At 37.3% G+C, this 57,671-nt stretch carries 51 protein-coding genes and 2 pseudogenes (1 of these 53 cut by a window edge); 52 read left to right on the forward strand and 1 reads right to left on the reverse strand.

All coding sequences use genetic code 11. From position 1 onward, the window contains the following. Nucleotides 1–44: 44 nt before the first annotated feature. The 33 genes and pseudogenes from OCV70_RS12895 (at nucleotide 45) to OCV70_RS13055 (ending at nucleotide 33,732) form a co-directional block, all read left to right on the forward strand. Nucleotides 45–1,436: a sugar transferase gene (locus OCV70_RS12895; RefSeq protein ID WP_262579742.1), complete on the forward strand. Its 1,392-nt coding sequence runs from the start codon at nucleotides 45–47 to the stop codon at nucleotides 1,434–1,436. Nucleotides 1,437–2,468: 1,032 nt separating this feature from the next. Beyond that, a complete protein-coding gene (locus OCV70_RS12900) occupies nucleotides 2,469–2,981 on the forward strand; it encodes an LbetaH domain-containing protein (RefSeq protein WP_262579743.1) in 513 nt (170 codons plus the stop codon). Between the two features lie 65 nt (nucleotides 2,982–3,046). Further along, nucleotides 3,047–4,990, forward strand: coding sequence for a polysaccharide biosynthesis protein (locus OCV70_RS12905; protein ID WP_262579745.1), 1,944 nt, complete (start codon nucleotides 3,047–3,049; stop codon nucleotides 4,988–4,990). A gap of 43 nt (nucleotides 4,991–5,033) precedes the next feature. Further along, nucleotides 5,034–6,317 carry a DegT/DnrJ/EryC1/StrS family aminotransferase gene (locus OCV70_RS12910; RefSeq protein WP_118420046.1) on the forward strand — a complete coding sequence of 428 codons (1,284 nt, stop codon included), beginning with the start codon at nucleotides 5,034–5,036 and terminating at the stop codon, nucleotides 6,315–6,317. 16 nt (nucleotides 6,318–6,333) lie between these two features. Then, nucleotides 6,334–6,693: pseudogene (locus OCV70_RS12915) on the forward strand (sugar transferase); the annotation flags it as partial. A 277-nt stretch (nucleotides 6,694–6,970) separates the two neighbouring features. Then, nucleotides 6,971–7,480 (forward strand): LbetaH domain-containing protein, encoded by a 510-nt coding sequence (locus OCV70_RS12920; RefSeq protein ID WP_158583631.1) that lies wholly within the window; start codon nucleotides 6,971–6,973, stop codon nucleotides 7,478–7,480. Nucleotides 7,481–7,549: 69 nt separating this feature from the next. After that, nucleotides 7,550–9,493 (forward strand): polysaccharide biosynthesis protein, encoded by a 1,944-nt coding sequence (locus tag OCV70_RS12925; RefSeq protein ID WP_117650458.1) that lies wholly within the window; start codon nucleotides 7,550–7,552, stop codon nucleotides 9,491–9,493. A 55-nt stretch (nucleotides 9,494–9,548) separates the two neighbouring features. Further along, complete coding sequence (locus OCV70_RS12930) at nucleotides 9,549–10,832, forward strand: DegT/DnrJ/EryC1/StrS family aminotransferase (protein WP_117650457.1); 1,284 nt, start codon at nucleotides 9,549–9,551, stop codon at nucleotides 10,830–10,832. Between the two features lie 22 nt (nucleotides 10,833–10,854). Continuing rightward, nucleotides 10,855–11,601, forward strand: coding sequence for a sugar transferase (locus OCV70_RS12935; protein ID WP_055282594.1), 747 nt, complete (start codon nucleotides 10,855–10,857; stop codon nucleotides 11,599–11,601). Beyond that, a complete protein-coding gene (locus OCV70_RS12940; protein WP_117650456.1) occupies nucleotides 11,601–12,365 on the forward strand; it encodes a glycosyltransferase family 2 protein in 765 nt (254 codons plus the stop codon). The genes OCV70_RS12935 and OCV70_RS12940 overlap by 1 nt, the downstream gene beginning before the upstream one ends. 2 nt (nucleotides 12,366–12,367) lie before the next feature. Next, complete coding sequence (locus OCV70_RS12945) at nucleotides 12,368–13,525, forward strand: hypothetical protein (RefSeq protein WP_117650455.1); 1,158 nt, start codon at nucleotides 12,368–12,370, stop codon at nucleotides 13,523–13,525. After that, nucleotides 13,522–14,019 (forward strand): acyltransferase, encoded by a 498-nt coding sequence (locus OCV70_RS12950; protein ID WP_055282588.1) that lies wholly within the window; start codon nucleotides 13,522–13,524, stop codon nucleotides 14,017–14,019. Before OCV70_RS12945 ends, OCV70_RS12950 begins: the two co-directional genes overlap by 4 nt. 12 nt (nucleotides 14,020–14,031) lie before the next feature. Next, the gene (locus OCV70_RS12955; protein ID WP_117650454.1) at nucleotides 14,032–15,339 is read left to right on the forward strand and encodes a glycosyltransferase family 4 protein; all 1,308 of its coding nucleotides are present in this window, start codon (nucleotides 14,032–14,034) and stop codon (nucleotides 15,337–15,339) included. 38 nt (nucleotides 15,340–15,377) lie between these two features. Continuing rightward, nucleotides 15,378–16,601: a hypothetical protein gene (locus OCV70_RS12960; RefSeq protein WP_117650453.1), complete on the forward strand. Its 1,224-nt coding sequence runs from the start codon at nucleotides 15,378–15,380 to the stop codon at nucleotides 16,599–16,601. Continuing rightward, complete coding sequence (locus tag OCV70_RS12965) at nucleotides 16,594–18,018, forward strand: lipopolysaccharide biosynthesis protein (RefSeq protein ID WP_118238166.1); 1,425 nt, start codon at nucleotides 16,594–16,596, stop codon at nucleotides 18,016–18,018. Before OCV70_RS12960 ends, OCV70_RS12965 begins: the two co-directional genes overlap by 8 nt. Before the next feature lie 12 nt (nucleotides 18,019–18,030). Then, nucleotides 18,031–19,170, forward strand: a complete 1,140-nt coding sequence (locus OCV70_RS12970) for a polysaccharide pyruvyl transferase family protein (RefSeq protein WP_055282580.1) — start codon at nucleotides 18,031–18,033, stop codon at nucleotides 19,168–19,170. Between the two features lie 3 nt (nucleotides 19,171–19,173). Beyond that, entirely contained in the window at nucleotides 19,174–19,974 is an 801-nt protein-coding gene (locus tag OCV70_RS12975; RefSeq protein ID WP_055282578.1) for a DUF2334 domain-containing protein, read from the forward strand. Nucleotide 19,975: 1 nt separating this feature from the next. Then, nucleotides 19,976–21,112: a Coenzyme F420 hydrogenase/dehydrogenase, beta subunit C-terminal domain gene (locus tag OCV70_RS12980; protein WP_117650451.1), complete on the forward strand. Its 1,137-nt coding sequence runs from the start codon at nucleotides 19,976–19,978 to the stop codon at nucleotides 21,110–21,112. A 1-nt stretch (nucleotide 21,113) separates the two neighbouring features. After that, on the forward strand, nucleotides 21,114–21,752 hold the full coding sequence (locus tag OCV70_RS12985; protein ID WP_262579746.1) for a hypothetical protein: 639 nt from the start codon (nucleotides 21,114–21,116) through the stop codon (nucleotides 21,750–21,752). A 371-nt stretch (nucleotides 21,753–22,123) separates the two neighbouring features. Beyond that, a complete protein-coding gene (locus tag OCV70_RS12990) occupies nucleotides 22,124–22,744 on the forward strand; it encodes an acetyltransferase (RefSeq protein ID WP_055282573.1) in 621 nt (206 codons plus the stop codon). 2 nt (nucleotides 22,745–22,746) lie between these two features. Beyond that, nucleotides 22,747–23,778, forward strand: coding sequence for an N-acetylneuraminate synthase (neuB, locus tag OCV70_RS12995; RefSeq protein ID WP_262579747.1), 1,032 nt, complete (start codon nucleotides 22,747–22,749; stop codon nucleotides 23,776–23,778). Beyond that, on the forward strand, nucleotides 23,771–24,451 hold the full coding sequence (locus OCV70_RS13000; RefSeq protein ID WP_055282569.1) for an acylneuraminate cytidylyltransferase family protein: 681 nt from the start codon (nucleotides 23,771–23,773) through the stop codon (nucleotides 24,449–24,451). The genes neuB and OCV70_RS13000 overlap by 8 nt, the downstream gene beginning before the upstream one ends. A 12-nt stretch (nucleotides 24,452–24,463) precedes the next feature. Next, nucleotides 24,464–25,606: a UDP-N-acetylglucosamine 2-epimerase gene (gene neuC / locus OCV70_RS13005; RefSeq protein WP_055282566.1), complete on the forward strand. Its 1,143-nt coding sequence runs from the start codon at nucleotides 24,464–24,466 to the stop codon at nucleotides 25,604–25,606. Between the two features lie 42 nt (nucleotides 25,607–25,648). Beyond that, nucleotides 25,649–26,887: a nucleotide sugar dehydrogenase gene (locus tag OCV70_RS13010; RefSeq protein WP_055282563.1), complete on the forward strand. Its 1,239-nt coding sequence runs from the start codon at nucleotides 25,649–25,651 to the stop codon at nucleotides 26,885–26,887. A gap of 27 nt (nucleotides 26,888–26,914) precedes the next feature. Next, nucleotides 26,915–27,067 (forward strand): hypothetical protein, encoded by a 153-nt coding sequence (locus OCV70_RS13015; protein ID WP_181975468.1) that lies wholly within the window; start codon nucleotides 26,915–26,917, stop codon nucleotides 27,065–27,067. A 77-nt stretch (nucleotides 27,068–27,144) separates the two neighbouring features. After that, entirely contained in the window at nucleotides 27,145–27,513 is a 369-nt protein-coding gene (locus tag OCV70_RS13020) for an LbetaH domain-containing protein (protein ID WP_055282561.1), read from the forward strand. 34 nt (nucleotides 27,514–27,547) lie between these two features. Further along, nucleotides 27,548–29,416 (forward strand): glutamine--fructose-6-phosphate transaminase (isomerizing), encoded by a 1,869-nt coding sequence (gene glmS / locus OCV70_RS13025; RefSeq protein WP_117650449.1) that lies wholly within the window; start codon nucleotides 27,548–27,550, stop codon nucleotides 29,414–29,416. Nucleotides 29,417–29,536: 120 nt separating this feature from the next. After that, on the forward strand, nucleotides 29,537–30,610 hold the full coding sequence (locus tag OCV70_RS13030) for a radical SAM/SPASM domain-containing protein (RefSeq protein WP_262579748.1): 1,074 nt from the start codon (nucleotides 29,537–29,539) through the stop codon (nucleotides 30,608–30,610). Further along, nucleotides 30,607–30,765 (forward strand): hypothetical protein, encoded by a 159-nt coding sequence (locus OCV70_RS13035; protein ID WP_158576592.1) that lies wholly within the window; start codon nucleotides 30,607–30,609, stop codon nucleotides 30,763–30,765. Before OCV70_RS13030 ends, OCV70_RS13035 begins: the two co-directional genes overlap by 4 nt. A 38-nt stretch (nucleotides 30,766–30,803) precedes the next feature. Beyond that, nucleotides 30,804–32,030: pseudogene (gene glmS, locus OCV70_RS13040) on the forward strand (glutamine--fructose-6-phosphate transaminase (isomerizing)); the annotation flags it as partial. Between the two features lie 90 nt (nucleotides 32,031–32,120). Then, nucleotides 32,121–32,816 (forward strand): hypothetical protein, encoded by a 696-nt coding sequence (locus tag OCV70_RS13045; RefSeq protein WP_226815734.1) that lies wholly within the window; start codon nucleotides 32,121–32,123, stop codon nucleotides 32,814–32,816. Between the two features lie 4 nt (nucleotides 32,817–32,820). Further along, complete coding sequence (locus OCV70_RS13050) at nucleotides 32,821–33,354, forward strand: VanZ family protein (protein ID WP_262579749.1); 534 nt, start codon at nucleotides 32,821–32,823, stop codon at nucleotides 33,352–33,354. Between the two features lie 189 nt (nucleotides 33,355–33,543). Then, on the forward strand, nucleotides 33,544–33,732 hold the full coding sequence (locus OCV70_RS13055; protein ID WP_118316805.1) for a hypothetical protein: 189 nt from the start codon (nucleotides 33,544–33,546) through the stop codon (nucleotides 33,730–33,732). A 79-nt stretch (nucleotides 33,733–33,811) separates the two neighbouring features. Here the strand turns inward: OCV70_RS13055 and OCV70_RS13060 are convergent, their stop codons facing one another. Beyond that, nucleotides 33,812–34,879, reverse strand: a complete 1,068-nt coding sequence (locus OCV70_RS13060) for a helix-turn-helix domain-containing protein (RefSeq protein WP_117650445.1) — start codon at nucleotides 34,877–34,879, stop codon at nucleotides 33,812–33,814. A gap of 634 nt (nucleotides 34,880–35,513) precedes the next feature. Between OCV70_RS13060 and OCV70_RS13065 the strand changes: the two genes are divergently transcribed. The 19 genes from OCV70_RS13065 to OCV70_RS13155 all read left to right on the forward strand — a co-directional run. Beyond that, nucleotides 35,514–35,774, forward strand: a complete 261-nt coding sequence (locus tag OCV70_RS13065) for a hypothetical protein (RefSeq protein ID WP_118237780.1) — start codon at nucleotides 35,514–35,516, stop codon at nucleotides 35,772–35,774. A gap of 143 nt (nucleotides 35,775–35,917) precedes the next feature. Continuing rightward, complete coding sequence (locus tag OCV70_RS13070; protein WP_118237782.1) at nucleotides 35,918–36,370, forward strand: hypothetical protein; 453 nt, start codon at nucleotides 35,918–35,920, stop codon at nucleotides 36,368–36,370. A gap of 156 nt (nucleotides 36,371–36,526) precedes the next feature. Next, on the forward strand, nucleotides 36,527–36,664 hold the full coding sequence (locus OCV70_RS13075; protein WP_181975467.1) for a hypothetical protein: 138 nt from the start codon (nucleotides 36,527–36,529) through the stop codon (nucleotides 36,662–36,664). A 107-nt stretch (nucleotides 36,665–36,771) separates the two neighbouring features. Continuing rightward, complete coding sequence (locus OCV70_RS13080) at nucleotides 36,772–37,497, forward strand: RNA polymerase sigma factor (RefSeq protein WP_117650442.1); 726 nt, start codon at nucleotides 36,772–36,774, stop codon at nucleotides 37,495–37,497. Between the two features lie 469 nt (nucleotides 37,498–37,966). Then, complete coding sequence (locus tag OCV70_RS13085; RefSeq protein WP_262579750.1) at nucleotides 37,967–43,861, forward strand: SpaA isopeptide-forming pilin-related protein; 5,895 nt, start codon at nucleotides 37,967–37,969, stop codon at nucleotides 43,859–43,861. Between the two features lie 94 nt (nucleotides 43,862–43,955). After that, nucleotides 43,956–44,102, forward strand: coding sequence for a hypothetical protein (locus tag OCV70_RS13090; RefSeq protein WP_172677208.1), 147 nt, complete (start codon nucleotides 43,956–43,958; stop codon nucleotides 44,100–44,102). A 293-nt stretch (nucleotides 44,103–44,395) separates the two neighbouring features. Continuing rightward, complete coding sequence (locus OCV70_RS13095; RefSeq protein WP_262579762.1) at nucleotides 44,396–45,235, forward strand: replication initiator protein A; 840 nt, start codon at nucleotides 44,396–44,398, stop codon at nucleotides 45,233–45,235. A 31-nt stretch (nucleotides 45,236–45,266) separates the two neighbouring features. After that, on the forward strand, nucleotides 45,267–45,785 hold the full coding sequence (locus tag OCV70_RS13100) for a PcfB family protein (RefSeq protein ID WP_029730832.1): 519 nt from the start codon (nucleotides 45,267–45,269) through the stop codon (nucleotides 45,783–45,785). Further along, entirely contained in the window at nucleotides 45,782–47,719 is a 1,938-nt protein-coding gene (locus OCV70_RS13105) for a VirD4-like conjugal transfer protein, CD1115 family (RefSeq protein WP_055282540.1), read from the forward strand. The genes OCV70_RS13100 and OCV70_RS13105 overlap by 4 nt, the downstream gene beginning before the upstream one ends. A gap of 147 nt (nucleotides 47,720–47,866) precedes the next feature. Next, nucleotides 47,867–48,079, forward strand: coding sequence for a Maff2 family mobile element protein (locus tag OCV70_RS13110; RefSeq protein WP_005421639.1), 213 nt, complete (start codon nucleotides 47,867–47,869; stop codon nucleotides 48,077–48,079). Nucleotides 48,080–48,106: 27 nt separating this feature from the next. Continuing rightward, nucleotides 48,107–48,976, forward strand: coding sequence for a VirB6/TrbL-like conjugal transfer protein, CD1112 family (locus OCV70_RS13115; RefSeq protein ID WP_055282538.1), 870 nt, complete (start codon nucleotides 48,107–48,109; stop codon nucleotides 48,974–48,976). Between the two features lie 24 nt (nucleotides 48,977–49,000). After that, complete coding sequence (locus OCV70_RS13120; protein ID WP_029730837.1) at nucleotides 49,001–49,369, forward strand: PrgI family protein; 369 nt, start codon at nucleotides 49,001–49,003, stop codon at nucleotides 49,367–49,369. Next, on the forward strand, nucleotides 49,350–52,175 hold the full coding sequence (locus OCV70_RS13125; RefSeq protein WP_262579751.1) for a VirB4-like conjugal transfer ATPase, CD1110 family: 2,826 nt from the start codon (nucleotides 49,350–49,352) through the stop codon (nucleotides 52,173–52,175). Before OCV70_RS13120 ends, OCV70_RS13125 begins: the two co-directional genes overlap by 20 nt. A 16-nt stretch (nucleotides 52,176–52,191) precedes the next feature. Then, entirely contained in the window at nucleotides 52,192–52,983 is a 792-nt protein-coding gene (gene srtB, locus OCV70_RS13130) for a class B sortase (protein WP_029730839.1), read from the forward strand. Nucleotides 52,984–53,032: 49 nt separating this feature from the next. Then, nucleotides 53,033–53,398, forward strand: a complete 366-nt coding sequence (locus OCV70_RS13135; protein WP_147397701.1) for a hypothetical protein — start codon at nucleotides 53,033–53,035, stop codon at nucleotides 53,396–53,398. A 5-nt stretch (nucleotides 53,399–53,403) separates the two neighbouring features. Next, on the forward strand, nucleotides 53,404–55,833 hold the full coding sequence (locus OCV70_RS13140) for a C40 family peptidase (RefSeq protein ID WP_055282530.1): 2,430 nt from the start codon (nucleotides 53,404–53,406) through the stop codon (nucleotides 55,831–55,833). Nucleotides 55,834–55,849: 16 nt separating this feature from the next. Beyond that, nucleotides 55,850–56,185: a DUF4315 family protein gene (locus OCV70_RS13145; protein ID WP_029730842.1), complete on the forward strand. Its 336-nt coding sequence runs from the start codon at nucleotides 55,850–55,852 to the stop codon at nucleotides 56,183–56,185. After that, nucleotides 56,175–56,840, forward strand: a complete 666-nt coding sequence (locus tag OCV70_RS13150) for a CD1107 family mobile element protein (RefSeq protein WP_118237790.1) — start codon at nucleotides 56,175–56,177, stop codon at nucleotides 56,838–56,840. The genes OCV70_RS13145 and OCV70_RS13150 overlap by 11 nt, the downstream gene beginning before the upstream one ends. A 72-nt stretch (nucleotides 56,841–56,912) precedes the next feature. Beyond that, nucleotides 56,913–57,671: the 5' portion of a type IA DNA topoisomerase gene (locus OCV70_RS13155; RefSeq protein ID WP_262579752.1), read on the forward strand. 1,335 nt of this gene lie beyond the right edge of the window; 759 of the gene's 2,094 nt are visible here — the first part of the coding sequence; it begins with the start codon at nucleotides 56,913–56,915; the stop codon falls past the right edge of the window.

A 57,671-nucleotide genomic window follows, 5' to 3' on the forward strand; every position in this document is an offset into this window, starting at 1 on the left:
TTCATGAATATGTATATGCAGAAAATCAAAAGAGGAGCTTATGTGTGAAGATTGAAAATAAAACAACGAAAATTCTGGTTCATGATATTCCCCTTCGTCTGGTAAAAGTACTGAATATTATCTGTCTGACATTTCCTTTTGCCTGTTGCTGGTATGGCTATTATTCAAGACAGATGCAGTCTTCCTTTTACAGGCGCGGTAATCTTTTGATGATTACCTTGTATATGGTGGTATACTTTCTGTTTGCCAGAGTATATAATGGATTTCTGGTTTCGGTGAATCGGATATCGGAAATGGTGTATAGTCAGGTATTAGCAGCACTGGTTACAGATGGAATTAGTTATCTGGTAATTGCTTTACTGGTAAAGGGATTTCCCAATCTGATACCGGGCATTCTGGCAATCGGTGGACAAATTCTTTTGTCTGCTTTGTGGTGTTATACAGCCCATCACTGGTATTTTAGATCATTTCCACCGCGCAAAACTATGATTGTCTATGATGTCAGAGAGGGAATGGAAAGCTTGATTAATCAGTATGATTTGGAACGTAAATTTCAGATAGAAGAGATTATACAGGTGAAAGAATGTCTGGAAAATCTTGAAAAGCTGAATAAGGTGGATACAGTTTTTCTTAGTGGTATACATAGTCACGACAGAAATATTATTTTGAAGTATTGCATTGAGCAGGATGTGAGGGTGTATGTGGTTCCGCGAGTTGGCGATGTGCTTATGAGTGGTGCACAGCAGGTGCATCTGTTTCATTTACCTATGCTGCGGGTTGGCAGATATGAACCTACACCGGAATATCTGTTTTTTAAAAGGCTGATTGATTTGATGATGGCAGGAGTAGCAACTGTTGTCTTGTCTCCGATTATGGTTATTACAGCTATTGCAATTAAGGCCTATGACAAAGGACCTGTGTTTTATAAACAGACAAGACTTACCAAAGATGGAAATGAATTTGGTGTACTAAAATTTCGTTCCATGAAGGTAAACGCTGAGAAGGATGGAGTGGCCAGACTGTCAAGCGGGGAAAATGATCCCAGAATTACTCCGGTTGGCCGTATTATCAGAAAGTGCAGGATTGATGAATTGCCGCAGCTTCTTAATATTTTAAAAGGTGATATGACCATTGTTGGTCCAAGACCGGAGAGACCATCTATTGCTGCAGATTACGAGAAGGTTATGCCTGAGTTCCATCTTCGCTTACAGGCAAAGGCAGGACTTACGGGATACGCACAGGTATATGGCAAATATAACACCACACCTTACGATAAGCTGCTTATGGACCTGATGTATATCAGCCACCCCAGCTTGCTGGAGGATCTGATGATTATGTTTGCAACTGTGAAGATTTTATTCATGCCGGAAAGTACAGAAGGCGTGGAAGAAGGGCAGGTAAATGCTCTTGGAAAAATGGACAAAGAAAGTAAGTAACAAAAGAGCTTTGTCGAAATGGTACTTGTAATGTCAAAAAAAGGATGGTATACTGTAAACGCTTTAAAGAAGTATAGATCCTGTTTATGCCTGAAAGTACCGAGGGAATTTCTGAGGTTCAAACCACGGCGGTGAGTGGCGAAAAGCACTAAATAACGATGTTTTTGTTCACTTTTGGTTGCTAAAAATTGGAAGAAAATCCAGAGTGGAATCGGGCATAAATACACCTCTTACGGTGGCGTGGTGTTAGAAAACCGGCAGACTGCACTGCGAGAGGATGTACCGACATTGCGGTGACTCTCACATAGCGGTTTCGGAACTGAGCAATGATAACATCACCTGTGATTTCATCCCGGTCTTGGAGATAACAAGGCGGCTGTGAGAATCTCATGGTCGCAGAGATACTCATTCATGTAGGGTAATCCGGCATAAACAAGGGAGTTACGGTGGCGTGGATGAGTGGAACCTAGAATAAACACATGAGCTACCGTGGCGTGAATGAGTATATCAGGACTAAAGACACCGCTTACAGTGGCAGGTGATAGTGCCATCAAGACTAAAGACAGGAACTACTGTGGCAATGATTTGTCGCAGAAATGTTTATTGCATCAGTTCAAAGACATAGCGGTAGTGTGACTCACACTGCTGAGGACGATTAGTAGAGTTTTATAAGGAAAAACGGCTCAGACTCTTGGAGATTGAGTCTGGGCTGTAATCATTGATATGCGGAGAGGAGATAGCGGTATAATAGGAACAACCAAGAAAAACCTTGATTTTACAAGGGTTTCGCTGGCTTAGTCGAATTTTGTTATGATAATTTTTCTGTATGGTTGTGTCGAGTAAGTTACGAAACTGCGAAAGTGAATGGTTTCTTGGATGCTTATTTTGACCCACACTATAAGCTGAAAAATTATGATAAGGAGGTTTGACCTAGCCTGCGAATGATCTTTTTAATAAGAACATTCACAGGCTAGTCGTCGTGTTGAAGAACTTACCTAATAAAAATAAATAATTATGAGGAGTGTATTGAAAATGGGAAGAAAATTATTAATTGTAGCCTCTAAAAGATATGGAGATTATGTGAAAGAGATAGCAGAGTCAATGGGTTGCTTTGAAGAAATCTCCTTTGTAGATAATGACAGAGAAGGTGCTATTGGAAAACTGGAAGAAGTAGAAACTTTTTATCCAGAATATAACTGTGCAATAGCTGCATGTGATGACGGTGCAAAAAGACTTGAATGGAACAAGAAATTAGAAGCACTTTATAATATTCCGGTTTTAGCCCATATGGATTCTACAATTTCTCCATCAGCTAACTTAATGCCTGGTTGCATTGTTGAGCCGAAAGCAGTTGTTGGTTGTGGAAGCACTATCGGTCAGGCAACAGTTGTTGGTGCTAATACAGTAGTGGAGCCATATAGCTTTATTGGAGATAGCTGTACATTAAAATCTGGAACGATTGTGAAATCAACAAGCGTACTTCAAATTGGAACTGAAACAGAGCAGGGAACTGTTTTGTTCACGCCACTTACAAGTAAACAGTAAACAGTGAAAAAATAAAAAAGTGAAAGGATGAAAACCTCCCCGATTTTCGTGGGGGGGGGTACACAATGAATAGTCAATCAAATGAAAAAAATATGGATATGAACCGTACAAACCAAAGTACGCCGAATATACGATGGATGCTTGTCGGGTACGACTTGGTTGTATATGCAGTAGTAGCAATAATTCTTTTAGTCTTATATGGAGGAATGGATAAATTATCGCCTGTTGGAATTTTTCAGCAAGTTGGTTTATCTGTCCTGTGTATTTTTGCAGCACGTCTTTTGGGTAAAATTTATGGACAAGTATGGAGATATGGTGGAATTCAGTGCTATATCCGCTTGTTGTTTACTGATTCTATCGCTTTTGTAGCGTATTTGGGTTTGGAACTCCTGCTTCCAGTTCAAAAAATTACATTTGCCAGAATGCTTTCAATTGTCAGTTTGAACCTTTTAGGAGCGTTAGCACTTCGTATGATGTATCGCTACGCATATAAGTGCGGAAATCAGGAAACTACAAGAGGAAAAATTCTTTCTACATTATTACATATGTTTTCTGGCATAGAAGCAGGAAATGAAAAAGAAGTTCAGAAAATCAAAGTTGCAATTATCGGTGCTGGACGAGTTGGTGTAAGTCTGGCAGAAGAACTTTTGAATAATGCTGAAGCAGCATATATACCAAGATGCTTCATTGACATTAATAGAGAAAAAGTTGGACGAGATATACATGGTATTCCTGTATGGTCTGAAGATGAAGCAACATTTAAGCGTTTGGGAGAATTTGAGGTACAGGAAATCATCTTTGCAATCCCATCAATGGACGCTAAGAAAAAGAAGGCACTTTATGATTATTACAAAGATGCAGGATATAAATTGAAAGTATATGATTACCCAACTGTATATGCCGCAGGAGGAAAAAGACATCTTAGAGAATTTGATATTGAAGAACTTTTATTCAGAAAACCACTGGTAGTTTCGGATGAAAGAACAAATGCATACTACAAGGACAAAATTGTGCTGATCACTGGTGGAGGTGGCTCTATTGGTTCTGAACTGTGCAGACAGTTGGCAAAGATGCAACCGAAGAAAATTATTATCCTTGATATTTATGAAAATGGTGCTTATGACGTTCAGCAGGAATTGAAAATAGCGTATGGGAATAGCTTAGATTTACAGATTGAAATTTGTTCTATTACTCATAGAAAAGCACTTGAAAGAGTATTTGAAAAATACCATCCGCAGATCATTATCAATGCAGCAGCTCATAAACATGTTCCGCTGATGGAGCATAACTGTGTAGAAGCTATTTATAACAATGTATTTGGTACACAGAATCTGGTAGAGCTTTGCGAAGAATATGGAGCAGAACGCTTTATGATGGTATCCACAGATAAAGCAGTCAATCCAACCAACGTTATGGGTGCGACAAAGAGAATGTGTGAAATGATCGTGCAGAGTGCAAGCACACATGGAAAAGTAAAATACAGTGCTACACGATTTGGAAATGTACTGGGTAGTGCAGGATCGGTTATTCCGTTGTTTAAGCGTCAGATTGCTAACGGCGGTCCGGTTACTGTCACAGATAAGAGAATTATCAGATACTTTATGACAATTCCGGAGGCTTCACAGCTCGTTCTTCAGAGTGGGGCGATTGCGAATAATGGAGAATTATTTGTTCTGGATATGGGACAGCCTGTTAAGATTATGGATCTGGCAGAGAATATGATTCGTTTATCTGGCGTTCAGGGAATTGAAATTATTGAAACGGGATTAAGACCGGGAGAAAAGTTATATGAGGAATTGTTAGTTAAGACAGAAGAACTGGATAAGACAGACAACAGCATGATCTTTATAGAAAGAGATACACCAGTAAGTGAGAAAGAAATAAATAGAAAAATCCAAACTCTTAGAACTGCCTGCGATACAGGAGATGATCTGATTGCAAAAGAAGCTCTCCGAAGTGTTGTTCCAACATTCAAGACACCGGAAGAGGTAAATAAAGAGATTGCATAAAGAATAGCCACAACATAGAACGATATAAAAGAGGTAATTACATATGTTTAAAGAGAACAATAATTTTGAAAAATTTGAATCAAAGGTTTGGTTAAGTAGTCCGACTATGCATGGCCCGGAGATTGAATATGTAAAAGAAGCATATGAAACAAACTGGATGTCAACAGTTGGAAAAAATATCAATGAAGTTGAAAGACTTGCCTGTGAATACATTGGTTGCAAACATGCGGTTGCATTGTCAGCCGGAACAGCATCTTTACACTTATCTATGAAGTTAGCAGGAATTAAGGCGTATGGAATGCCAAAGGTAGGGCATGGTGCATTAGAAGGTAAAAAAGTGTTCTGTTCAGATATGACATTTGATGCGACTGTTAATCCGATTGTGTATGAAGGTGGGGAACCGGTATTCATTGACACAGAATACGATACATGGAATATGGATCCGGTAGCTTTGGAAAAGGCTTTTGAAATTTATCCAGATACAAAAGTAGTAGTAATAGCTCATCTTTATGGTACACCGGGAAAGATTAATGAGTTGAACTCTATCATAAAAAAACATGGAGCAATTCTTGTTGAAGACGCTGCTGAATCTATGGGAGCTACATATAAAGGTGTTCAGACGGGAACATTTGGAAAATACAATACGATTTCTTTTAATGGAAATAAAATCATTACAGGAAGCTCAGGTGGATGCTTCCTGACTGATGATGAAGAAGCAGCAAACAAAGTGCGTAAGTGGTCTACTCAGGCAAGAGAAAATGCAGCATGGTATCAGCATGAAGAACTGGGATATAACTATCGTATGAGTAATGTGGTTGCTGGTGTTGTTCGTGGACAGTTTCCTTACCTGAAAGAACATATTGCACAGAAGAAAGCAATTTATGAGCGATATAAAGAAGGATTAAAAGGGCTGCCAGTATCTATGAATCCAATGGATCTGGAAAACTCTGAACCAAATTACTGGTTGTCTTGTCTGATTATTGATAAAGATGCAATGTGTAAGCAGGTTCGTGGCGAGCAGGATGTATGTTATGTGAAAGAAACAGGAAAGTCCTGTCCGACAGAGATTTTAGAAGCGATTGCATCTATTAATGCAGAAGGAAGACCAATTTGGAAGCCAATGCATATGCAGCCAATTTATCGTTTGAATCCATTTGTTGTCAGAGATGGAAATGGACGTGCTAGATCAAATGCGTATATTTCAGGTGGAGTAGCTGATGCAGGTATGGATATTTTTACAAGAGGATTATGTCTGCCAAGTGACAATAAAATGACAGCAGAACAGCAGAATAGAATTATTGAAGTAATTAAGAGTTGCTTCGAGTAAAATAGAGGAATTTATAATGGAAAAAATAAAGCATAAGCCATATGGACCATATGAAAAATATATAAAAAGACCATTAGATTTGATATGTAGTTTAATCGCAATAATAGTTTTTTCATGGCTCTATCTGATAATTGCAATATTGGTTAGAGTGAAATTGGGTTCTCCAGTGATTTTTACACAAGATAGACCGGGAAAAGATGAGAAAATATTTAAATTATATAAGTTTAGAACAATGACAGATGAAAAAGATGAAAGCGGAAATTTATTGCCGGATAGTGAAAGGCTTACCCAATTTGGAAAAATACTTAGAGCAACTAGCTTAGACGAATTGCCAGAAGCATTTAATATAGCCAAAGGAGATAGCGGTATAATAGGAACAACCAAGAAAAACCTTGATTTTACAGGGGTTTCGCTGGCTTAGTCGAATTTTGTTATGATAATTTTTCTTTGTGTTGTGTCGATTGAGCGGGGGAACAAATATAAAAGAATGGTTTCTTGGATGCTTATTTTGACCCACACTGTAAGCTGAAAAATTATGATAAGGAGGTTTGACCTAGCCTGCGGATGCTCTTTAAAAAGAACATTCACAGGCTAGTCGTCGTGTTAAAGAACTTACCTAATAAAAACAAATAATTATGAGGAGTGTGTTGAAAATGGGAAGAAAATTATTAATTGTAGCCTCTAAAAGATATGGAGATTATGTAAAAGAGATAGCAGAGTCAATGGGTTGCTTTGAGGAAATCGCTTTTGTAGATAATGACAGAGAAGGAGCTATTGGAAAACTGGAGGATGTGGAAAGTTTTTATCCGGAATATAACTGTGCAATAGCTGCATGTGACGATGGAGTAGAAAGGCTTGAGTGGAACAAGAAATTGGAGGCACTTTACAATATTCCAGTTTTATTTCATATGGATTCTACTATTTCTCCATCAGCTAATTTAATGCCTGGCTGTATTGTTGAACCAAGAGCTGTTGTCGGCTGTGGAAATACTATTGGGCAGGCAGCAGTAATTGGAGCTAATTCTGTGATAGAGCCATATTGTCTAGTTGGAGATGGCTGCACATTGAAGTCTGGAACAATTGTAAAAAGCACCAGTGCATTAAATATAGGAACTGAAACAGAACAGGGAACAGTTTTATTTACACCACTGGAGAAACAGTAAAGAAGATAAATGAAAATTAATATATGAAAGGATGAAACCTTCCCGATTTTCGTGGGGGGGGGGTACACAATGAATAAAACGAATGAAAATAACAGGGAATTAAAACGTACACAACAGAATAGTACGCCGAATATACGATGGATGTTGGTCGGGTATGACCTGATCGTATATGCAGTAGTAGCAATTATACTACTGGTTATTTATGGTGGAATGGATAAGTTATCGTCTACGGGGATACTTCAACAAGTATGCTTATCTGCACTGTGTATTTTTGCAGCACGTCTTTTGGGTAAAATCTATGGACAGGTATGGAGATATGGTGGAATCCAGTGCTATATCCGTCTGTTATTTACCGACACTATCGCTTTTATAGTGTATCTGTGTCTGGAACTTATGCTTCCAGTTCAAAAAATTACATTTGCCAGAATGCTTTCTTTAGCAAGTTTGAATCTGTTAGGTGCTTTAGCATTGCGTATGATGTATCGCTACGCATATAAATGCGGAAATCAGAAAACAGTTGGAGGAAAAATTCTTTCTATATTATTACGTCTGTTTTCCGGTATGGAAGCTGGAAATGAAAAGGAAGTACAGAAAATTAAAGTTGCTATTATAGGTGCCGGACGAGTTGGCGTCGGTCTTGCAGAAGATCTTTTAAATAACTCAGAGGCGGCATATATACCGAGAGGGTTCATTGATGTCAATAAAGAAAAAGTTGGACGTGAAATACATGGTATCCCGGTATGGTCAGAAGATGAAGCTACTTTTCAGAAATTAGGGGAGTTTGAAGTACAGGAGATTATTTTTGCAATCCCATCAATGGATGCAGATAAGAAAAAAGCTCTTTATGAATATTACAAAAATGCAGGATATAAGTTGAAAGTTTATGATTATCCGACCATGTATACTGCAGGTGGAAAGAGGCATCTTAGAGAATTTGATATTGAAGAACTTCTGTTTAGAAAACCATTAGTAGTTTCTGACGAAAGAACAAATGCTTACTACAAAGACAAGATAGTACTTATTACTGGCGGTGGCGGTTCCATTGGATCAGAACTTTGCAGACAGTTGGCAAAGATGAATCCGAAGAAAATCATTATCTTAGATATTTATGAGAATGGTGCATATGATGTTCAGCAGGAATTGAAGATTGCCTATGGAAATAAACTGGATTTACAGATTGAAATTTGCTCTATTACTCATAGAAAAGCACTGGAAAAAGTATTTGAAAAATATCATCCGCAGATCATTATCAATGCAGCCGCTCATAAGCATGTTCCTTTGATGGAGCATAACTGTGTAGAAGCTATTTACAACAATGTATTTGGTACACAGAATCTGGTGGAGCTTTGTGAGGAGTATGGTGCAGAACGCTTTATGATGGTATCAACAGATAAAGCAGTTAATCCTACAAATGTTATGGGCGCAACTAAGAGAATGTGCGAGATGATTGTCCAGAGTGCAAGTACACACGGAAAAGTAAAATATAGTGCAACACGTTTTGGAAATGTACTTGGCAGTGCCGGATCAGTTATTCCGTTATTTAAACGCCAGATCGCTAATGGCGGACCGGTTACAGTTACAGATAAACGAATCATCAGATATTTTATGACAATTCCGGAAGCATCACAGCTTGTACTTCAGAGCGGTGCAATTGCCAATAATGGAGAGCTGTTCGTTCTGGATATGGGACAGCCGGTAAAGATTATGGATCTGGCAGAAAATATGATTCGTCTGTCCGGTGTACAGGGAATAGAAATTGTTGAAACTGGATTAAGGCCAGGAGAAAAGTTGTATGAGGAACTGTTAGTTAAGACAGAAGAACTCGATAAAACAGACAACAGTATGATTTTCATTGAAAGAGATAATGCACTGAGTAAAGAAGAAATCTATAAAAAGATTAATGTACTTAGAGATGCATGTGATACAGGTGATGATCTGATTGCAAAAGAAGCTCTCCGAAGTGTTGTTCCAACATTTAAAAGACCGGAAGACGTAAATAAAGAGATTGCTTAATAACAAGTTAATACATTCTGAAAAAATGAGATTAGGCGAAAAGAGGTAGAAAGTTATGTTTAAAGTAAATAATAAATTTGAAAAATTTGAGTCTAAAGTATGGTTGAGCAGCCCAACCATGCATGGTCCGGAAATTGAATATGTGAAAGAAGCGTATGAAACAAACTGGATGTCCACAGTTGGTAAGAATATCAATGAAGTAGAAAGAATGGCATGTGAATATATCGGCTGCAAATACGCAGTTGCATTATCAGCAGGAACAGCGTCCTTGCATCTGGCAATGAAACTGGCGGGTATTGAAGCATATGGTATGCCAAAAGTTGGGCATGGTGCATTAGAGGGAAAGAAAGTATTCTGCTCTGATATGACATTTGATGCAACCGTAAATCCGGTAGTTTATGAAGGTGGAGAGCCAGTATTTATTGATACAGAGTATGATACCTGGAATATGGATCCGGTTGCATTAGAAAAAGCATTTGAAATTTATCCGGATACAAAGGTTGTGGTTGTTGCGCACCTTTATGGAACTCCGGGTAAAGTAGATGAGTTAAATGCAATCATTAAAAAGCATGGTGCCATTTTAGTAGAAGATGCAGCAGAATCTATGGGTGCTACATATAAAGGGGTACAGACTGGTACATTTGGAAAGTATAATACTATTTCTTTCAATGGAAATAAGATTATTACTGGAAGTGCTGGTGGTTGCTTCCTGACAGACGATGAGGAGGCTGCAAATAAAGTTCGTAAATGGTCTACACAGGCAAGAGAAAATGCTGCATGGTATCAGCATGAAGAACTTGGATACAACTATCGTATGAGTAATGTAGTTGCTGGTGTAGTGCGTGGTCAGTTCCCTTATTTGAACGAACATATTGCACAGAAGAAAGCAATTTATGAGAGATATAAAGAGGGATTAAAAGGACTGCCAGTATCTATGAATCCGATGGATTTGGAAAATTCTGAACCAAACTATTGGCTGTCTTGTCTGATTATTAATAAGGAAGCCATGTGCAAACAGGTTCGTGGCGAGCAGGATGTGTGCTATGTAAAAGAAACAGGAAAGTCTTGCCCGACAGAGATTCTGGAAGCAATTGCATCTATTAATGCTGAGGGGCGTCCAATTTGGAAACCAATGCATATGCAGCCGATTTATCGTTTGAATCCATTTGTTGTCAGAGATGGAAACGGACGTGCCAGATCAAATGCGTATATTGCAGGCGGAGTAGCTGATGTAGGTATGGATATTTTTACAAGAGGATTATGTCTGCCAAGTGACAATAAAATGACAGCAGAGCAGCAGGATAGAATTATTAAAGTAATAAAGGCTTGCTTTGAATAAGGAAGTGTTTTAGGAGAGATTTATGAAGAAAGAAAAAAATCATAAATTGTACCGTAAAATGGGATTTTACGAAAGATACATAAAAAGAGCGATTGATATTTTTTGCTCTGGATTGGCAATTATTGTATTCTGTTGGCTGTATGCAATCATCGCTCTGCTGGTTCGAATCAAACTGGGAAGTCCAGTGTTGTTTACTCAATATAGACCTGGACTGATTGATCCGAAAACGGGAAAAGAACGAATTTTTAAAATGTATAAATTTCGGACTATGACAGATAAGAAAGATGCAGAGGGAAACTTGCTGCCCGATGAAGTGCGTCTGACAAAATTTGGTGCATGGCTTAGATCTACCTCTTTGGATGAACTGCCAGAAGCATTTTGCATTTTAAATGGCACGATGACACTGATAGGGCCACGTCCGCAGTTAGTTCGAGATATGGTGTTTATGTCAGAAGAACAAAGAATGCGTCATACTGCAAAACCTGGATTGTCTGGGCTTGCACAGATAAGTGGCAGAAATGCAATTTCATGGGATAGAAAATTGCAGTATGACTTGGAGTATATAGAACATGTTTCTTTTAGGCGTGATTTAAAAATTCTTTTTAAAACTGTTGAAAAAGCATTTATTAAGCAGGAGGGAATTACAGAAGAAGGTAGTGTAACTGCTGCAGATTATGGGGATTATCTTCTCCAAACAAAACAGATAAGTAAAGAAGAATACGATAAAAAACAGAACGAAGCAAAAGAACTACTAAAAGGATTGAAGTAATGAACGAGTTAGTTTCAATAATAATGCCCTCATATAATACTGCGAAATTTATTAGTAAGACAATAGAATCTGTATTAGAGCAAACATACAAAAATTGGGAACTGTTGATAGTTGATGATTGTTCAACTGATAATACAGATGAGATTGTATCGAAGTATGATGATGACCGAATTATTTATTTAAAAAACAAAAAAAATTCTGGTGCTGCTGTATCAAGAAATAAAGCATTAAAAAATGCAAAGGGTAAGTGGATTGCATTTTTGGACAGTGATGATTTATGGTATCCGACTAAGCTGGAAGAACAAATAAAGTATATGAAAAAAAATAAATACTCTTTTTCATATACTAGTTATGAAGAAATTGATGAAAATAATGTGACGAATGGAGTGAAAGTAACCGGACCTAAGAAGATTACGAAAATGGGAATGTATCGTTATTGTTGGCCGGGGTGTTTGACCGTAATGTATGATGCGGAGAAGATTGGCAAAATACAGATTGCAGATATTAAAAAGAATAACGATTATGCCATGTGGCTGAAAGTAATCAAAAAGGCAAACTGTTATCATTATGATAAAGTGCTGGCACAGTATAGAAAACGGTCAGGATCAATATCTAATCATGGCTATTTAAAATTAGTAAAGTGGCACTATAAGTTATTCAAGGAAGCAGATAATAAGAATAGTATTGCATCGTTATTTTTGACTTTACAAAATTTAATTTATGGATGCTGGAAAAAGGTGCGGTACGTTAAAAAGGTGAGTTAATTATGGGTTTGAATGATATGCTGCGTAAAATGGCTGTTCTTTTGGAAAGAAGGCAAGACGCATTATTCTCATATGATGTCAGTAAACAAAAAAAATACATTGCTAAATTAGGAAATCCACGAGATGAGATTGAAAGATCGTATTTTCAGTATAAGTGTCAGATGCAGTTTAATGGAAAAGGAATCACTTTTTTGTTAAATCTGGTTTCATTTCCAGTGGCGATTCTCTACTGGTTCAAATATGGAAAAAAGGTTCAGGTGAATCGGCTAGAGCATAAAAACTTGGTATTTTTTAGAGATGGTAAACCGGAAAACATTTTGCCAAAGTCTTTGAAAAAAAGGTATAAAGCAATTGAAAGTAATCCGGTAGAAGGAACTTTATTAACTGCAAAAGATAAAAAGTTTATAAAAGGAATAATATGTAGATATCCATTTTCTTGGCAGTTTATTTTAAAATGTTTGATTAAAATTGGAAGATATAGTTTTGCCATTGAAGAATATTCACCTGAAGCAATAGCGGTTTGTGCGGAATACTCTTTTACGTCTTCAGTACTGACAGCTTACTGTAAACAAAGAAATATCAAGCATATAGATGTCATGCATGGAGAAAAAATGTACTATATGAGAGATTCGTTCTTTAAATTTGATGAATGCTATATTTGGGATGAATACTATGGAAAAATATTAGCTTCTATGAAGGCAGATAAAAATCAGTTTGTTGTTGAAGTTCCGGCTTCTTTGAAATTCGATGGAGAGCTGATCAGAACACAGAAATATGATTATACATATTATTTAGGTGCAGAATCGGAAGAGGTATTAAAGGAAATATCAAAAATATTGGAACAGTTATATAAGAGTGGAAATAAAATTTCAATACGTCCACATCCGAGATATTCTAATATGGATATTGTTAAAAAGATATTTACTTTTGCAGATGTAGAGGATACAACCCAAACTTCGATAGAGCAATCTTTATTACAATCTGGTGCTGCAATTTCGCTTTATTCAACGGTATTGAATCAGGCATTATGCAATTCAATTCCAATAATAATAGATAATATGAGTAATCCTGAAAATTTTAACAAATTGAAAGAATTGGGATATGTTTGTCTTTATAAGGAACATAGACTTTTATCAGAAGTATTGGAGAAAAGCGTATGATAGGAAAAATTATAAAAAAAATACGAACAGGTTTTTATACAAATCTATGTAAAAAAACAGCCAAGCAATATGGAAAGGGATTACATATAAACCATTGGAGTAAATTTACATCTAAGACTTATATCGGAGATAATTGTCATTTTAATGGGATGAAAGTTACAGGAAATGGAAATGTTACTATTGGAAATAATTTTCATTCAGGAGGAGGAATATTGATATTAACCTCTAATCATAACTATGAGGGAAAATCTATTCCTTATGACGAAACGACTATAGACGGTGATGTCGTGATAGAAGATAATGTTTGGCTTGGGCAAAATGTTACAATTTTACAAGGGGTTAAAATTGGTGAAGGGGCTATTATTCAAGCTGGAAGCGTTGTTGTATCGGATATTCCATCATGTTCAATTGCAGGAGGACATCCGGCGAAAGTATTTAAAATGAGAAACGAACAACATTATTATGAATTGAAATCAGAAAACAAATTTTTTTAGGTGACGATATAAATGAAAGTAATGATTATTGCTCCGTATATATATGATGACAATATAATTGAATTTACTAAAAATAAGACTGGATTTGGAATAATGGTTCAAAATATAGTAAGTTCAGTGGCTGAATTAGAAAATGTTGTTTTATTAACACGAGTTATTACAAAGGGAAAAAATGAAAAGAATTTTAAAATCCTTTCTCATACATGGGGACAGTTCTTTTCTAATGCAAAATTAAAGGATTGGTTAATAGGAATAAAAGCATTTTTTGCGAATGGTGTTACAGTAAAAGATAAAGCCAGACATGTTTTTTATGAAGTGGATGGCGGATATGTTAGAAAACAAATTCAAAAGGAAAAACCGGACATAGTTCATATACATGGTATAGGAACTATTACAGAAAGCTATATTAGAATTTGTGAGGAAATGAAAGTAAGGTATACAGTTACTTTACATGGTTTAATTGGTTTGAATGATTCAGTTTCTGCACCGGCATACGAAAAGCAGATAGAACGTGATTTTTTAATAAAAGCAGAAAAAAATAATATACCAATTAGTGTGATTAGTAGTGGTATGAAAGCCAGAATAGAAGAAAAGTATTTAGGAAAAAAAGCAAATAATATCACTGTTATCACGAATGGAACGAAAAAAAGCGACGAAAATGATACAAAGTTTATTCGAGAAGAAGGCACTTTAACGCAAGAAAAGTTTCAAGAATATTATAGCGATTGTTTGAAGCAGAATGATTTATATCCAAAGTTGAGTGATACATATGCTTATTTGCAGTATAGCAAAAAAAATGGTAAGAAAATTCTCTTTTTCGTGGGAAATATAACCAAAAACAAAAATCAAATGCAAGCAGTAGAAATATTAAAAAATACAAAAGTATTTGAAAATATCCTGTTGGTGCTTTGGGGAAGAGAAGTAGATAATGGAGAAGTCCGAAAAAAAATTGCGGAATATCAATTACATAAAAATGTTATTTTAGGCGGATTTAATGATCGAATGGATATTTTTTGGAAATTCTGTGATGTAAATTTATTTTTGAGTTTAAATGATGGATTTGGCTTGCCTATTGTTGAGGGATATATGCATGGAGTACCATGCGTTACCTTTGAGGATTTAGATGCAACACAGGATTTATATTATCCGGAGGCAATGTTAAAAGTAAAGGATAGAAGTAATGAATCAGTTACAGATACATTAAAGATAGCATTGGATAAAAATTGGAAATATGAAGAGATTATTGAAATCGGTAATATGTTTTCGATTGATATTATGTCTGAAAAATATGTGAATTGGTACAAAGAGGTCATGGCGTAGTCAAAGCCTTAGAAAGATTATTGATGTGAGGGAAAATAATGAATGAAGGAATAAATAATAGACGAAAAAAGAAGATAAGTTTGATGGAAATTTTTATCCCATTGTTTTGCCTGATCAATCAGTATGAAATTGCAGGTCTTCATTTAGGTTTAATTTGTGTAATTGCTGTTGTAGCTATTTATTTTATAAAGTATAGAGAATTTTATTTATATAAACCTTTATTTATCTTCTTCTTATTTATGATAGTGCATGATTTTTTCAGGATGTTTATAACTGGATTTAATACAGGACTCTGGGTAGAGAGAGTTTTATACTTATTAATATTATCGTGTATATATAAAAAAGTTGATGAGGAAAATTTATTTAGGGTCTGGGAAATTATAGGAATCATTGTTATGGCTGGAATTTTTTACCAATCTTTCCAGGTATATATATTGGGACAATCAGTGTCTACAATTAATATATTTCCATTTTTGCAGTCAAATAGCGAAAATTATTTATTGGGTTATGATAGACCACATTCTTTCTTTTTAGAACCGGCAGCATACTGTACATGGATATTACCGCTTTTATGTATGTGTATGAAAAGAAAAAAGCATATTTGGATGGTATTTATTTCGATAAGCATTTTATTATCGACATCTTCAACGGGAATATTAATGACCGGAGTAATATGGCTGTTTTATTCGTTTGTAAGTGCCAGAAGCGAAGGGAAATATTTTAATTCGTTAATGATAGTAGGTGTTTTGATAATAGGTATAGGAGCATTTTCAAACTTGAGTATTTTTTCAACGGCATTAAATAAGTTGATGAATATTTCGGTTACAAATACATCTAATTCAGTTAGGCTTGTGTTGGGATTTCAATTGTTTTGGGCTGCGCCTTTGATCTATAAAGTATTAGGAATACCATATATGAATGTAGAGAATTATATGCGTTCTGGAGAAGTGGCATTAAGTAAATATAAATTAAGTCTTAATCTTTCATATTTGGGCTTTGTTAATGCTATTGGAAATTGTATGTTAATTTACGGTGTATTTGGATTGCTTTTATATTTGAAACTTTTTTGGAATATATGGAAAGAATCAGATTTATATAGTAAATGTTATGTTTTAACATGTATCATTTCAATATTTGGTCAATCGGTATTTTGGAATAGTCTTTTCGTAACACAATTTGCGGTGATGTTATGCTCAGTAGAAAGGACATCATTTATTAGAGTGACGTTGGGTCAAGGAGTAACGAGCAATTCATATGAATAAGAAATATAAATATTTATCGAAAAATTTTATTTTATTTGGGATAAGTAGTTTTGGTCCTAAGATAATAGCATTCCTTATGGTTCCTTTATATACTAATTGTTTATCTACAGCAGACTATGGAATCGGGGACATAGTAAGTACTTCTGCCAATTTGGTATTACCAATCATTATCCTTTGCATCGAAAGTGCAATATTAAGATTTTGCTTTGATAAAGAGTATGAATCCGATGAAGTAATATCAAGCGGGTTATTTGTTTGCCTGAAAGGAATGGTATTATGTGCTATTTGTACAATTATAATAGGAATACTTCCTTTCTTTAAAATTAATACATCATATTTAGTCGCATTTTATTTAATGGTATTGTCTACAGGGCTGTATAATGTACTGACTAATTATGCCAGAGGTATTGATAAAGTACAATATATGGTTGAAATGAGTTTGATTACCACAATAGCATCATGTGTATTAAATGTTGTTTTGTTGGTTGTGCTGAAGTGTGGGTTAAATGGATATTTAATAGCTAATTACCTGGGAACCTTTATGGCTGTAGCTTGGGGATCTGTACGACTGAAAATACATAAACACATTAAGTTTAATAAAGTAAATAAAACTACAGTTAAGGAATTGCAAAAATTTGGGTTTCCGTTAATTTTTAATAAAATTGGTTGGTGGATTAATAGTTCATCGGATAGATATATTGTTACATGGATTTTAGGTGCAACTGCGAATGGAATTTATACGGTATCATATAAAATACCGACTATGCTGACTGCATGTAGTGATATATTTACGCAGGCATGGCAGTTATCAGCCATAAAAGATTTTGATCCAGAAGATAGTGATCATTTTGTTGCTGATATGTATGAGGCATATAATGGCTTTTTAGTTTTGTGTTGTTCAATGTTAATTATATTAACTATTCCATTTGCACATATTTTATATGCAAAGAGCTTTTTTGTAGCATGGAAATATGTTCCTCCATTGATGATTTCTTTCGTCTTTGGTGGTTTGGCTGGCTTTTTAGGGAGCATTTTTACAGCAGTAAAAGATACTAAAATATTCTCATATTCAACTATGATAGGTGCAGTCGTAAATACCATATTAAATTTTGTATTAGTGTCTTATATTGGTGTAATGGGTGCTGCAGTTGCAACACTTGTGTCTAACATTGTTATTTGGCTAGTTAGATTACAAAGAAGTAAAAGGTATATACATATACGAGTGAATTTTCTAAAACATACAATAATGTATATCTTGTTAGTTGTACAATTCATAGTCTGTTTAGGTGGATTTACTATAGTGCCTGTAATAATACAATTAATCATTCTTGTTGCTTTGATTGCTGCTAATAGAAAATTGATAATTAATATAATGAGAAAAGGAAAAATAATGTTAGCAAAATATTTACATCGTTAGGAGAAATAAATTATGAAAACAATAGGAATAATTACATATCATCATTATTATAATTACGGTACAATGCTGCAGGCTCTTGCCTTGCAGGAAAAGGTAGAACAACTAGGCTATCAGGCAGAGTTAATAGATTTTAAACAAGATAATTCTCTATCAAGATATGAAATGCTTAAATTAAGAATAAAAAGAATGCCAGTGTATATTAAAGAAAGAAAAAAATATCGAGCGTTGGCTGATTCGAGAGAAAAAATAAAGGAAAAGAATGAATTATTTGAACAGTTTTATAAAACATATTTGCATGTAGGAAAAAAGAAATATACAACTACACAGCAGTTAATGGAAAATCCACCAGTATATGATGGATATGTAGTAGGTAGTGACCAGACTTGGAATCCTTTTGTTGCGAACTCGCCGGAAGCATTTTTTTTGCCATTTGTTGAAAACAAATCGAAAAAAGGCAGTTATGGTCCGAGCTTAGCGGTAAAATCATTATCTGACGAGAAAGAAAAGGAATATAGAAAAAAATTATCTAATTTTTCCTTTTTATCATGCAGAGAGCAGGATGGAGCGCAATTGTTAAGCCGTATTACACAAAAAGAAGTTAAATGTGTATTAGATCCAACATTGTTATTATCTGCTAAAGAGTGGGGAAAATATTGCGAGTTTGAGATACCTAAAGAGCCATATATTTTGGTTTATTTTTTGGGAGAAAAATCAGAACATAGAAGGGCTGTAGAAAAGATACAAAAATTAACAAATTGGAAAATAATAAGTCTTCCGGCAGCATATTTAGAAATGGAAAATAATGATTATAAAAAAGTATGGGGAGGTCCTAAAGAATTTTTATCATTGATAAGAGGGGCTGCTTTAATTTGTACAGATTCATTTCATGGAACTATGTTTTCGATAAATTTCCAAAGAAATTTTTTCTCTTTTTGTAAAAGCAGTGATTCAGAGGAATCATCTGAAAATTCCAGATTATATAGTGCTTTAAATATCTTTGGATTATCAAATAGAATAATTCATAATATGGATAATTTGACTGCAGAAGATATTTCTATAGATTACAAAAATGTGATTCCGATTTTGGAGGAACAGAGAAGGGATTCGATTGAGTATTTAGAAAACATGTTATTCGAGATGACGAAAGGATAAAAAATGAAAGTTGCTATTCGGGATGATGATACATCATATTTTACAAAACCTAAAGATTTACAAAGAGCATATGATTTTTTAAATGAGGATGATTGTGTATCTCTTTCAGTTGTGCCGTATACGGTTCCAGTTCATAGAGATGATGTGTTTCCATATGGAAAAGAAATTGGAATGGGATATTATGATATAGCTGAAAATACAGAATTATTAGAATATTTAAAGGAAAAATATAAACAGGGAAAAGTTGATATATTGTTACATGGCTATTCACATGAATATCAGCTAAGTGAAAACAAATGGCTTGCTGAAATGAAATGGAAAAGTAGTAGTCAATTAAAAGAGGAAATACCGAAAGGAAAAAAACATTTAGAGAAATTGTTAGGTATGAATATATCAGTATTTGTTGCACCTAATAATAGTATTGATAAAAAAGCTATTTCAGTATTAGAAGATCTTCAAATGAATTACTCTGGCATTATTGGGGTGAGAGATAGAAAAGTAAATTTAAGATATATATATAATTTTATAATTCGTTGGGGATTTAGGATAGTAAAAAAAGTACAGTATCCAGGTATTATGAACTATGGAAAGCATAAAGAACTGAATGCATACACAATAGATAATTATGAACGGCTGATTTATGAGTACCATATTTGCAAAGCAAGAAAAGTGCCATTTGTTATATATACTCATTATTGGCAATTAAATACAGATGAAAAAGCGAAAAAGTTAATTAAACAAATATATAATTATGTAATTAAAGATGGTGCAGAAATAGTTCCTTTAAGTGAGTGTTTTAAATAATATGATAAATTTTGATTTTAAAGAAAAATGTTACTCTTGTTCAGCATGTGCAGAAGCTTGTCCAACCAAAGCAATATCATTTGATGAAAACATACATCCAGAAATTGATTTGCAAAAGTGTATTAATTGCAATAGATGTGAAAGAGTATGTATTGAATTGAATAAACCTGAAGATATAGAAGAACTGAATTGTATTGAGGGATATATAGTTAAAAACAAAAACAATGAAATCAGAAAAGTAAGTTCGTCAGGCGGTGTTTTTTTTCAAATAGCACAAAAAGTATTAGAAATGGACGGATATGTTTGTGGTTGTATATATGATGACGAGTTTATGCCCAAACATATTGTTTCTAATGAGATAGAAATTTGCAAAAAAATGATGGGATCAAAATATGTGAAAAGTGATTTAAATGATTGCATAGTGAAAATCAAGCAGATTGTAGAAAAGGGAAAAATAGTACTTTTTTCAGGAGTCCCATGTCAAGTTGCAGCAGTAAAAAAGTGTGTTAAAAGTGATAAATTAATTACGCTGGCAGTTGTATGTCATGGATCTATAGAACGTAAAATATGGAAAAAATATTTAGCTGAAGAAGAAAGAATGAGTGAAAGTTCAATTATTAAAGTGTCTATGAGAGATAAAACAAAAGGATGCTTAAATTATGGATTGAAGTTTCAATTTAAGAATGGAACTGAACATATAACGTTTAGAAAAAATGATGGTTACTTTTTGAAATGCTTTACAGATGGTTTGTTTGAAAGAAATAGATGTTTGAGTTGCGAATATAAGGGACAGAATATTATGAGTGATCTATTGATAGGAGATGCGTGGGGAATGGAAAAAGTATGTCCCGAATTTACAGATAGTCTTGGGTGTTCGGCAGTATTAGTGTTGACTGAAAAAGGAAAAAAAATTTTTAATGAAGTAGAAAAATACTTTTTAATTAGAAATGTAGATAGCCAAGAAATAATTCGTAATAATCCAAGAATTATATTACCAGCGCCACGAAATACTTTTCAGAAGAGTTTTGAAAAGAAGTTAGAAAAGTCAAATGCGAATATTCATTTCTGGACAGAAAAGTATGCAAAACCAACTATTTTGAATCGTATAAAATGGAAAGTATTGGGAGGAGAAAATTAAAATGTTTAGTATAAAAAAGATGTTGGTAGATTTATATGATAGTAGAACGGCTCAGTCATGTAGTGCTTCTATTGGAGATATAATGAATTTAAGAAGAAATGTAGAACATAATCAGTTTCTAGCTACTACGAGGTATTTGGATATAAAGGATTATGTAGAATATAATAAACAAACATTTGTATGGCAAAATACGGTTAGTAGGGCAGCATATGGTAATAAACATCGGGAGGAAGATGGGAACATGGCTTTCTCAAAATTAATTACATCATATCAAAGCAAAGGATATGATCCGAATTCTTTATTTATAGTAGATAAGGATATGAGGCTTCTCGATGGTAATCATAGAATGGGGATGAATTTATATACAGATCAACATAAAATAAATGTTCGAGTTTTGAAGAGAAAAAGCAAAAATCCAGGTAATTTGGATTGGTATTTACAAAAGAAAATATCGGCAGATTTTTTGAAAAAAGTCTATAATGCATATTTACAAATACAAGAATGGTTAATTGAAACGGGAGATACTTTTTGTTGTATTGTGCCTGAAATTGAAAAATTATCCGAATTGGATTTAATGGTTAATATAAAAAGTGTACACAGATATAGATTACAGAGTCCATTATTCGTGGGGGGGGCATAAAGCTTAATCAAGCAGGAAAACTTATACAGTTTACGTTAGATGAACCAGAATACATGATTGAGGATAGTAAAGCTGTATCAAAAAGGATAAGAGATATAAAAAATATTTTGGAATTGAGATATGGTATGGAATTTGTTTCACAAATTTATTTTTCACAATCTTGTCTTGAGGGTAAGGAAATTTTTGATAAAATAAAGAACGATTTTATAGAATAAAAGTGAGTGGATTAAATGGAAAAGTTTATATTGATAGCCACATGTACATATGTAAAAAATGAATAAAAGAATAGTGTCATCATTTGTTAAAATAGGTATAAAAAATCGGAATAAACTGAGAGAGTATCTTAGAAAATAGATTTGAGGTGATTTTAGATGAAAAAACTGATTTTAATAGGAGCTGGTGGACATGCAAAGTCAGTTGCAGATTCAATTAATAAATCAGAATATGAATTATGTGGATTCATAGATAGCAACAAAAAAGGTATGCATATGGGATTACCAATCTTGGGTACGGGACTTGAAGATATTCCAAATTGTGAAAAATATAGTTATTTTGTTTCTATTGGAGATGTTGGATACCGTAAGTTATGGTTTGACAGAATTAGAGAACGAAGATTGAACATAATCAATATTATTGATTCTTCAGCAATTATATCGGCCAGTGCAAAAATGGGAATAGGGAATTTTGTAGGTAAAATGGCAGTAATAAATGCTGATGCAGAGATAGGAAATAATAATGTTATAAATACAAAGGCTTTGATTGAACACGAATGTAAAGTGGGTGATCACAATCATTTATCAACAAATTCTGTCATAAATGGAAATGTAATTGTAGGAAATAGTGTTTTTTTGGGCAGTTCATCTGTGTGTAACGGTCAATTGAAAATCGGTTCCAATGCAATTATTGGTTCAGGTAGTGTGATTATTAAAGATATACCGGAGAAAGTAACTGTAGTAGGTGTACCTGCTAGAGTTATAAAGAGGAGAGATTAGAAATGAGTGATATTCAAATTGTTGCAGAGATTGGCTGCAATCATAATGGAAGTGTTGAATTGGCAAAAAAAATGATGAAAAAAGCGAAAGAAGCTGGAGCAGATGCAGTTAAATTCCAAAGTTTTGTGCCAGAAAATCTTGTTTCAAGATATGCCCCTAAAGCCGAATATCAGAAAAAAAATGATGGAAATGGTTCACAGCTAGATATGTTAAAAAAATTGGCATTAACGGAAACTGAATACTTGGAATTGGTACAGTATGCTTCTACTTTAGATATTCAGATTTTTTCTACGCCATTTGATTTTGAATCTTTTTCATTTTTGCAAAAAATCGGTCAGAATATATGGAAAGTACCATCAGGAGAGATTACAAATCTTCCTTATTTACAGAGGGTAGCAACAATTGAATGTCAAAATAAACAAGTAATTCTATCGACAGGAATGTCTACAATTGATGAAGTTAAATATGCAATAAATGTTTTGCAACAAAGTAAAGACACAAGTTTTACGGTATTACATTGTAATACACAATATCCAACAGAGCCGGAAGATATGAATTTGCTTGCCATGAATAAGCTTCAAGAATTAGCACCAGATTGGAAAATCGGACTTTCAGATCATTCAGAAGGAATTGTTGCTTCTCTTGTGGCTGTTGGATTGGGAGCTAAATTTATCGAAAAACATTTTACTTTAGATAAAGCTATGCCAGGACCTGATCATAAAGCGTCTATTACACCAGAAGAACTAAAAGAATTGTGTGTAGGTGTGCATAAAGCTGAAATTATGCTTGGAAATGAAACGAAAGAAGTGACTGAATCTGAACGAAGCAATATATTCGTTGCAAGAAAATCTATTGTAGCAAAAAGAAAAATCATGAGAGGCGAAATGTTTTCCGAAGAGAATATCACTTGTAAAAGACCAGGAAATGGAATTTCTCCGATTCATTGGTATGAGGTGTTGGGGAAAGAAGCTGAAAAAGATTTTGAAATAGATGAATTGATTTCTTGTAAAGGAGTGAATAGAGAAGATGAATAATTTAGCAATAATACCTGCAAGAAGCGGTTCGAAAGGCTTGAAAGATAAAAATATAAAATTATTAAATGGAAAACCGTTAATTGCATATAGCATAGAAGCAGCGAAGAAATCAGAGATTTATTCACACATATTGGTTTCTACGGATTCTGAAAGATATGGCGAGATTGCAATACAATATGGAGCAGAAGTACCTTTTTACCGATCAGAAGAAAATGCATCAGATGTAGCGTCATCATGGGATGTTGTAAAAGAAGTATTGAAAAAATATCAGGAGATGGGAATTGTATTTGATACATTTACGCTTTTACAGCCAACATCTCCATTGCGAAAGTACGAAGATATAAAAAAAGCTTATGAATTATTTAAAGAGAAAGATGCAATAGCGGTTGTATCAGTTTGTGAAATGGAGCATTCGCCATTGTGGAGTAATACTTTACCAGAAAATAATTCGTTATCCGGATTTTTGCGGGCAGACAGTAATAAACAAAGACAGAAATTAGAAACGTTTTATAGGATAAATGGGGCAATTTATATGGCAGATGTGAAGGCTTTTTTGGAAAATACAAATCTGTATAGAGAAGATTGTTACGCATATAAAATGCCGGCAGAGCGCAGTATAGATATAGATACAGAACTTGATTTTAAAATTGCCGAAACTATTATAAATCAGTAAAAGAAGGTTAGTATGGGAAAGTATAGAGTAGCGTATGCGACTGGTTCAAGAGCAGATTATGGAATAGTAAAAAATTTTTTAAGATTATTAGATAATGACAAAGATATTGAGTTTTCAGTATTGGTTACAGGCTCACATTTAGAAGATAAGTTTGGTCACTCTGTAGATATAATACGACAGGATGGATTTAAAATCGATTTGGAGATTCCGCTAAATATAGAGAATGACAGTAATGCGAATGTGATGCATTGCATGGCAACAGCTTTAGATTGTTTTGGAAATTATTTTGAAAATAATAAATTTGATTTATTAATTATACTTGGAGATAGATATGAAATGATGGCGGTTGCGATTGCAGCAGCTATGCAAAGAATCCCAATTTTGCATTTACATGGTGGGGAAGTTACATATGGCAATTATGATGAATTTATACGTCATTCTATTACCAAAATGAGTCAGTATCATTTTACCAGTACAGAAGAATATAGAAAACGTGTAATACAGTTGGGAGAAGATCCTAAAAGAGTATTTTATCTTGGGGCATTAGGGGCAGAAAATTGTTGCAAGATAGATGAAGAGAAAGTAATTGAAAAAGTAAAAGAACTTATTCCACAAAAATATTGGGTTGTAGCTTTTCATCCCGAAACACTAACTGATGTGAAAATGGAAGATCAGGTGAAAGAAGTATTGACTGCATTGCAGGAAAATATGAATGGAATGAGTGTTATTTTTATGGGGACGAATGCAGATACAAAATCTGATATCATACGTTCTTCATGGCTCAATTATGTGGATGAACATGAAAATGCGTATTATTATGAAAACTTGAATGTAGATTCGTTTTTATATTTAGTAAAAAATTCTGTGGCATTAATAGGAAATTCGTCATCTGGAATTATTGAAACACCGTCATTAGGAAGGTATACAATTAATATTGGAGATAGACAAAGAGGACGAGTACATGGTAACAGTGTTATTGATGTCACTTGCGACAGTAGTATGATCGGTCAGGCAATGAAAGAGATTACCGGGAAAAATGAAAAAATAATTAATCCGTATTATGTAGAAAATACTGCAGAAAATTATTATAAAAAGACAAAAGAAATTTTAGAAAATGGAACGTCCATTTTAAAGGAATTTTATGATATAGTCTAAAATTCAGTAGAAACAGAAGTGTAAAGCAGGAGGTATGCGAATATGAAAATTGCAGTTGCAGGAACTGGATATGTGGGATTATCCATAGCTACTTTGTTATCGCAACACCATGAAGTGATGGCAGTAGATATTATTCCAGAAAAAGTAGAATTAATAAACCAAAAAAAATCTCCAATTCAGGATGAATATATTGAAAAATATCTGTCAGAGAAGAAATTGCATCTAACGGCAACATTAGATGCAAAATCAGCGTATAAAGATGCGGACTTTGTAGTTATTGCTGCTCCCACAAACTATGACAGTAAGAAAAATTTCTTTGATACATCAGCAGTAGAAGCTGTGATCAAGTTGGTTATTGAATATAATCCAGATGCGATTATGGTTATAAAATCGACAATTCCAGTAGGATATACAGCAAGTATTAGAGAAAAATTTCATTGTGACAATATTATTTTTAGCCCTGAGTTTTTGCGTGAATCTAAGGCATTGTACGATAATCTATATCCGTCAAGAATTATTGTGGGAACGGATATTCAAAATGCTAGACTTGTAAAGGCTGCGAATACATTTGCCGGATTATTACAGGAAGGTGCTATTAAAGAGAATATTGATACTTTGATTATGGGATTTACAGAAGCGGAAGCAGTGAAGTTATTTGCTAATACATATCTGGCTCTCAGAGTATCATATTTTAATGAGCTTGACACATATGCCGAAATGAAAGGGTTGAACACACAGCAGATCATTAACGGTGTGTGTCTTGATCCAAGAATTGGATCACATTATAATAATCCGTCATTTGGATATGGTGGTTATTGCTTACCAAAGGATACTAAACAGCTTTTGGCTAATTATGAAGATGTTCCACAGAATATGATGTCTGCTATTGTTGAATCAAATAGAACCAGGAAAGATTTCATAGCAGATCGTGTTTTACAGAAAGCAGGGTATTATGCTTATGATGATGAAAATACTTATGATGCTTCTATGGAAAAAGAGGTTGTGATTGGTGTATATCGTCTTACTATGAAATCAAATTCAGATAATTTCCGCCAGTCTTCTATACAGGGAGTTATGAAGAGAATCAAGGCTAAAGGAGCATCTGTTATTATTTATGAGCCAACATTGGAAGATGGAAGCACTTTCTTTGGAAGTAAGGTTGTGAATGATTTGGATAAATTTAAGGAGCAGAGTCAGGCAATCATTGCAAATAGATATAATGACTGTTTAGATGATGTGAAAGATAAAGTATATACAAGGGATTTATATAGACGGGATTGATACTATTTTGCATGGAGGAAGTAAATAATGAACATAGAAATGAATGAAACATACGCAAGAGATACTTCAACCGTATGGGAACATGAGATAATTAGTTCTGCATCGGATTTGAAAGAATGGATTAAATATGAAGGTGCGAAATATCCAAAGAGAACATTAGTGGGGGGGTATTTCCGCTAACGGAAAACGATGCTATTTTTAAGTATCAAAAAAGACTTAGAAAAACGGAATATTACCTTAATACTGGAAAAAAATGGATGTACTATTTGAGCTTGGTCAAATTAAATAGATTAAGATTTAAATATGGTATGAAAGTTAGATTGAACAGTTGTGGAAAGGGGTTATGTATAGTCCACTTAGGCTCTATTATAACTAATGGAGATGTTGGTGAAGATGCAAGGCTATTTGTAAATTCTGCAATTGTATCAAATGGTGGTGGCGAAAGAGAACCAAGACTTGGAAATCATGTTACATTATTTACAAATGCAGTAGTATGTGGAGATGTCAAAATAGGAAACAACAATATTATAGGGGCTAATTCTGTTGTGACAAAAAATTTTGAAGAGTCCAATATTATTATTGCAGGAACACCTGCAAAAAAAATAAAGAATAGATTGTTAGAATAATAGAGAATACAATGATAAGAATGGGGAGATTGAAATGTGTGGAATAGTTGGTTTTACTGGAACACAGCAGGCAGCACCTATTTTATTAAATGGTCTGTCTAAATTAGAGTACCGAGGGTACGATTCGGCTGGAATCGCTGTGCGAGATGGGGAGCGTTTGGCACAGGTGGTTAAAGCCAAGGGAAGATTAGGCAATCTGATTGAAAAAACAGATGAAGGAAAAGCACTGATAGGAACATGTGGAATCGGACATACACGTTGGGCAACACATGGAGAGCCAAGTCAGATTAATGCACATCCGCATGTATCTGGAAATTGTACAAGATCAGGTTCTGGAGAAGTAGAATCAGAAGTAGTTGGCGTACACAATGGTATTATTGAAAATTATACAGAACTTAAAGAAAAATTATTAAAGCATGGTTATACTTTTTACAGTCAGACTGACACAGAGGTAGTAATTAAATTAGTGGACTATTATTATAAGAAGTATAATCTCGGACCGATTGATGCGATTGCTAAAACGATGGTTCGTGTGCGTGGTTCATATGCCCTGGAACTTATGTTCAAAGATTATCCGGGAGAAATTTGGGTAGCAAGAAAAGACAGTCCAATGATTATTGGAGTGACAGACGGCGAAACCTATGTAGCTTCTGATGTTCCGGCTATTCTGAAATATACAAGAAATGTTTATTATATTGGTAATCTGGAGTTTGCCAGATTGACACCTGGAGAAGCTCATTTCTTTAATCTTGATGGGGATGAGATTGAAAAGCAGACAACAGAAATTAAGTGGGATGCTGAGGCAGCAGAAAAAGCAGGATTTGAACATTTTATGATGAAAGAGATCCATGAACAGCCGAAGGCCGTCAAGGATACTTTAGGATCTGTAATAAAAGATAATGCTATTGATTTATCTTCTGTTGAACTTACAGAAGATGAAATTCGGGGATTTGATCAGATTTATATTGTTGCATGTGGTTCTGCATGGCATGTTGGAATGGCTGCACAATATGTAATAGAAGATTTGTCAGATATTCCGGTAAGAGTGGAACTTGCTTCGGAGTTCAGATATAGAAGAATGTCATTAAATAAAAACTCTCTGGTTATAGTGATCAGTCAGTCCGGGGAGACTGCAGATACGTTGGCGGCGTTACGTCTGGCAAAGGAAAAAGGAATCACAACGTTGGCAGTCGTAAATGTTGTTGGCAGCAGTATTGCACGTGAAGCAGATAAAGTATTCTATACACTTGCCGGGCCGGAAATATCGGTAGCAACAACAAAAGCTTATAGTGCTCAGCTTGCGGCAATGTACTGTCTGGCTGTTCAGTTTGCAAAAGTCAGAAATATGATTACAGAAGAACAGTACAACAATTATCTTTCTGAGCTATTGACAATTCCGGAGAAGATCCAGAAGATATTGCAGGATAAGGAAAGACTTCAATGGTTTGCTGCAAAATATGCAAATGCACATGATGTATTCTTTGTTGGCAGAGGAATTGATTATGCGATTTCTCTGGAAGGAAGTTTGAAATTAAAGGAAATTTCATACATTCATTCGGAAGCATATGCAGCAGGAGAGTTAAAACATGGTACGATCAGCCTGGTAGAACCAGGAACTTTGGTAATTGGTGTATTAACGCAAAGTGACCTTTATGAGAAAACGATTAGTAACATGTTGGAATGCAAAAGTCGTGGAGCATACTTGATGGGATTAACAACATATGGAAAATATGAGATAGAAGATCAGGTAAACTTTGCAGTATACGTTCCAAAGATTGATGAGCATTTCGTAGGAAGCCTTGCAGTGATTCCGTTACAGTTAATGGGATATTATGTTAGTGTAGCCAAAGGTCTGGATGTAGACAAGCCAAGAAATCTGGCAAAGAGTGTGACTGTGGAATAAAAATATTTGAAATTAGTACTCTGGATTGGCATAGAGATGGATGTCAGCCTAGAGTATTGGCACAATTTGATTGAAGTGACCATTGGTGTCAGATACTATTAAATTTTTATGAGGTGAGTAATGACTTGCGTAATATCACCAATAATTAAAGTAACGGAAATGTGCAATTTTGACTGTGTTTTCTGCAGATATTCGAATCATAAACAAAATACTGGAATCATGAATGTTGACATAGTAAAAAAAATATTAGAAGAATCAGCGGAAATTAATGCGGAAACAAACCAAAAAGTAAAAGTGCTTTTTCATGGTGGCGAACCGCTGTTATGGGGAATTGAGCGTTTTTACGAGATTTATGAATATGAGAAAGAACTTTCAGATAAGACAGGTGTTAAGTTTACTAACAGTATCCAGACAAATGCATCACTGATAGATGATGAATGGATCAGATTTTTTAAAACGTCCCATATTGGCATTGGGATAAGTTTGGATGGACCGATTGGTGTAAACGCACATTTTTCTCAGGATGAAAGTCTGTCGTTTAAAAGAACGATTTCTATATTGGATAAACTGAAAAATCAAAAAGTGTCATTTGGAATATTAAGTGTTATTACAAATAAGCATATTGTGAATGGGGCTGAAAGTTTTTATGATTTTCTAGTGGAAAATAGTATTAAAAACTGTGGACTATGTTACTGTTATAACCCAGATGACAAATGTTCTGTAGATTCAGAAAAACTTGGTTATTACTTATCTGATCTTTTTGATTTATATTTTGATGGCGAAGCAAGAGTGAATATCAGGGAATTTAATAATGCTATTTCAGCAATATTGACAGGAAAACACAGATGTTGTAGCCATCATCAAAGGGAACGGTGTGGATATTATCTAACATTTTTGCCTTCAGGAGATGCTTTCTTTTGTGACCCATATAATTTGCGAAAAGAAAATTGTTTAGGTAATATCTCGGAACGTAGTATTTCAGACATGGTATCATGCAGTAAACATCAGGAGCTGTTTAATATGATACAAAAACAGGTTAGGGATTATTGCAACAAGTGTTCTGTAAAAGATATTTGCGGATATGGGTGTCCGAGGACAGACAGGGATAATGAAATAAACTATTTCTGTTCGGCAAATCAAATATTATATTCACATATTATAAATACAATAAAAGACAGGAGGAAATCTATATGAGTAACGGGATGAAAATCATTGCAGAAATTCTGGATGAATATCCACATGATCACAGCCATGACAGGTCAGGGGATTCTTACAATGATTGTGATTGGAATGATGACTGGAATGATGACTGGAACGATGACTGGAATGATGATTGGAACGATTACTAATTGTTGATGTAAAAATAAGGTGCCTGACACTGTGAAATTCGAGGAATGTCTATTATATTGTTAATCTGGAATTTGCCAGATTAACAATGGGAGAAGCTCATTTCTATAATCTTGACGGAGATGAAATCGAAAAACAGACGACAGAAATTAAGTGGAATGCCGAAGCTGCTGAAAAAGCAGGATTTGAACATTTTATGATGAAAGAAATCCATGAACAGCCGAAAGCAGTCAAGGACACTTTAGGTTCTGTAATAAAAGATAATTGTATTGATTTATCTTCGGTTGAGCTTACAGAAGATGAAATCCTAGGATTTGATCAGATTTATATTGTTGCATGTGGTTCTGCATGGCATGTTGGGATGGCTGCACAATATGTAATAGAAGATTTGGCAGATATTCCGGTAAGAGTAGAACTTACTTCAGAGTTCAGATATAGAAGAATGTCATTGAATAAAAACTCTCTGGTTATAGTAATCAGTCAATCTGGAGAAACTGCGGATACGTTGGCGGCGTTACGCCTGGCAAAGGAAAAAGGAATCATAACATTGGCAGTTGTGAATGTTGTTGGCAGCAGTATTGCACGTGAAGCAGATAAAGTATTCTATACACTTGCCGGACCGGAAATATCGGTAGCAACAACAAAGGCTTATAGTGCTCAGTTTGTGGCAATGTACTGTCTGGCTGTTCAGTTTGCAAAAGTCAAAAATATGATTACAGAAGAACAGTACAACAATTATCTTTCTGAGCTATTGACAATTCCGGAGAAGATCCAGAAGATATTGCAGGATAAGGAAAGACTTCAATGGTTTGCTGCAAAATATGCAAATGCACATGATGTATTTTTTGTTGGCAGAGGAATTGACTATGCGATTTCTCTGGAAGGAAGTTTGAAATTAAAGGAAATTTCATACATTCATTCGAAAGCATATGCAGCAGGAGAGTTGAAACATGGTACGATCAGCCTGATAGAACCAGGAACTTTGGTAATTGGTGTATTAACGCAAAGTGACCTTTATGAGAAAACGATTAGTAACATGTTAGAATATAAAAGCCGTGGGGCATACTTGATGGGATTAACAACATATGGGAAATATGAGATTGAAGATCAGGTAAACTTTGCAGTATACGTTCCAAAAATTGATGAGCATTTCGTAGGAAGCCTTGCAGTGATTCCGTTACAGTTAATGGGATATTATGTCAGTGTGGCGAAAGGACTGGATGTAGACAAGCCAAGAAATCTGGCAAAGAGTGTGACTGTGGAATAAAAATACTTGAAATTGTACTCTGGGTTGGCATAGAGCCGAGAGGGATGTCCGCCCAGAGTATTAGTACAATTTGATTGGATTGACACGAAAATGGGAAGACCAAAAAAGAAACCAGGATATGATTCGGAAAAGATAATGGAGCAGTTTACGAACTGTATTGTTGAAGCATATATGTCTGGAGCAGGCGGTGGATCAGTAAATTCATTACGGCAAATATCAGAACAGTTCGGCATTACCTTAATGAAAACACGCAAAATATTAATTACGGTGGGGGTGTATCATACTGAGATTAGTGAGCAGGTTATTTCGTTATGGGAAAATGGAAAAAATATTTCAGAGATTATGCAGGAGACTGGCTTGAGCAGATCTTCGGTTCATTCCTATTTGCCGTATACAAAAATGATATACAATGCAGATGAATTAAGCCTGTATGCAGAGAGGTGTAGATTGTACCGGAAAAGAAAGCAGGAAATTGAAAAATTGCATTGCTGCATGGATAAATCATTGGAATTACTGGAAAATCATTTGTGGGAGACGTTAAAATTGTTTTCAGGATATTCTTTTACGACTGTAAAGGGATTAAGATTTCATTATACGGTCAATGGAAATGAAATTCTGATTGACCGGAAAAAGAAATCAATAACCAGAAGCAGTGTAAATATTGCTCTGAAAGAAACGATGGAGATGAAGGGAAATGTAAACGGACCGAAGAAATTAAAGGTATTTGGAGCGAGCTATCTATATGCGATATTTTGTCGGTTTGGTCTGATTAAAACAGAAGGGTAGTAGAATGGATATTTACCAGATATGGACAACGTATAATAAAAAGTGGTCTAAATATGAGATATTGGCATTTAGTGTATTGCTGCTTTTGACAGTTATTGTGGTAGCAGGATGTGTATGTAGAAAAAAGATTAATATAATACAGGCAATGGCTATTGTGACGATGATAATATTTCTTGGAATTGTGTTTGGCTCTACGGTATTTACCAGAACAAGTACTATTCGCCAGTATGAATTGATACCATTCTGGTCATGGAAGGCAATTTTTAAATACAAAGACTGGGAATTGCTAAAAGAAAATTTATTGAATTGTATATTGCTGCTTCCGGCCGGAGCATTATTACCGATAATTGCAAACCATAAAGTGAAATGGTATCGGACATTATTGTTTGGAGTTCTGGTATCAGCAGTAATAGAAACCAGTCAGTTGGTATTTATGCGTGGATTATTCGAATGGGATGATATGATTCATAATGGGCTTGGTTGTATGATCGGAAGCATGATAATCAATTTGTTTATGAAAAATAAAATTAGGGATTGACGAACGTATGTTCTGATAGTATAATCATAAATGTCAGAAGGAAACAGGAGGTCAGCACTGATCCTTTGGATAGAATCTATATGGTAAGCAACAGTCAAGCACTGTTTCGGGATGGCTTATCAGAAACTCATCAGCGGTTTTCTTTCCCTTATCCGTTTGAGTGATATTATATTGCTTGGAGGACTGGAGATGAGATCAGATTTGAAAAAGATTGGCGAACAAAAGAGTACATATTTAGTGGGACAGACAGAGAGAGCATTATACTTGCTGGATGTAATCAGTACGATTACAGACCGGGGAAATAATGCAGAAGTGAGACGCAAGAAAGACGGAACTTTAACTGTATATGAAGTAAAAAAGAATATTGTGACCGTTTGATAAATTGGTATTAAGCGAAGGACTAATAGGAGTCAGAAACATTTACACAGAGAAGTGAATGTTCCTGGCTCCTTTTTTGTTATTCTGTTTCTGAAGGAGTCGCTGGTGTAGTTGGTGTTGCAAGGCAACCCTTTAAAATACATGACAGTTCCCGGTCATCTTCGTTTAAGATATGGAAGGTCTTTTCCAAATTTGATTCATTACATAATTTGGCAAGTTCCTTTACTGAGGTAGAAAGAGGAATGTCTTCCTTTAATGTATTTTTTGGCAGTGCATAGTACTCAGTAGCAATATTTAAGTAATTTTCAAGATTTCGTCGAAAGTCTGGATCAAAATTATCGTGCAGAAGAAGCTCTTTTAAAGTTTCCTTTTTTATCCAGATATGTTTTTCTTGGATTCGAAGAAGCCCCTCGATGAGTGTACGAGTATTGGAATCAATTTCTGGATATTGCTGCATATTACACAAACAGAAGCGGTGTATCGCAGGATGACGATAACGACCAGATGAGGCAGTTGCAGCACAGCCAATAACGCAGGCAAGTTCTTTGTTATTGAGATTGCCATGGTTAAAAACCATGAACCACATATCGCCATATTTGCTACAAACAAGTCGGCAGAACATTTGGCTATTAGATGAGTAAACTAAAGTTCCTTCATAGTGCTTGGAAAATGGGGTACCTTCATTTGTAAAATCACCAGAATCAATGTCAAGTATAGCGGAGCATTCATGCATAGAATTGAAATCTCCCAGACGAAGTGTTCCATGAACCAAGGTTTGACCCGAATGATCTTCTGGATAAACAGAGGTTGGAAGAAAGAATACATGGTAATTTCCGGTGTAGCCATTGTAAGCTGGATGATCGATGTCGAAGATGAAACGCTGCTGTCCATTTTCTGCTGATGTTTTTGCAATTTCAATGGAATGGAATACAGCATTAAGGTTTAAATCTAATCCATCACAGACCTTTAACAAAGTAGATAAAGTTGTAGAGGAAGGGGTTCTAAACATGTTGTCGATAGTTCTTGGAGACATTTTCCCGGTTTTCTTGGCACAAATATCGGCCAGATCACGAGAGGTTAAAGATTTTTCTTTCATAACATTCTCAATGTAATTGACGATTTTGCGGAGAATTTCTTGATTGTTCATAAGGCAGGACTCCTTTCTGAGAAAACGACATTTACTGGTTAAATATATGATACCATATGTGTCTGGAAAAGAAAATAATAAAATTGCAAAATATTGCACAAAAAAATAATGTAAAAGAAATGATATGCTCTGTTAATAAATAAACATGTAAAATAATGCAATTTGCACAAAAAAAGACACTATAACGCATTAGTTATAGTGCATATTGACAATAAATGGTAGCAATGCTATAATGTAAAAGACCTACTCCCTTGGCACGAGAGTAGATCTAAAAAACGCTTAGACAGACAAAATCGACATCATCCTACTGGTCTATATCCAATTGGCACTTGGAAATAACAGGATTGGTGTCGGCTTTTATCAGTACTATATCATGTTGTATATAACATTAGTTGTGGCTCACATACGAATGCCCTTCTAATAAGTAACTTTAGATCTGAACCTTCAACCCAGATTTTCTTTTCCTTTTTTAGAGGAACATATAGAAAAAGTTGTTAAATACAACATGCATTAGTATATCATACGTAGAAAAACCGGTCAAGGTTTTTTTGCAATAGATATATTAAATTTGTATGAAAAATATGTAAAATAAGAACAATTTCCAGTGAGTATAGTGGCTGGAGAGACGAAAAGAATGCGAGAAATTACTATGGATAAAAATACGATAAGAGAAACGGTGCGTATGATAGCAAGTGACCAGAGTGTTATCAGCGTTGTAGGAGTAACTGTTTCAAGAAAAGATACACTTGAAAATTATATAGCGGTAAACAACGAAATGATAACGGTAGTTGGGGGAAAAGTCTCTGCTGATAGAGTACTTGGCAGGAGGCTGTTACGTGTTGACGATAAACGCAGGAAAATTATTTTGCGAAGGTATTACAGGATAAAAGTCTGAAAACGTAAGCACTACTTTTTTCTGGAACGGATTTTATGTATGAGATAGTCGGAATAGAAATGTCAATCATTTCGTCCGGCTATAATTGTCTTCATTTATATGGCGGTAATACAAAAAACGGTTCAGAAAGGAGGTAGCTCGTCTTGGGGTCGGCAGGGAAAAAACTAAGAACACGTATGGATATTGGAAAAGATATACAAAACTGTTTGGATGATTTGAATAATATGACACATGCCAAACTTGCAGAGCTACTCAACCTTTCTGAAAAAACAGTTGACAGAATGGTTGCTGGAAAGGGGCCTATTACTAAATATGCTTCTGATTTAGCTAAAATTACAGGTAAGCCAGAGTCATGGTTTAAGGAAAATATTACATGGGAAGAGTGCGGAAAAGAAGAGGTTACGTCTGTTCATTTTGAAGCTAAAAATGTGACAGAAGAAGATAAGGAATTTGTGGAAAAAGCGTTGGCATTTTTTGAAAGACTTTATAATATTCCGGACAAGAATCTTAGAAATAAACTGATGGAAAATGCTGAAAAGAATTTTGAGGGTAGTATGGAATTAATAGAATTGATGAATGGAAAAGTAAGTTGGTGACGATCATTACAGGATAATCTGGATGGTCGTTTTTTTACGCTCAAAATTCGGACAGTTTTGTCCGTTGTTTCAGCTTAATTCGGACAGTACTGGGCTGGTTGTTTGAGGGGAGAATTGATACCATTAATACATCGAACAGAGAGGAGGCAAACAGAAATGAGTAAGGATGAATATTTAGAATTTATCACACATCAGCCCTATGACGCAATGGGAGATTTTAGTTTCCTTTTAGATGAAAAGTCTGATAAGGCTGAAAACACTACAATAGAAAATGACAATATGAACACTGATTAATCTGCGTGCAGGGAGTGCCCTGTATAGCTGATTGATACATAAAGCAGCAAGGAGAGGCTTCGCAAGTCGCTCGGTATAAAAAAAACCGGGCAGATCGGAGTCTTTTTTTGCTGCTTTTTTTGTCTGCTGACAGCCCGGAGCCGAAAGGCAGAAAGGTGGTTGTCATGCTGACACTTAGAAAACTGAAAGAAATGGTGGAATCTCCAAAGAAAGGCGAAAAGAAACCGAGCTGTAAAAGTTTACGGGAGGGGAAATACCCGGTTGTTGCTCAGAAGATTATTAAGAACGAGGTAGGCGTAGTCACGATCACTGTTTATAAGAACGGATATGTGGTCTATCAGGCACAGAATCGAGTAACAGTATTTCCTATCGAAGATATTTCCGGTTATCGCTACTCTTCTGTGGCTGGAAATGGATATGGATGTAATCTGACGGAATCTTACTTTGAAGAGGCTGAGTGGTATCTGCGTTTTGTTCTTCGAGGAGAAGATCGCCTGAGCATCAATCTGGATAGCTGCAATCAGAAACGCTGTATTTCCTTATCTTCTGCTATGGAAGAAATGCAGCTTGGAGAGAGTGTGGCACCGGACATGGAGGAAATGATTGTTCAGCAGATGGTGACAGAAAACATGATGGATATGCTGACGGATAAGCAGAAAGAACTTATTTATGCTCTTTATTTTGAGAAACAGACTTATCAGGAATATGCCGATATTCATGGAATCAGTTCAGCAGCAGTCAACAACATGAGAAATAAGGCAGTTGCCAAGCTGAGAGCCAGTTTAGAAGAACTCGCAGAGAGTAATGAGAAAAAGAAACTGAGAAAAAAATAAAAAAGTTTGCAAAAGGGGTTGGTAAACACCCTCTGCCGAGCTTTATAGGTGAAGGGTTAATTCTTCAAAAAGAAAAAGCCCGGACTTGTACCTTGACAATTTCATATAGATAGCAAGAGGGGATACCCGAAAACTCAGCTACGCATAATAACCAGCGGCCAGGATTCGGAGAGAACGTGAAAGGGAAACGGATGAAAGGCACTTTTACAAGGAACGGCCTCTTGCGGCTTAAATGCTTGATCCTTATTAAAACTGTTATTTCCATTTGATGGAGATGACAGCAGATACCATGTGGCGGTGCTTCGCTTCGTGCAGGTGCCGCTATATGCATGTGCTGTTATCTTTTCAGAAATGTACAGGTATCAGTAACAAAAACATCGGGAGGTGGTTCCAATGATTGAATAGTGCAGGTATAGACCTGCTGAAAAGAAAAACGATGATAAGTGAAGAAAGAGAGGATTAAGTCAAAATGAAAATGAAGTTCAAAAGATTCTTATCAGGAGTCATGGCAGTTGCCACATTAGCGTCTGTAATCGTTCAGCCAGTAGCTGTTTCTGCATCGGAATTAGAACCGGAAGAAATACCGTTTGAGCAGCAGTATCCGGAATTAAAAGAGGTACAGGATTCGCTTGATCCAGATGAAATTGTAACAGCAAATGACATTGAACTTGTCTATGGACAGGAATTTGAAGTGGAAGTAGATCTGTCCGGTATTGACGGAGTGGATGAGAGTAAAATAAAAATCATGTTCCATGAAGCAAAAAATGAATCTGGAGCTGATTTCGATACACATACACCGGACACCTACAAGGCAGTATATGCGGTAGAGCCGGTAAGTGGTCATCCATCTTACAGAATCAGCAGAAATATCACTGTAAAAGAACCTGAAACAGAAATGCAGTCAGAGAGTTCTTCTGAAATTACAGTGGACGATGATAGTGGCACTGGAGATACAGAGCAGAGTGATGACGATTCAGAGTCGCACCAGGAAAACACAGTTGATACGGAAACTGAACTTACGGTGCCTGAAGTGCTGGAACAGGCAGAAACAAATGGAATTGATCTGTATGCAATGGATGCAGGAGAAACCGTAACCTTTATGGCTTCTGCAGGAAATGTAAGAAGTTCACAGCAGGTTTCTGTTACAAGGGGAACCATGTATCGTTACGCAGATTATGGATATGGTAGTTACCTTACTTATCAGTATACTGTGAAATTTGGTAATGTATCTGCCACAGCATACTGTGTACAGCCATCTAAGCCGGGACCAGGAAGTGGAACTTATACAATCAATAAGGTGGGAGATGGAAAAGCACTTGCTAAGGTATGTTATTATGGCACAAAAGCTTCTGGAGATGATGGATTTTTCACAGAAGAGAATGGATATGGCAATTTAAGTGCTGGAGCCAGATTTATTCTGGTACACCTTGCAGCATCTTATGCAAATGGTAGTGGGGACGCTTTTTCAGGTGCAAACAGCACTGCACAGAATCTTGCAAAGAAACTTTATAATTATTGCGTTTCTCAACCGGATATTCCATCAGTGGCAATGTCTTTTTCAGATGCAAACGTAAAAGCCTATGTAGAGGGTAACAGTCAGAGAACAAAGGATATAACATTTAAGGCAGATGCATTACAGACAATTACTATGAAACTCCCTGCAGGTGTAAAACTTCATAACCTGTCAACAGGAAAAACAAGCAAAGCTGGAGCAAATGTTGAAATCTGCGGTGGTACGAAGTTTTATCTATCAGCACCACTGACACAGGTAAGTGATGTGGCAGAGAGTTGGTCTACAACAATGAAAGGAAGCATTACTAAAGATTATTCAGCTTATAAGATTTCTACAGGATCTGGAAATCAGGATCTGGCATTGGTGTTTGGTGAAGGCGTGGATGATGAAAAATACGTGGATTTTAAAGTATCCTGGATTGAACTTGCAACTGTAGAAGTTATGAAGAAAGATTCAGCAGCAGATGTAAACCTTGCAGGAGCCGTATTTGGTATTTACAGTGATGCAGATTGCAAAAATCTGATTACTACAATGCCGGAAACAGACAGCAATGGCAAATCTTCTGCAACGATTGTAAAAACACAGGATACGGTATATCTGAAAGAAATCACAGCACCGAAAGGTTATGTGGTAAATACAACCGCTTACAATGTGAAGCTGGTAGCAAGTAAGACCACGACAACAACGGTACCGGATAAAGAGCAGCTTGGCGAACTGACTGTATATAAAGAAGGACAGGTTCTTGCAGGGGCAGATGTCAGCGAGAATGGTACAGTATTCCAGTATGAAAACAGACGTCAGAAAGGTGCTGTTTATAATGTATATGCAGGAGAAGATATTATCTCTGCCTATGGTGCGAAGATTTACAGCAAAGGCGATCTTGTGAAAGAAAACCTTTCGACAGACGAAAACGGTGCTTGTATCCTGAAAAATCTGCATCTTGGAACTTATGTTGTCAAAGAAATGCAGGCACCGGAGAACTTTTATAATGCTGGAGAGGAAAAGACAGTTACACTTTCCTATGCTGGACAGAATGTGGAAGTAGTCTTTTCTGATGTGATATTCACAAATGACAGACAGAAGGCAGATGTGAGTGTTGTAAAGAAAGACAAGGATACCGAAAATCCGTTATCTGGAGGCGTGTTTGCCCTGTATGCTGGCAGTGATATTGCCAACGCAGACGGAAATGTAGTAGTGAAGAAAGGCACATTGATTGAAAAATTAACGACAGGAGCAGATGGAAAAGCGGCATTTAACGCAGATCTTCCGATTGGATTTTCTTATGTAGTCAAAGAGGAACAGGCACCACAGGGATATTTGAGAAATTCTAAAGATGTTTATACATTTAAGTTCTCATATACCAGTGACAGTGAGCCGAAAGTTTCATTCACTCATACATTTGTAAATGAGAGAGTCAAAGCAAAGATTTCTCTGGAAAAGAGAGATGCGGAAACAAAACAGGCGGTTGCACAGGGAGATGCGACACTGGAAAAAGCAGTTTATGGACTGTACGCTCGTAATGATATTGTTCATCCGGACGGTATTACCGGTGTGATCTATAAAGCCGGGGAGCAGGTTGCTACTCTTACAACAGATAAGAATGGACAGGCTTCTGTAGATGGCTTGTATCTTGGAGATTACTATGTGAAAGAGATTAGTCCGTCAGTGGGTTATCTGGCAGACGAAACAGAACATGATCTGGTCTGCAATTATGAAGGCGATCTGGTAGCAGAGGTTAAACGTGACTGCACTTCACTGGAGCAGGTAATGAAACAGCCGTTCCAGATCATCAAAGCAGCCAATAATGGAAAAACAGACGCTGATCTGCTGAAAGGTGCCGGATTTACGGCATATCTGGAATCTTCCCTGACAAAGAAAGCAGACGGAAACTATGAGTTTGCTTCTGCAACACCAGTTGTGATCGGGGAAAATGGTGCAACAGAAATGTTCACAGACGAAAAGGGTTATGCTTGCAGTATCGCACTTCCATATGGAACTTATATTGTGCGTGAAACTACAACTCCTCACAATTATACTCCGGTAGATGATTTTACAGTGCGTATCACAGAGAATAATCCGAACCAGCCACAGACGTGGAGAGTACTTCTGGATGATGAGTTTGAAGCAAAGCTGAAAATCATCAAACAGGATGATGAAACTAAGAAACCAGTATTACAGAAAAATACAGAGTTTAAGATTTATGACCTGGATCATAAGAAGTATGTGGAGCAGGTTACAACCTATCCGACAACGGTTAAGCACAAATCTTATTTTACAGATGAGCAGGGATATTTGATTCTTCCGCAGAATCTGAAAATCGGAAATTACCGTATTGAGGAAGTGAATGCTCCGTTCGGTTACACATTGAATAAAAATTATTATGAGGTAACAGTTGATTCTAATACTGCATATCAGATGGATGGAACTTCCGGGGATGTGATCATTGAAGCAATTTATGAGAACCATCCAGTTAAGGGAGAACTGACTATCGTGAAAAAGGGCGAAGTTCTGGACGGATTCAAGGATGATTTTACATATCAGACAGAAAATCTGGAAGGAGCAGAGTTTGCCATTTATGCTACGGAGGATATTTATACCGCTGATTTCCAGAAAGATGACAATGGAAACCGTATTCTGGAATATGCAGCCGGAACACTTGTAAAAACTGTTACAACCGATAAAGAGGGAAAAGCGGTCCTGAAGAATCTTCCACTTGGAAGTTATAAGATTGTGGAAACGTCTGCGCCAACAGGATTTGTTTTAAACAGCGAAGCACAGACAGTCACTTTTACTTACAAAGATCAGGAAACACCTGTCATTGAGCAGACAGCTACTTTTGAGAATGAACGCCAGAAGGTAGAAATTTCGGTGGAAAAACAGGATGCTGATACAGAAAAAGCAGTTGCAGGGGCAGAATTTGGACTTTATGCGAAGAATGACATAGAAGCTCATGGAACTGTGATTGTGAAAGCAGGCTCACTTCTTGGAAAAGCTGTTTCCGGAGAAGATGGAAAGGCTGTATTTACACAGGATCTGCCATTTGGAGAGTATTATATCAAAGAACTGGCAGCACCGAATGGCTATGTATTTTCAGATGAAGTTCTGGAAGTAAAGGCAGAGTACCAGGGACAGGAGGTTAAGGTCGTGCAGTTATCTTCTGTACTTAAAAATCAGCCTACAAAAGTTGTGGTTTCCAAGTCTGACCTGACTACTGGCGTGGAATTATCTGGTGCGACTCTTACGGTACTGGACAAAGATGGAAATGTAGTTGATACATGGAAGTCTGTAAAAGGTGAGCAGCATATGATTGAACGGCTTACTGTAGGGGAAACCTATACTCTCAGGGAAGAAATAGCTCCTTATGGATACCTCAAGGCAGAAGAGGTCACTTTTACGATTGAGGATACTGGGGAAATCCAGAAAGTGGAAATGAAAGATGATGTGCCGACAGGAACGATCATCATCAATAAAAATGGAGAGTTTCTGGATAAAGTAACGGCATTGGATTCTGTTGGAGGATGGATCAGCCATTTATTCCAGTATGTAACAGGCAGTCTGAAAGATGTTACCTTTGAAGTATTTGCTTTAGAGGACGTGAAATCTGCTGACGGGGAAAGTGAAGATTATTATAAAAAAGATGAACTGGTAGCAACCATTACAACGGATGATACCGGCATTGCAAAGTTATCCGGACTTCCTCTTGGCAAATATTATGTCAAAGAAAAAGCTACAGTGGATGGTTTTGTACTGGATAATGAGGCAAGAGAGATTGACCTGACATATCGTGATCAGGATACTGCAGAAGTCACTTACTCTGCTGACTGGCAGAACAATCGCCAGAAAGCGGAAGTGGAAGTTGTGAAAAAAGAGAAAGATTCGGATCGTGTACTGGAAGGTGCAGTATTTGCCCTTTGTGCCAAGAATGATATTACAGGAGCAGACGGAAAAGTTATTCTGGAAGCGGATACTGTGATTGAAGAACTGGCAACGGATAAAGAAGGAAAACTGACTTTTACAGCAGATTTACCGATTGGTTTTGAGTATTATATCAAGGAAACTTCCCCGGCACCTGGATTTGCAACGACAGATGAAACACAGGAGTTTACATTTGAGTACGAAGGTGCGGAAAAGGAAAAAGTATTTTATTCATTTACTTTTGAGGATGAACCGACAGTAATTGAGATTACCAAGACTTCCCTGACAGATGGAAAAGAGCTGGAAGGTGCCAAGTTACAGGTAACTGATGAAAGCGGTAAGGTTGTAGATTCCTGGATTTCCGGTAAAGAAGCTCATATCATCAAAGAACTGGTAGTCGGACAGAAGTATACCCTGACAGAAACAAAACCAGCAGATGGTTTTGTGACAGCGGAAAGCATTACATTTACCGTTGAAGATACCGTAGAAGCACAGAAAATCGAGATGAAAGACGATGTTACCAAGGTAGAGATCTCCAAGACGGATATTTCCGGTAAGGAACTGCCGGGCGCAAAACTGACAATTCTCGACAAAGACGGTAAAACGGTAGAGAGTTGGACTTCTGAGGAGAAACCGCATTACATTGAAATGCTTCCGATTGGGGAGTATACACTTCGGGAAGAATCTGCCCCTAATGGTTATCTGATAGCTGAGGACGTGAAGTTCACAGTGGAAGATACCGGGGAGATTCAGAAAGTTGTGATGAAAGATGAGGTAAAACCGGAAGAAACATCAACACCGGAAACACCATCTACACAGGTAACAGATACACCGAAAACCGGAGATGATACACATATGCTGCTTTGGATTCTGCTTGCAGTAGCAGGTATGGCAGGTGTAGTGTCAGCGGTATGGGTGGCAAGAAAGAAGAAATAAAAATCAGTTAGTTAAGAGGGCATTTATGGACGAAAAAGATTCATAAATGCTCTCTTTCTGGTTAATACTAGGAAAAATGAAGGGAGAATGTATTATGAAACAGGTATTAATTATAGCGGTTGTAGCAATTATTGCAGCAGTTAATTTTGTGATGTATTGCTGTCTGAGAGTAGCATCACAGGAAGATCAGATGTTGGAAAAACTGAGCAGGAGAAAGGAGTCAGAAAGCGATGGCGATTAGATATGCAGAGGACAAGCCGAAATCCTGTGAATATTGTTATTTCTGGAATGAAAAGAAAAAGGAATGCAGGCAGATGAGATGCTTTTATCAGCTCCCTGAAAAGCCACCTGATCCAGATCCGGCACACAGGTTTTGGGTTCCATGCAAAGGCTGTCCGTATGGAAGAAATCCCTGTATTGGCTATTGCATGGCTAAAATTCTAAAAGAGCAGAGGAAAAAACAATCTGGATAAGGATACATACATATTCCCGTATCACTACGGGGAGGAAGCAGAACAGTATACGTTCTATCGGATTCCCAAGATTCTCTTTACCAGTCCGGTATTTGGAAAACTGACCTGTGAAGCTAAGTTGTTGTATGGTCTATTGCTAGACCGGATGCAGTTATCTGTGAAGAATCAGTGGATGGATTCGGAGGGAAAAGTGTATATATATTTTTCGCAGGAGCAGATAGCAGGGCTTATGGGATGTGGAGTAAAAAAAGTCCGGTGCTTGTTAAAGGAACTGGATGACCGGAAAGGAATCGGATTGATTACGAGAGTCAGACAGGGATTGGGAAATCCCGATAGAATCTATGTAAAAAAATGCGTATCACCAGAACGGTTCAAAGAGAACTTCCAGACAGGTCAAAATGACTTCTCAGGAAAGGTACAAATGACCGATGCAGACAGGTGTAAACTGCCAGGTAATGATATAGAGGATAGTAATACTGAGAATAACGATACAGAGTATCTTTCTTTCTATTCAGATGCCAGTGAAGTGAAAAGGAAAGAAGCTGAAAGGAATGCTTATCAGCAGATTATCCTTGAACACATTGGATATGACTATATCGTAGATGATTTCAACCGGCATATGTTGGATGAGATTGTGGGGTTAATGGTAGATGTGGTGTGTTCGGAACAGGAGTTTATACGGATTGGAGGGGACAGAAAACCTTTATCCGTAGTAAAAAGCCAGTTTTTAAAACTGGATGCAGAGCATATTCGGTTCGTATTGCATTGCATGAAAGAAAATACCAGTAAAGTAGTAAATATGCGTCAGTATTTGTTGGCAGTATTATATAATGCACCGCTGACCATCAGCAATTATTACTCATCTTTGGTGCAGCATGATATGTACGAAGGGAATATATGAATTTTAGATTTTCAGGAAGGGAGTGATTCTATTGCAGGAAGAAGTAAATGAGAAAACCGTATCGTTATGTATCACTGGTGGAAAAGTGACAGTCCGTTTATTGAAACAGGCAATGATGCGTTTTCTGGCGGCAGTGGAGAAAGAAAAAGCAGAGAAAGCAAGAAAACAGCAGACAAAGGCACCTCCGGATAAAGAATATCATGGAAAGCAGAGTTTAAAGAAGCTGACACAGCAGAATATTCAACTTTCCAACATTGAGATTACAGATAATAACATTAAGGCTTTTGAAAAGGTTGCAAAAAAATATGGTATTGATTTCAGCCTAAAACGTGATAAGTCTGTAGATCCACCAAGATATTTTGTTTTCTTTAAGGCGAGAGATGTGGAGGTGATGACAGCAGCATTTCGGGAGTTTACCGGAAAGACACTGAATAAAACCAAGAAACCATCTGTCCGTAAGAAATTACAGCAGGCAATCACAGCCCGTAACCAGGACAAACAGAGAGAACGGGAGAAATCAAAAGAGAAGCAGAAGGAGCCAACATTATGAGTGGGATAAAAAATATAAAGAAAAAACTGAAAGGTTTTCAGGTGCGTCCCCCGAATGTGGAAGTAATAAAAAAGGTTCTGCTACATATACCGTATGTGGTTGTGTTTTATGTGGTAAATAAATGTACCTGGCTTTATCAGTATTGCAGGGGCAGTACAGTAGTAGACAGGCTGATGATTCTTCTTATGAATTATCCATTAGCTTTTAAGAAGCTGTTGCCAAGCATGAAGCTGAAAAGTCTGGTTGCGGGAACAATCGCAGCAGTTGGCATATGGGCAGTGGTATATTTCAAGGGAAAGAATGGAAAGAAGTTTCGCCAGGGGGAGGAATATGGTTCTGCCAGGTGGGGAAATGAAAAGGATATAGCACCTTTTATTGATCCGGTTTTTGAGAATAATATTCTGCTGACACAAACGGAACGTCTGACCATGAACAGTAGACCAAAGAAACCGAAGTACGCCAGAAACAAGAATATTATAGTGATAGGCGGATCTGGAAGCGGTAAGACTCGATTTTATGTAAAACCGCAGCTTATGCAGATGCCGGACAATGTAAGTTTTGTGGTCACCGATCCAAAGGGAACGATTATCGTGGAATGTGGTAAAATGTTAGCAAGAGGGACACCGAAGAAAGATAAAAACGGAAAAATTTTGCGTGATAAAAATGGCAGGGTGGTAATGGCTCCTTACAAAATCAAGGTGCTGAATACCATCAATTTTTCCAAGAGTATGCATTATAATCCATTTCATTACATTCGTTCTGAAAAAGATATTCTGAAACTGGTAAATACAATCATGGTAAATACCAAGGGCGAGGGAGAAAAATCTTCCGAGGATTTCTGGACGAAAGCGGAACGTCTGCTGTATTGTGCTTTGATTGGTTATATCTATTATGAAGCACCAGAAGAAGAACAGAATTTCTCAACCCTGCTGGAATTTATCAATGCCAGTGAAACCAGGGAAGAAGATGAAGAGTTTAAAAATGCTGTGGATCTGTTATTTGAGGAGTTGGAAAGGGACGAGCCGAACCACTTTGCAGTAAGGCAGTATAAAAAATACAAACTGGCTGCAGGAAAAACGGCAAAGTCGATTTTGATCAGCTGTGGTGCCAGACTTGCTCCGTTTGATATTGCGGAACTTAGGGAACTGACTTCTTATGATGAAATGGAATTGGATATGATTGGAGATCAGAGAACGGCACTGTTTATTGTAATTTCGGATACAGACGATACTTTTAACTTTGTGGTTGCTATGATGTACAGTCAGCTTTTCAATCTGTTATGCGACAGAGCCGATGATGTTCATCATGGAAGACTGCCTTATCATGTGAGAATCCTTTGTGACGAGTTCGCAAATATTGGTCAGATTCCGAAGTTTGACAAGCTGATTGCAACGATCCGAAGCAGGGAAATTTCTGCTTCCATTATACTCCAGTCCCAGTCGCAGCTCAAGACAATTTACAAGGATGCAGCCGAAACCATTACGGGAAATTGTGACACAATGTTGTTCCTGGGAGGTAAGGAAAGTACCACTCTGAAAGAAATTTCAGAAACACTGGGTAAGGAAACCATTGACTTATATAACACTTCTGATACAAGAGGACAGAGCAGATCTTACGGTTTGAACTATCAGAAAACAGGAAAAGAATTGATGAGTCGGGATGAACTGGCAGTCATGGACGGTAACAAGTGTATTTTACAGCTTCGTGGTGTCCGTCCGTTTTACAGTGATAAATTTGACATTACAAAACATAAACGGTATAAGCAGTTATCCGATTATGATAAAAAGAATGAGTTCCATGTGGAAGAATACATGAAACATCAGATGGAAGTCCGGTTAGATCCGGAAGAACAGTTTGACCTTTATATGTATGAAGGCAGTGAACTGGAAGAACAATCAAATAATGAAAATGAAGGCACAGGGCATGTAACGTAAAACATACATAGCTCTTTTTTTATGCCCTTTTGGGAGGTAGCGATATGCACAAGCATGAAAGACCGCCCATCAGGGCGGAACCCTCCGAGTAGTAACCAGTAAAAAATCACAATGAAAAACAGGAGTTACGAAAGGAGAACATAGATTATGGCGTTTTTTACATCAGCAATTAATATTTTACAGACACTCGTTGTCGCAATCGGAGCGGGACTTGCAGTTTGGGGAGTTATCAATCTTCTGGAAGGTTATGGTAATGATAATCCGGGTGCGAAGTCACAGGGAATCAAGCAGCTTATGGCAGGTGGAGGTGTCGTTTTAATCGGTACACAGCTTGTACCATTACTGGCGAATTTATTTTAGCCGGGGCAGTAAGAAAGGAGAACACGCATGGATAAGATTTTTGAGTCCATAGAAGAATGGATGCGTAACCTCCTTACAGGCATGGTCAGCTCAAACCTGACGAACATGTTTACCGATGTAAATGAAAAAACCGGTGATATTGCAAGTCAGGTTGGGCAAACGCCCCAGGGATGGAATGGCAGTATATTTAGTCTGATTCAGAATCTGTCAGATTCTGTGATCGTGCCGATTGCCGGGATGATTATAACCTTTGTGCTGTGTTATGAGCTGATTTCCATGCTCACAGAGAAGAACAACATGCATGACATTGATACATGGATGTTCTTCAAATATTTTTTTAAAATGTGGGTTGCAGTCTGGTTCGTAAGTAATGCATTCACAATTACTATGGCAATTTTTGATGTGGGACAGAATGTAGTGAACCGGGCATCAGGAGTGATCAATCATCAGACAGCAATTAATATTGATTCGGTGGTCACTTCAATGGAAACGGCAATGGAATCAATGGAAGTAGGGGAACTAGTCATACTGGCACTGGAAACACTTCTGGCAAGCCTGTGTTTAAAGGTTATTTCCGTTTTTATAACGGTCATTCTTTATGGACGTATGATTGAGATTTACTTGTATTCGTCAATCGGTGCAATTCCGTTTGCAACAATGAGCAATCGGGAATGGGGACAGATTGGCAGCAATTACTTAAGAGGATTGTTCGCATTGGCATTCCAGGGATTTTTTATCATGGTGTGTGTGGGCATTTATTCCGTACTGGTTGCTAATATACAGGTATCAGATAACGTGCATACAGCATTGCTCAGTGTAATGGCTTATACGGTTGTACTTTGCTTCAGCCTTATGAAAACAGCCAATTTCTCAAAGAGTGTGTTTAACACACATTAAATATAAAAAAGGAGATGATAGAAAATGGCTTTTGTATCAGTACCCAAAGATCTGACGAAAGTTAAAAATAAGATTATTCTGAACCTCACAAAACGTCAGCTTATCTGTCTTGGCATTGCAGCGGCAGTAGGGCTTCCATTTTATTTCCTGGCAAGAGGATTGATTGGTTCAAGTAATGCGGCAACCGGAATGTGTTTGTTGATGCTTCCGGCTTTTTTGTTTGCCATGTATGAGAAAGACGGACTTCCTTTAGAAAAAGTCCTGAAAAATATGATTACAGTAAAATTTATCCGTCCTCCGTTGCGAAAGTATGAGGTGGAAAATATGTATGAGAAAAGAAAAATTATAACAAAATCGAAGGGAGGTACAGTTCGTGGAAAGAAGAGAAAATGATAAATTGCTGCCAGAACATGCCAAAGATGCTTCTTATCCAGAGGACTGGTGGTTAGATGAAGCAGATTCTGCTGATGGTTTACCAGTGTTTGCCATGGATGAAGCAGAAGATTTTGTCAAGGACAGACAGCGTTTGAAGGGAGTACCTATGGTTACAGGGTATGAAGCACTGGAGCGACATCGGGGTATCCGCAGACCAAGACGTAAATTAAGCAGACGAGAGCAGCGAGCCTGGGAAAAAGCACAGAAGTATGAAGCAAAACTTCATAAGGCACACGAAAAAGAAGATAAAAAACGTGCAAAGCAGGAGGCAAAGCTGGCAGCTCGTGAAGAAAAAGCAGCAAAGAAACAGGCGAAAAAAGAGAATAAATATAAAAAGAAGACGAAACCAGCAGTGTCATCTTCTGTAAAATCCAATGGTAAAAAGGGAGCTGTAAAAAAAGTAAACAGGAATACGAGTGGTGGAAATAAAGAAAAGAAGATTACCGCACAACAGTCTATTCCATACAGAGAAATGGGAAAAGACGGTATCTGTCGTGTGGAAGATGGTTATTATTCCAAGACCATCCGTTTTTATGATATTAACTATCAATTGGCACAGAACGAAGATAAAAATGCGATTTTTGAAAACTGGTGTGATTTCCTGAACTATTTTGACAGTACGATTCATTTCCAGTTGTCCTTTATCAATCATCACAGCAATATGGCAGAATATGAAGATGTGATTCGCATTAAGAAGCAGAATGACAGTTTTGATGATCTGCGTATGGAGTTTGCTCAGATGCTCAGAAACCAGTTGGCAAAGGGAAATAATGGTCTTGTCAGAACAAAGTATCTTACATTTGGAATCGAAGCAGACAATATCCGGGAAGCAAAACCGAAACTGGAGCGTATCGAAACGGATATTCTCAATAACTTTAAGGTATTAGGGGTGTCTGCTTATCCGTTGAATGGCGTGGAGCGTTTGCAGATTATGTATGAAACGTTCAACCAGGACAATAAAGTTCCGTTTCGGTTCAGCTATGACGATGTGCTGCGTACCGGACTGAATACCAAGGACTATATCGCACCATCCAGTTTTGTGTTTAAGAACGGAAAAGATTTTCAGATGGGAGATACTATCGGGGCAGTATCCTACCTGCAGATTTTGGCACCGGAGCTGACTGATAAAATGCTTGCGGAATTTCTGGAAATGGACTGCAATCTGCTTGTGAATCTTCACATCCAGTCCATCGACCAGATGAAAGCGATTAAGTTGGTAAAAGCAAAGGTTACAGATATTAACAGGATGAAAATTGAGGAGCAGAAAAAAGCAGTTCGTTCCGGATATGATATGGATATTATCCCGTCTGATTTGAATACTTACGGAGGGGAAGCAAAGAGGCTTCTGGAAGATTTGCAATCCAGGAATGAGAGAATGTTTCTTGTGACGGTGGTGTTTTTAAATACTGCAAAAAATAAACAGGAACTGGAAAATGTGGTATTTCAGACCGCAGGTATTGCACAGAAATATAATTGTGCATTAAAGAGGCTTGATTATCAGCAGGAACCGGGACTTATGAGCAGTCTGCCACTTGGAAAAAACTGGATTCCTATTAAAAGAGCATTAACGACAACTTCAACAGCGATTTTTGTTCCGTTCACGACACAGGAATTATTTATGGGTGGAGAATCCATTTACTACGGTCTGAATGCCTTGTCTAACAACCTGATTATGGCTGACAGGAAGAAACTGAAAAACCCGAATGGCTTGATCGTGGGTACTCCGGGAGCTGGTAAGTCCTTTGCGGCAAAACGTGAAATTACCAATGTTTTTATTGTGACAAAGGACGATATTATTATCTGTGATCCAGAAGGCGAGTATTTTCCCATAGTCCGGGCATTCAATGGACAGGTTGTTCGTATTTCGCCAACTAGTCATGATTATATCAATCCGATGGATATTAACACCAATTATGCGGATGATGACGATCCGTTATCTCTGAAATCAGATTTTATTCTTTCACTGTGTGAACTGGTAGTAGGTGGGAAGAATGGCTTGGAGCCAGTAGAAAAGACGATTATTGACCGTTGTGTCCGCTTGGTATATCAGGACTATCTTGCAGATCCGGTTCCAGAGAAGATGCCGATACTGGAGGATTTATACAATCTGCTTCGCAAGCAGGAAGAACCAGAGGCACAGCGTCTGGCAACGGCACTGGAAATCTATGTTAATGGTTCTCTTAAAGTATTCAACCATCGCACGAATGTTGAGTTGAATAACCGTCTGGTATGTTTCGACATTAAAGACCTTGGTAAGCAACTTAAAAAACTTGGTATGCTGATTGTTCAGGATCAGGTCTGGAACAGGGTAACAGTCAATCGTGCTGCACATAAATCTACCAGATATTACATTGATGAGTTTCACTTGCTGCTGAAAGAAGAACAGACAGCAGCATATAGCGTGGAAATCTGGAAGAGGTTCCGTAAGTGGGGCGGTATTCCGACTGGTATCACACAGAATGTAAAAGACCTGCTTGCTTCAAGAGAAATCGAGAACATCTTTGAAAACTCTGATTTTATTCTGATGCTTAACCAGGCATCCGGGGACAGACAGATTCTTGCCAAACAGCTTAACATCTCTCCGCATCAGCTTTCCTATGTGACAAACAGTGGAGCAGGAGAAGGCTTGATTTTTTATGGAAATACAATTATTCCGTTTAAGGACAGATTTGATAATTCTCTTATGCTGTATGTGTTAATGTCATCGAAACCGGAAGATGTGGAAAAACGTGAAAAACTTGGCATCAAAGACAGGGACGATTAACAGGAGGAGTGGCAGAGTGAGGCGGTTTATAGCAGGAATATTGATGATTGTTTCGATTATTTTGCTTACTATCAGTATTTACTTTCTGATGGGAATGTTCATACAGGAAAGACAGGACAATCAGTTACAGCAAGAGTTGCAGGAACTTATGCAGGAGAAAGAGGACGAGCCGGGAGAAAATTCTTCTGGCGATTCTTTTATAGAAGTAGATGCTGGAATACTGGCATTGCATGAGGAAAATCCAGATTGTATTGGGTGGCTTACGATTGAGGGAACAAAGATAGACTACCCAGTTATGTACAGGCCCGGAGATAAGAATTATTATCTGCATCGGGATTTTAATGGGGACTACTCAGCAAATGGCTGTCTGTTTCTTGCTGAGGAATGTGTGCCGGGAGATTCAGACAACCTGATTATCTATGGGCATCATATGAACAGTGGGAAGATGTTTGCTGATCTTGAAAAATATAAAGACAAGGGATTTTATGAGGAGCATCCAACAATCCTGTTCCGTACCATATGGGGAAATGAACAGTATCAGATATTATCAGCATTTACAACACCGGTTTATACCGGAAATGACTTTAACTATTACAGTTTTATAAAAGCACAGAAAGGGGCAGATTATGAGTACTTTATTAGAGAAATTAAGCGAAAAGCAATCTATGAAACCGGAATCACAGCAGAATATGGGGACAAGCTGCTTACATTGTCCACATGCGAATATTCACAGCGGAATGGGCGTATGGTCGTGGTTGCAAAAAAAATTCAGCAAAATGAAAGCCGAGAAAGAACCGGAAGAATTTGAATTTGGCTGCGAAGATCTGACGAAGGACTGGTTTGATGAGATAAGTGATATGGAAGAACCGGAAGAGAAAATTAAGTGCGATGAAAATGATTTTTTTGATAATGAGCAGGACAGTGTAGAGCCGGATTCTAAACCAGATAAAGCAAGAACAGGAGGTATTTGGGACTGGGACAGCGAAGACTACTGGGCTTATGGGGAATCTGAAAGGTCACTTTTAGAAATGGCGCATAAGGATATGCTTTGTATTGCTGGTCTGTTAGAAGTAATGGATTCATTGGCTCTGCTTGCAGATACGCAGGGGCGAGAGTTACAGAGTGGTCTTTCTGATGTTTCAGTGAAATTAAAGGATAAGGCGATTGCCATTGAAAACAGATGGAACACGTTTCTGAACAAAAATTATGAAATCAGGAGATGATGACCATGCAGGAGCATGAATATAAAGCAAGGGATAAAACTGTCCAGAAGATGAGCCGGGATGGACTTCGGGAAGAAAATCTTCGCAGTAAAAAGGAGAAGCGAATTACCGGACGTGAGGAAGATGAGAAGAAGACAGCCGGACACAGAGAACAGGAACTGGATTTTGGAAAGGTAAGAAAGTCTCATATTGTAGAAGAGCCAGTAGAGGAAGGAACAGAGGGAAAACATAGGTTACAGTCAAGACACGCTTTTCTGGAACAGGAAAAAATTGCGGAAGCGGATGAAATGGAAAACTCAGAAATGAGTGAGGATAAGGCAGACGGGGAGAAATCTCCGTCTGTTTCACGTTCCAGACTTCGTAAAGAAAGTATCCGGGGACATCCGGGACAGGATGCTGAACGTGATTCTGAAACACCGGAACCAGACAGGCAGAGCCGAAAGAAAAAGATGGTCACAGCCTATGCAGCAAAAGAGCAGAAACGCTACCATGAAAAGTCAGAAGTTGATGAAAAATCAATGGAAGATTTTCGGGAAGAGATCAAAGTCAAGACGAAAAGGGAACAGACACTAAAAGAACAGAAGAAATCAAAATCCCGTCTTTCCTTTGAAGATGAAGGCAAAGGTATGATTCCAGGCAGTGGTATGGCAAGAAAGGGTGCAACCGTTGTTTCTGAAACGGCATCTGCCTATGGTCAGAAAAAGATCAGAGAGGATACCGACGATAATGCGGCTCTTGATGCAGCAGAGCAAATGGAACTTGCGGGAGAAAGTCTTGCAAGAAAGTCAATTTACGTCCGGGAACGGTTAAAAGAGAACCGGCAGAGAAATAACCGGTTAAGGGAATCTGTGCTGGAAGAAATGGAAAAATCCCGCTTGCAGTTTGGAACTAGTGCTTCCAATGAGGCAAAAAAGGCGGTTCAGAAAGAAGCAGAGCAGAAAAAACAGTCTGCCTTAAAGAAATTACTGCAGAAAAAGCGTTACCAGAAACAGTATCAGGCTGCGAAACAGGGAAAGGCTGCGAAAGACGCAGTGTTTGTAAATGCACAGCGATTTACGGAGAAAGCCAAGGCAGCAGTCAAGGAGATTGTGGCGCAGAACCGGAATATCCTTCTGACGATAGGAGTTATGGTTCTGCTTTTTGCATTGATGGCAACGAGTCTGTCAAGTTGCGCTGCATTATTCCAGGGAGGTTCCAATGCCATTATTTCTACCAGTTATTCCAGTGAGGATGAAGATATTTATGCTGCGGAAAACGCTTATGTAGCATTGGAAAATGCACTGAATGAGCAGATCAATCAGATGAAGGCAAACCATTCCGACTATGATGAGTTCCAGTTCCAGATTGATGAGATTGGACACAACCCGTATCAGCTTATTTCTTACTTGACAGTCAAGTATGGCGGTTTTACCTATGCAGAGGTTGCAGATGAGATTCAGGAGATTTTTAAGGAACAGTATGGGTTGTATACGGACTCGACACGAGAAACTGTAACAGAAAAGAAAAAGGTCAGGGTTGGGGAATCACTGGGACAGGTGGTTACCAGCGGATATTGTAACTGTTCAATCTGTTGCGGGCAGTGGAGTGGTGGTCCGACTGCAAGTGGCGCATATCCACAGGCTAATCATACGATTGCAGTAGATGCTTCCAATCCATTTGTGCCAATGGGAACCCATGTCATTATGAATGGAGTGGAATATGTAGTAGAAGATACGGGAGCATTTGCAAGATATGGTGTTCAGTTTGATGTATATTATGGCGATCATGCTTCTGCATCAGCACATGGGCATCAGACCTGGGAAGCATACATAGCAGACAGCAACGGAAGTCAGGAAGTGGAAGTAACAACGACAAGAGAAGTGAACCGTCTGGATGTAACACTCACGAACCATAATCTGGATGCAGTTTTAAGAAACCGTATGACGGATAAAGAGCAGGAGCAGTATGACGCTTACAACAAATACTATGGAAATCGTGATTATCTGTTTGACATTAACAGTATTCCGACAGGCGGGGCGGGCTTTGGATATGATATTCCGGCAGAAGCACTTTCTGATCCGCAGTTTGCCAAGATGATTCGGGAAGCAGAAAAATATCTGGGTTATCCGTATGTGTGGGGCGGTGCATCTCCATCTACCAGTTTTGATTGTTCCGGTTTCGTATGTTGGGTAATCAATAACTGCGGAAATGGCTGGAATGTAGGAAGAACAACGGCAGATGGGCTTCGGTCTTATTGTTCCTATGTATCTCCATCTGATGCAAAGCCGGGAGATCTGATCTTTTTCCAGGGAACTTATGATACGCCGGGAGCGAGCCATGTTGGAATTTATGTAGGAAATAATATGATGATCCATTGTGGAAATCCGATTCAGTATACAAGTATTGCAAGTTCTTACTGGCAGCAGCATTTTATGGCATTTGGCAGGATTCATTAGAAGGGAGTAGACAAACATGAATATGCGATTGAAAAAGGTTCTGGATGATATTCAGAAAACAGAAGATAAGATTTTGGAGTTACAGGAATATGTAAAGAAACTGAAAATCCAGAAAAAGCAGATGGAGGATGCAGAAATCATCAAGGCGATCCGTTCCATGAAAATGGACAGCCGGGAGATGCTGACTTTTCTGGATGGGATTCAGAACGGAACAGTTACCATGCAGTTTGATGAGGAGGGCAATCTCTCTATGGACAGTTCCGAAACAGATGCAAAGAAAGAAGAGAGTCTGGAGAGAAATGTGGCAACCGGACAGGTAGAAGAAAGTGAGGATTTGGAAGATGAAGAATAAGGTAATGAAAAAAATTTTGATGGTCATGCTGTCAGCTACGATGCTGATTGGTTCTGCCAGTGTGACTGCTTTTGCACAGGCAAATGAAAATGCAGAACAGATCGAAGCAACAGAGCAGGTCATAGAAGAACAGCCTGCAGAGCAGCCTGCCACAGAAGGAACACCGTTTTCTACACCGGGAAACGGACAGCTTGTGGATGATAAGGAGAATGACAGTACCAAGCAGTTTCTGACTGTACAGACAAAGAATGGAAATACCTTTTATATGGTCATTGACCGTTCCGGTACTTCTGAAAATGTGTACATGATGTCACTTGTGGATGAAAATGACCTGGCAGAGTTCTTAGATGAAACCAAAGAAACGGAAAAGAAAGAGGAATCTGCGGTTGTTCTTCCAGAAACGACTACAACACCAGAACCGGAAACTACAGCACAGCCGGAAACAGAGGCAAAGCAGGAATCTGGCATTAACAAGATGATTGGATGGATTGCTTTGGGAGCAGTTGCAACGCTGGCATTGGGTGGTCTTGGCATGTTCGCTTTTGGAAAATTGAGAAAGAAAAAAGAGGACGGCATTGTAGAGGAAGGTCTGGAATTTGCTGATGACAGTTATATCAATGAAGATGAAGAAAATGCAGAGAATCAGCAGAAATAACAAAAAATCATAAGGTATGGAGAAAGGGCAGTTCTTTTGGGACTGCCTTTTTGACAGGAACAGGAGGAAAATATGGCAAAATTTTTAGTGATTGCAGAGAAACCAAGTGTGGCACAGAGTCTTGCAAAGAATTTATCTGCATATCAGAGAGAGGACGGCTATCTGGAAGGGAACAGTTGCATTGTCAGTTGGTGCCTGGGACATCTGGCAGAATATGCACCACCAGAAATTTATGATGAAAAATATGAAAAATGGCAGTTTGAGGATTTACCGATCATCCCGGAAGTATGGAAAGTGCAGGTATCAGAGGATAAAAAGAAGCAGTTTGAAGTATTGTGTAGCTTAATGAATCGGGAAGATGTGGCGTATCTGGTCAATGGCTGTGACGCCGGGCGAGAGGGAGAACTGATTTTTAAAAGAGTTTATGATCTGGCAGGCTGTCAAAAACCAGTGAAGCGTCTGTGGATCAGTTCAATGGAAGATGAAGCAATTCAGAAAGGCTTCCAGACCTTAAAGGACGGGAAAGAATACGTAGGTCTTTGTAATGCTGCGGTGTGCAGAGCGCAGGCAGACTGGCTGATCGGAATGAACGCAACGAGAGCCTATACAACCAGATATTTTAAACGTCTGGTAGTTGGCAGAGTGCAGACACCAACGCTTGCTATGCTGACGGAAAGAAAAGAGAAAATTGAGCATTTCAAGAAAGAAGCCTATTATAAGGTTTCCCTGTCAGATGGAAGACTTGCGGTAATTTCAGAAAATATTCAGTCTGAAACAGAAGCGGAAGAATTAAGAAAACTCTGTGATGGGACAGAAGCTGTTGTGACCAGA

Source organism: Blautia acetigignens, assembly GCF_025566865.1.
GTDB classification, from domain to species: Bacteria; Bacillota; Clostridia; order Lachnospirales; family Lachnospiraceae; genus Blautia_A; species Blautia_A acetigignens.

What these genes read in the sequence shown, in the direction of transcription:
- OCV70_RS12900 (WP_262579743.1), top strand. Translation starts at nt 2,469, where the DNA reads ATGGGAAGAAAATTATTAATTGTAGCCTCTAAAAGATATGGAGATTAT.
- OCV70_RS12905 (WP_262579745.1), top strand. Translation starts at nt 3,047, where the DNA reads ATGAATAGTCAATCAAATGAAAAAAATATGGATATGAACCGTACAAAC.
- OCV70_RS12910 (WP_118420046.1), top strand. Translation starts at nt 5,034, where the DNA reads ATGTTTAAAGAGAACAATAATTTTGAAAAATTTGAATCAAAGGTTTGG.
- OCV70_RS12920 (WP_158583631.1), top strand. Translation starts at nt 6,971, where the DNA reads ATGGGAAGAAAATTATTAATTGTAGCCTCTAAAAGATATGGAGATTAT.
- OCV70_RS12925 (WP_117650458.1), top strand. Translation starts at nt 7,550, where the DNA reads ATGAATAAAACGAATGAAAATAACAGGGAATTAAAACGTACACAACAG.
- OCV70_RS12930 (WP_117650457.1), top strand. Translation starts at nt 9,549, where the DNA reads ATGTTTAAAGTAAATAATAAATTTGAAAAATTTGAGTCTAAAGTATGG.
- OCV70_RS12935 (WP_055282594.1), top strand. Translation starts at nt 10,855, where the DNA reads ATGAAGAAAGAAAAAAATCATAAATTGTACCGTAAAATGGGATTTTAC.
- OCV70_RS12940 (WP_117650456.1), top strand. Translation starts at nt 11,601, where the DNA reads ATGAACGAGTTAGTTTCAATAATAATGCCCTCATATAATACTGCGAAA.
- OCV70_RS12945 (WP_117650455.1), top strand. Translation starts at nt 12,368, where the DNA reads ATGGGTTTGAATGATATGCTGCGTAAAATGGCTGTTCTTTTGGAAAGA.
- OCV70_RS12950 (WP_055282588.1), top strand. Translation starts at nt 13,522, where the DNA reads ATGATAGGAAAAATTATAAAAAAAATACGAACAGGTTTTTATACAAAT.
- OCV70_RS12955 (WP_117650454.1), top strand. Translation starts at nt 14,032, where the DNA reads ATGAAAGTAATGATTATTGCTCCGTATATATATGATGACAATATAATT.
- OCV70_RS12960 (WP_117650453.1), top strand. Translation starts at nt 15,378, where the DNA reads ATGAATGAAGGAATAAATAATAGACGAAAAAAGAAGATAAGTTTGATG.
- OCV70_RS12965 (WP_118238166.1), top strand. Translation starts at nt 16,594, where the DNA reads ATGAATAAGAAATATAAATATTTATCGAAAAATTTTATTTTATTTGGG.
- OCV70_RS12970 (WP_055282580.1), top strand. Translation starts at nt 18,031, where the DNA reads ATGAAAACAATAGGAATAATTACATATCATCATTATTATAATTACGGT.
- OCV70_RS12975 (WP_055282578.1), top strand. Translation starts at nt 19,174, where the DNA reads ATGAAAGTTGCTATTCGGGATGATGATACATCATATTTTACAAAACCT.
- OCV70_RS12980 (WP_117650451.1), top strand. Translation starts at nt 19,976, where the DNA reads ATGATAAATTTTGATTTTAAAGAAAAATGTTACTCTTGTTCAGCATGT.
- OCV70_RS12985 (WP_262579746.1), top strand. Translation starts at nt 21,114, where the DNA reads ATGTTTAGTATAAAAAAGATGTTGGTAGATTTATATGATAGTAGAACG.
- OCV70_RS12990 (WP_055282573.1), top strand. Translation starts at nt 22,124, where the DNA reads ATGAAAAAACTGATTTTAATAGGAGCTGGTGGACATGCAAAGTCAGTT.
- neuB (WP_262579747.1), top strand. Translation starts at nt 22,747, where the DNA reads ATGAGTGATATTCAAATTGTTGCAGAGATTGGCTGCAATCATAATGGA.
- OCV70_RS13000 (WP_055282569.1), top strand. Translation starts at nt 23,771, where the DNA reads ATGAATAATTTAGCAATAATACCTGCAAGAAGCGGTTCGAAAGGCTTG.
- neuC (WP_055282566.1), top strand. Translation starts at nt 24,464, where the DNA reads ATGGGAAAGTATAGAGTAGCGTATGCGACTGGTTCAAGAGCAGATTAT.
- OCV70_RS13010 (WP_055282563.1), top strand. Translation starts at nt 25,649, where the DNA reads ATGAAAATTGCAGTTGCAGGAACTGGATATGTGGGATTATCCATAGCT.
- OCV70_RS13015 (WP_181975468.1), top strand. Translation starts at nt 26,915, where the DNA reads ATGAACATAGAAATGAATGAAACATACGCAAGAGATACTTCAACCGTA.
- OCV70_RS13020 (WP_055282561.1), top strand. Translation starts at nt 27,145, where the DNA reads ATGTACTATTTGAGCTTGGTCAAATTAAATAGATTAAGATTTAAATAT.
- glmS (WP_117650449.1), top strand. Translation starts at nt 27,548, where the DNA reads ATGTGTGGAATAGTTGGTTTTACTGGAACACAGCAGGCAGCACCTATT.
- OCV70_RS13030 (WP_262579748.1), top strand. Translation starts at nt 29,537, where the DNA reads ATGACTTGCGTAATATCACCAATAATTAAAGTAACGGAAATGTGCAAT.
- OCV70_RS13035 (WP_158576592.1), top strand. Translation starts at nt 30,607, where the DNA reads ATGAGTAACGGGATGAAAATCATTGCAGAAATTCTGGATGAATATCCA.
- OCV70_RS13045 (WP_226815734.1), top strand. Translation starts at nt 32,121, where the DNA reads ATGGGAAGACCAAAAAAGAAACCAGGATATGATTCGGAAAAGATAATG.
- OCV70_RS13050 (WP_262579749.1), top strand. Translation starts at nt 32,821, where the DNA reads ATGGATATTTACCAGATATGGACAACGTATAATAAAAAGTGGTCTAAA.
- OCV70_RS13055 (WP_118316805.1), top strand. Translation starts at nt 33,544, where the DNA reads ATGAGATCAGATTTGAAAAAGATTGGCGAACAAAAGAGTACATATTTA.
- OCV70_RS13060 (WP_117650445.1), bottom strand. Translation starts at nt 34,879, where the DNA reads ATGAACAATCAAGAAATTCTCCGCAAAATCGTCAATTACATTGAGAAT.
- OCV70_RS13065 (WP_118237780.1), top strand. Translation starts at nt 35,514, where the DNA reads ATGCGAGAAATTACTATGGATAAAAATACGATAAGAGAAACGGTGCGT.
- OCV70_RS13075 (WP_181975467.1), top strand. Translation starts at nt 36,527, where the DNA reads ATGAGTAAGGATGAATATTTAGAATTTATCACACATCAGCCCTATGAC.
- OCV70_RS13085 (WP_262579750.1), top strand. Translation starts at nt 37,967, where the DNA reads ATGAAAATGAAGTTCAAAAGATTCTTATCAGGAGTCATGGCAGTTGCC.
- OCV70_RS13090 (WP_172677208.1), top strand. Translation starts at nt 43,956, where the DNA reads ATGAAACAGGTATTAATTATAGCGGTTGTAGCAATTATTGCAGCAGTT.
- OCV70_RS13105 (WP_055282540.1), top strand. Translation starts at nt 45,782, where the DNA reads ATGAGTGGGATAAAAAATATAAAGAAAAAACTGAAAGGTTTTCAGGTG.
- OCV70_RS13110 (WP_005421639.1), top strand. Translation starts at nt 47,867, where the DNA reads ATGGCGTTTTTTACATCAGCAATTAATATTTTACAGACACTCGTTGTC.
- OCV70_RS13115 (WP_055282538.1), top strand. Translation starts at nt 48,107, where the DNA reads ATGGATAAGATTTTTGAGTCCATAGAAGAATGGATGCGTAACCTCCTT.
- OCV70_RS13120 (WP_029730837.1), top strand. Translation starts at nt 49,001, where the DNA reads ATGGCTTTTGTATCAGTACCCAAAGATCTGACGAAAGTTAAAAATAAG.
- OCV70_RS13135 (WP_147397701.1), top strand. Translation starts at nt 53,033, where the DNA reads ATGGAAGAACCGGAAGAGAAAATTAAGTGCGATGAAAATGATTTTTTT.
- OCV70_RS13140 (WP_055282530.1), top strand. Translation starts at nt 53,404, where the DNA reads ATGCAGGAGCATGAATATAAAGCAAGGGATAAAACTGTCCAGAAGATG.
- OCV70_RS13145 (WP_029730842.1), top strand. Translation starts at nt 55,850, where the DNA reads ATGAATATGCGATTGAAAAAGGTTCTGGATGATATTCAGAAAACAGAA.
- OCV70_RS13150 (WP_118237790.1), top strand. Translation starts at nt 56,175, where the DNA reads ATGAAGAATAAGGTAATGAAAAAAATTTTGATGGTCATGCTGTCAGCT.